This window comes from Actinoplanes sp. NPDC026619 (assembly GCF_040638295.1).
In the GTDB taxonomy this organism is placed as follows: domain Bacteria; phylum Actinomycetota; class Actinomycetes; order Mycobacteriales; family Micromonosporaceae; genus Actinoplanes.
Window position 1 is genome coordinate 1 of the sequence record NZ_JBEZYA010000003.1, and the last position, 56809, is coordinate 56809.

Sequence of the window (56809 nt, forward strand, 5' to 3'; positions counted from 1 at the left end):
TCCGCATTTTAGTGTGTAGCTTCAGCGCAGAGTGATTTGGCGCTCGGCGTGATATGGCCATCACCTGGCCAAGATCGGGTGCACTCTCGTGCCGCAGACAATGGCCGCCGGACGCTCGGGCCCGACCTGGAGATTAGGGTGCCGCTGTGATGGCTGAACCTCCCGGACTCGGACGCCCGCCAGCACGTTCTGCTGCTCGCTCGTGAATTTCGACTGGCCACTCGATTTGGTCAGGCTGCCGGTCAATGAAACCAAGATCAATTATCGGGAGCAGAGCTGTTGTCGGGAATTGGCGTCGCGTTGACTTCCTCGGCCGGGCCGGTCCGAATGAAGGCGAGCCGTGCACCGCTGGCCTGAAGGGTGAGCAGCTTTGGGGTCGCGGCGAGGACGGTGACGTGCACGGGCGATGCTTCGGAATCGATGGGCGGTGCGCCGGAAGCAATGGGTGGCGCGCCGGAAGCGTCGGGTGATGCGGTCCATTCGGGCGGTGGGCCGTACATAAGCAGACCCATTCCGCTCTCGGCGGCAAGCACGCCGGGGTCGTTACCGCCGTACCCGGCTAGGGTCGTCGGCCCGCCGTAGATGTCGAAGCCGGAGCTGGTGGCTTTGAACGTCCCGTTGATCGTGTTGACGCCGTCAGAGGTCAACACCGTGCCGTCCGTCGCCAACTCCAGCGACGCGTCGATTGACGTGGGAATCGCTGTGGTAACGCTTCCTTCGGTCACCGCGGTCAGGCGCCAGTGGCTCTCCACATAGCTGGAGCTGACGACCCCGGGCGACGCGGACGGCAGCGCGTCACCGGCCGGCGCGGAGTTGTCCCGATGGGTACGCACAAGAACAACGCCGACCGCGATAACGGCGGCGACGCCCGTAGCGGCGACGAGTGGAAAGAGCCGTCGGCTCGGCTTTTTAGGCGCAGGAGAGTCGGTCACATTCAGTTAAAAGGCACATACCCGCCGAGGTTGCGGCGACCGCATCTATCGCCGGAAGCCGACGACCTTCGGTCTGAACGACGAACAGCTGAGCGAATTAACATGCCGCGTTCCGGCCGCTACGGAACGTGACGCTGGTCCTGAGCCGTATCCGCCCGGATGCATAGTGGGACAACCCAGCTTGGTCGAAGTCGTGGCACTCGGGCGTTCGGGCCGTTCAGCCTCATGAATCGTCGAGGCGCAACTTCACCTGGTGATTGTGCTCCGCGTAGCCGATCACGCTGCATCGGACGATGGCGCCGACTGACGGGAGTACGGCATCGCGCGGCATCGACGTGATCTCGGCCAAGCCGATCGCCTCCGGTGTGCCGCTGATGTCCACGAACACGCCGAAGGGCTGCCGGCCGATTACGCGACCTGTCACCCGGCTGCCCTCGGGGAGCGCTTCAACCGTTGCCGCCCAACTCTGGGCAGCAGTTTTGGCCCGACGTTCACCTTTGTCCGGCCAGGAGTACTCAGCCACGGAAGAAGTATGCCGGTGCCCTGGGCGAAGGCGCATTGTCATGCCGCTGTGCGCGCGCGGTCAGCCAAGCACGGCGTCCAGTCGCTCGGGCCAGTCATCGTGGGCGAGCTGGGCCGCCACCAGAACGTCGCGCCAGTCCTGTTGAGCCATCCTCAATACTTCGAGGAATCGCTGACTGTCCCCGTCGGAAAGCAGGACTACCGCGGCCTGGACTCGCTCGATGCCATCCGCGGAATCGCCCGGCTCTTGGGGCACGGCGTCGGTAAGCAGACTCAGGATCGCCTCTGCCTCTTCCGGCCGGAAGCCTCGGCGAACGAACGTCCGGAGCCGGTAGCTGACCATAAGTCGTCAGTATGCCGTCGCCATGCCACGAGAGTCGGAAGGCGCATCGGTTCGTCTGACCTCGACGCACGGATCTGCCGCCGATCGTGCGTGCAGACTCCGTGGGCGGCCTACGTCGGTAGTCTCGCGGACATGCAGATCCGGCTCGGACGTGGTGATGACGCCACTGGCGTCATCGTGACCGAACCGACCCCGGTGGTGCGGCAGACGGTCGTAACCATGGTGGAAGCCGGCGACTGGGCGGTGGGAGCTCACCGAGCCTTTGACGTTGGAAGCCGACGACTACATCTGGATACGCGGCGCCGCCGTCTTTGTGCAGCATCCGAACGGCGGCCTCGTGTGCCATGAAGGAGAAGGTGTCTGGCTTTGCCGATAGCCGGTGGAACGAGCCCGGCTCTGCCGGTCGACATCCTGATATGCCGCGAACCGCGCCCTGGCACGCGTCAGCCGATAGCCCAGGGTAATCGTGGAAGAGGCCTGCGCGGTGGGGACGAGGGCTCCCCGGGCTTCGTCCCTGCGCCCGCGAGTGGTGTTTCAAGCTTTCTTCTGCCGGCTTCACGGCCGCGGCGGGTCTGGCCGCCTTGCCGGCCAGACCCGCCTGAGATAAAGCCGCCTTGGCTGCTCCCAGAAACACCGGCCGTGTGCCCTCGAGATGGAGCCGCCTCGGGAGCATCACCCCGACCATGAAGATCGAAATGGCCGCTTTGCTATAACGGTTGGTGTTCCCCTGGGCTGCCTGGCGCCAACCACCGCTTCCCGTCGCCCTCTCTAGACGTATCGGCCGGGAGCAGGAGTAGGAGTGCGGAGTCAAAGGGTCGACTGGAGTCCATATGGTGTCCCGCGTGAACGACGGATTCGATCTCTACTCCGAACTTGTCGAGGGGGCGCGCGATGCTGCCGCGGCTCGGCGATTCATCCGGCGGTTCGCTGCGCGCTACGCGAGTCCGGTCGTCGCGGGTGACGGCTGGGACGAGGAAGAATTGCGGGCCGCGGAAGACCGGCTGGGTTTCCCATTGCCAGTGGCGCTTCGTGAGGTCTACGCGCTGATCGGCCGGCGTCTGGACTTGACCCGCAGCCAGGACCTTCTCCTTGCTCCGCATCGGATCAGCGTCGAGACGGGCCGGGTGCTGGTCTTCCGCTGGGAATGTCAGCACGTCGCCGAGTGGGGTGTCCCGCTGTCGGCGGTGACCGAATCTGACCCGCCGGTTGTCTCGCGGCACGCCGGGGAACAGGGCTGGCATCCGTTCCTTGACCGGGTCTCCTTAGCGTGTGTGGAGATGGTCCTGTCGGAGTGGCTGGCCACCGGCGACGCGTTCGGCGCCAACCTTCACCTGGACGACGAGACCGTTGCGTTGCTGGAGAATCAGTTCCGTCGGCTGCCGCTACCTGACTATCCACGGTGGGCTGATATGCCGCCAGTACGGTGGTTCGAGGGGCTGGGGGCGATTCTCCGCGAGGATGCCGGGACGTCGCTGTGGGTCCGCGCGCCGTCGGCGGACGCGATTACCGCAGTGCAGCGCGCATTGCCCGGAGACTGGTCGACCGACGAGGGATAGCGCAATGGCAGCCGCGTTGAGATCAGCGTCCTGATGCGGCGAGGCAGGATGCGCTACGCGTTCGCCGGCGTTGTCATCGCCGCCTGGTCGGCTCCTCCCGATCGGCGGCGCTCAGCTCATGTCGATGGCGTACGCCTCGTCGCGCACCTCTGCGTCCGGGTGCCGCCGCAGTCCGATCAGCAGGTCCCGCCATGGTGTCTTCCAGCCGAAGCCGGCCCCGTGCCGGACCATCGCCACCGCGAACAATCCGCCGGCCAGGTCGCCGCGCCCCGCAAGCCGCGCGACGGTGCCGGCGAGGACCGCCGGGTCGGGCCAGTCGCGCAGGCCTCGCAGGCGCGCGCCGACGTGTTCGGCGGTCCGGATTGCGAGGACTGGCCGGCCCGCACATAGTCCGGCAATCTCGTCCAGATTGTCCAGCCGACCAAGGTCGACCAAGAGCCCTGCGGCCGTACCGGCGAAGCTGGGATGACCGGCGAGCCACCGCGCCGATTCGACCAGCGCGGTCCGGTCGGCATCGGTCGGCCGACTTCCGGACCGGATGATCGCGCCCCGCGCCAGCAGGTTGATGCGGCGCCGGGCCGGGCGGTCGGAGGCCGGGCCGCCGGGATGGTCGTCGGCCAAGTCGCGGTCCACGAGCCGGGCCCACGCCGCGCCGAGTAACGCGTCGCCGCCGGCCTTGAGCAGGTTGGCAACCTCGATGTGCACCATCGTCTCGCCGAGGTCGGTGACCCGGTCCACGACCATCTCGGTGACCCCAGTGAGCCATGGCGACCATTCCCCGAGCTGGCCGAACGCGGCCCGCCGGACCTCCCGGTCGGCTGTCCTGCACGCCTTGACGACGAACGCGCCGTACCGCGGGCGGTGCCGTTCCGGGATCGCGTACGGGTACGCACCGAGTACCGCGCGGCGCTCTTCCCGGCTACCGTCGACGGCGGTCTGCAGGATGGTCCAGCTCGCTTCGGTCTGCAGCCGTTGCCGGGCGGCGCCAACGATCGCCGCGCGCAGGTCGCGGTGCGCGTCCGGGTTCGTGTACGCGTCGAGCAGCGTCCCCATCACCCGCGGCGGCCCGTAGCGGGCCAGCAGTCGGGCAGCCTCCTTCCGGCTGGTGATCTTCGCGGGACCGGTCAGCACCGCGCCGAGCACCTCGGGCAGCTGAGACGGCGGCGTGTGCCGGGCCGCCCGGCCGGCCGCGTACAGCGCGACCCGCGCCCGGTCCCCGTCGGCGTACCGCAGCAGCACCGGCAGTGCCGCGTCCGGCCGGTCGGTCCATACCAGTGCCCCCAGCGCCGCCTCGGCGATCGGCACCTCCCGGGCGTCGAGGTGGCGCAGCACGAGCTCACGGCCTGCGCCGGGAACACCCGCAGCGGCCCGGATCGCCGCAGCCCGCTGCCACACACCCTGCTCGGTGTCGGCGACGATCAGCTCTTGCAGGTCCACGAAACGGGCCTGTTGGCGTGGCAACCAGCGCTCGGCGTGCAACGCCCACCCGGGCACCCAGTGCGTCCCTGCTTCCACGAACCGGCCGCGTGGGCGGCTGTTCAGCACCCGATCGAGCAGATCGGTGCGGGAGGAGCAGATGGTCGTCCACACTGGGTGGATCGTCACCGCCGACGGGTCGGCCGCAAGCACTTCGGCGACCCGAACTGAGCGGGTTCGCGGGTCGTCGAGCCACAGCCCGATCGCCGTGCGAGCCACCGACGGCAGCGTGTGCGGGCCGACCGCCTGGCGCAGGAGGTCCTGCAGCTCCGGCAGCTGCCAGGCCCGCTTGCCGAGCGCGTGGGTGAACGCGAACAGCGGACCGTACCGACCGCGGGCAATGGCCGCCTCGACCCAGCCACTCAGCCGCTCGAAGACCATCGCCTCCTGTCCTCGGCGCAACACCGTGTCGAAACGGCGCAGCACCGGCACCTGCGCGCCGCTGCTCACCAGGTCGATCGTGAGCAGCGCCCACTCGCGCAGCTGCGGCACAGCGACATGGTGCTGCAGGACGTCGGCGGCGAGCGTGCTCAACGCGGTCGTCGTGGCGGCGGACGCGTCCCGGGCGTCAACCGCGTCCGTGGTCAGCTGCGTAAGCCCGGCCGCCGTGTCCGCGGTGAGCAGCGGCACCACCTTCGCCAGCGCCCGGAGCGCGGCCGCGCGTACCGGATCCTGCTCGTTACGTAGCCGACCAAGCCGGACGATTACCTCGGCGACGGCCTGCGGGTCGCGCGAGCGGCGGGCAGCCCCCACCAGCAGCGCATAGCCGGATGCCCGGTCGTCGGCGTCACCCGAGCGGAGCGCGACCGCCAACGCCGCGGATGCGTCCGGCCACGCCAGGTACGCGCTCCACGCCAGCACCTGAGCTTCCCGCTCCTGGGTTTTTGCCAGGCCCAGCACCCGGATCGCCTCGCGGATCCGGACCGCGGCCGGCAGCACTTCCATGATCTCGGCAGCCGGAATCAGCGATGCCGTGTCGGCCTCGGCCAGTGCCCGGTCGTACAGCTCCCCGCGCCGGGCCGGTGCAACCGCATCGAGCAACGCCGCCAAAGCGCGGCTGTGCTCACGGAACCCGCCGGCCAGCACCACCAGTTCGTCGGTGGGCAACGCCGCGAGGCGGCGCAGCAAAGTCGGCGGCAGCACGGTTCGCTGCAGCCAGGCCGCACGGCCGCGCGCGGTGAGCAGGCGAACGACGCGACTCGCATCATGTGCAGCGAGGATCCCGTACGCGACAAGCGGGCCGGGCAGCGACTCCCGCGGCGCATACCGTTCCAGCAGGTCGAGCGCCTGCGCCGGGTCACACCGCAGCACCACGCCGGCGGCATCGCCCCAGACCCGGCCACGTAGCTCGGCCGGAGCCGCGGACAACCGCTCACGGACCCGGTCCAGCAGCGGGCCGGGGTGCCGCCGGACGAGCCGCTCAAGGTTGAGCCCATGCTCAAGGTCGGGCAGCAACGCGCGCACCGTATCGGCGCCGCAGGCCGGCAGCAGCGCGGCAGCCTCCTCATCACCGAACTCGGCACGGACCACACCGATCAGCGCATCGGCGACACCCGGCACATGCCGGCGGCGCAAGGCCCGATAAACCCGCCGCCGATCCACCGCCGGCCGATCGACATGATCACCCGGCAGAACCCCGACACGCACCGACGCAGTGAGCGCGGCACCCCTGATCGACGGCTGCGGATCACCCGCCGCGGCGACGATCCCCTCGGCGTCCCGGGCCACCATCGCGGCGACTAGAGCAAGATGCCGCTCGTAAGGGCCCTGCTCGCGCAGGTCGGCGCAGACCTGCACACGGTCGGACGCGGTACGCGCCCATTGCGTGAGCCGACCCATACGCTGGCGGCACGACAACGGATCCAGCGACGTCAGCAGCGTTTCGGTGGCGGTGAGCACGGCGTACATTGTGCCCGCGAACCCACCGTGACGAGATCGAATATCGCGTGCCCGTCGGCCTCGGACGGCCTCCAATCAGAAGAAGCGATCACCGACGTCGCAAGACGCCATCTCGACCACTCCTGCCACCGAGTAGCGGTCAGATGGAGGGTGAACGCTCGGGAGAGAACACTCCCGCAACGGAGGAGAGGTCCGGGAACAGACGTAGTAGGGCGCTCACGCTCTACTACGCTCTTGACCTGCGTAAACGTGCTCTTCGACGCTGTTGGGCGCTGTTCGTGGAGCGCTCCTGTGTGAAAGTGGTGGGCGCAAGCCTCCGACCAGCACAAACGCAAGTATTTGAGGGTGAGAGGACGCTGCTGGGCGCTGTTCGGCGCGCTTCGGAACCACCCGCCGCCGCCGGTGACAACCCCCCCACTGCTCCCCCGCCGACCACGGTTTTGGGGAGCAGCACCGCATGGATCACGCCGCACGCCCCGAATTCACCGTGACGGTGCTCCCCACGGCCATCCGTGATAGCCACCGAACAGGTAAAACAGGCTCTCCTGCACAACCGGGCGTTGCTCCCCGCGTCGCGCCCGGCGGGTCACCCTCGCGATGCTGGCTGCTCCCCGAGTGACGCCGACCAAGAACCCCCGAGACAGGGCCACCTCGGGAATACAGCGCCGTCACGAAGATCGAAATGGCCGCCCTACTATGACGATGCTCCCCGGCTGGTCGGCACAACGACCGCTTCCCGTCGCCCCTCCCGCATCCACACTCGACCATGAGCACGTGCGCGGGGGTCTGCCGTGAACAGTGTGCGATGTCCTGCCCTGCGGTCCGAATGGCCTGCGGCATGGAGGCCGGGTAGCCCTTCTTGCCCGACGCCATGCGTCACCAAGATCACACAGCTCGCTCAAGACTTGCGTCCGCCTTGGGCGGCTTTGGTGGCAACTGAGGGGACAGCGCGCGTCCTATAGATGCCCTAACGTCTCGGTCACTGTCTGCGCGTTGAACGGAGACGCTATGTGGCGGAGGCTTCTGCCTGGCCTTTCGGTTGCGGGCCTGGTCGTCGGGTTGCTCGCCGTGCCGCTCGTCGCGGAGGCGGCCGCCGCTGCTGCTCGGCTGCCGGTCCCGGTCGCCCACTGGGGGCTCGAGATATATCCGGGCATAACCGCATCAAGCGCGCTCGCCGACCAGGTGGCGGCGCCGACCGACTCCCCACTCACCCCGGCCGGCGTGAGCTGGCCCAGCGACGTACGCCGCAGAGGGGCGCAGACCGCTACTTTCGACGGTGCATCGTCCGCCGCCACCACCGAGTCCGCCGTGGTCGACACGACCGGCTCGTTCAGCGTCGGCGGGTGGGTACGCCTCGGCGCCAGGCCGGCGACGGACATCACGTTCGCCACCCAGGAGGCCGCCGACGCCCCCGGGTTCGAGATCGGCATCCGCCGATCCGGCAGGCCTGCTGTGCCACATTGGTCGTTCGCCATGAAGAACACCGCCGCGCAGTCGAGCACCACCGTCGTCGCCGCGGCGCCGGCCGCAATCACCGCGGCGGACGCGGGCCTGTGGACGCACGTCGCCGGAAGCTTCGATGCGGCGCAGATGAAGCTCCGCCTCTATGTCGACGGGGTGCTGGTGTCCGAGGTCGACCGCACGGCCACGCCGTGGGCGGCGAGCGGCAAGTTCGCGGTGGGCCGCGGCTTCGCCGGCGGGGTGGCCACCGGCTGGTGGAACGGCTCCATCGCGGACGTACGGGTCTACGATCGCGTACTCGCGCCGGAAGACTTCACCGGCCAAGTGGTCGACGGCTTCAACGAGCCGGGCATCCTCGGGCCGGTCCGGGTCGGCAGATGGGACTTCGAGACGGCCACGCCCTGCTTCGTCGCCGACCTGCGAGACACCTGCGAAGCGCCGGACATGTCGATCTTCGAGCGCACGCTTGCCCTGACTCTCGGTGCGGACGTGGGCCCCGGCCATACGGCTGGCGGCCAGGCACTGTGGCTGGACTCGGAATACTTCCCGGACGGTGGCACGCCGGCCGGCGAGGCAACTCAGGAATACGGACGCAGCGCGATCAGGACCGGCACCACGGCACCGGACGCCGACGGCAACGAGTTCACCATCTGGCAGGACGCACCTGTTCTGCTCACCGACCAGTCGTTCACGGTCTCGGCGTGGGTGAAGCTCGACGCGGTCGAGGCCGGCGGGAGTCCCGCCGTCCTGGCCCAGGCCGGCGTTCATGAGAGCGCGACCTGGCTGCGGTACGACTCCGGCACCGGTGCGTGGGAGTTCGCGGTGTTCGCCGCGGACGCGTCCACCGCGACGACACACTCGCCGACACGACGGCACGCACGGACGGCAGCGTATGCCAGGGCCACCGACACCGCGGAACTGGACGAATGGACGCACCTGACGGGCGTGTTCGACGCCAGCCACCACGAGGCGCGGCTGTACGTCAACGGGACGCGCGTGGCGACGCGGGCGGTACCGTTCACGCCGATGGCGTCCGACGGAACGCTGCTGGTCGGCCGGACCCGCCAGCACGACCAGTTGCTCGACAAGTGGTCAGGCGGCATCGACGACCTGACGATCTACCAGGGCCCGCTGACCGACGCCGCAGTCTCCGCCATGTATACCGCGCAGGCAACCAGCTCCTGATCAGTGCCATCCGGCCCCCTCGGACGCGACACTTCGGGGCGGTACACGCAAACGTCAGCCGCTTCAGCCTGAACGGCGAAAACCCTCGGACCGCAGCCACCCCTCGTCGCGTTCAACGTGCCGGCGGACGCAGATTTCGCCGCGATCAAGCATCTACTCATGGAGGGCTCCTCGAACGGTTGGCGGCATTTCGAACTCGGATGCCCGACCGCCCGTTGGTGGAACGCCGAGACCGCTGGTGACAGCTTGGGACACGGGCCGGGTCGGATCTGCGGAGCATCTCAAGGAGCCGCCTATGGGCGTCGGCGTAGGCCGACTATCGAACCAGTGACCTCTCCGGTGTGAAGGTGGTGCTCTTCCTCAACGGCGGCGGCGTTTGCTGGGACGCGACGAGCTGCGCATTCACCGGTGACCAGAGCGAGAACGACTTCTACGACTGGAGCCTGGCGAACACGGATCCGGGGAACCGCACCGGAATATTCGACACCACCCAGGTCGTGGTGGTCGGCAAGACCGCGGGTTCGATCGCCGCCCCGGTCTACGGCGGACTCGTCGCCGATCGGCTCCCCACGGCGAAGGTCATCGTGTTCGGCGGCCAGTCCGGCGCGTGGCCGGACAGCACCGCCTTCGCCACCGAGATCCTCGACGGGCAGTGGGGCGCCCGCGATTTCGGGCCGACCGTCCCCCGCTTCTGGGTCCAGGCCGGACTGCGCCATCCCGGCCTGGTGCTGGCTCGTTTCGACTTCGCCTACGACCCGCACGCGGCGCCCGAGGTGACCAGGTGGATGACCGGGAGCCTGCTCGAGACGATCGACCGCAACGAGGCGGCGATCGAGGCCGCCGGGGTGCCGCTGCACAGCTGCACCGCGCCCGGCGCCGAACACCAGATCTTCGAGACCGACGAGTTGTTCTACGGGACCGACGTGAGCGGGGTCCGCCTGGTCGACTGGCTCCGGCAGCTGATCACCGGCGACCCGCCGGCGGACGTCCACTGTGCTGACTGCGGCCCGTGACCGGCGGTCAGGAGCCGGCTCGCAGCACCTCACCGAGCCCCTGGCGGCGGCGCACGACGGCCTCGGCGGCCACCACCGCGACCAGGGTGCCGGCCAGCACGACCGCGCCGGCCCCGGCGAACCACCACGGCACCACGGTCGCCGGGTCGGCGGTCTGGCCGGTGAGGGTGCTCAACCCGAGCGGCCCGAACGTCAGCTTCACCAGCAGGAACGCCAGCAGCGGCCCGCACACCGCGGCAGCCAGCACCGGCGGCAGCAGCTCACCGGCGGCGACGCGGTGGGTGTCGCGGGGCCGCAGTCCGAGCGTCCGCAGCCGGGCGAGGGTCTCCCAACGGGCCGGCGCGCTGGCCGCCGCGGCCAGCGCGAACCCGAGCATGCCGAGCAGGAGCAGCACCACGGCGGCGGCCCGTTCGAGGGCGGCCAGCCCCGAGTTCAGCGGGAGGGAGCGGCGGTCGGCGAGCACGTCGGCGCGCACCAGGACGTGGCCGCCGCCGGCCGCGGCCGTGACGGCGCGGCCCGCGCCGGGGCCGGTCGCCCAGACCGTGTCCGGCTTGTAGGGCAGCCCCGACCCGGCGTCCACCACGATCACGTCGGTGGCCGTGCCGACCTGTGGCGCGATGCCGACGGCGGTGAGCTCGACCGGCTTGGTGTCCGGCAGGCGCACGTCCAGGGCCATGCCCGGGCGGAGGCTGCCGTCGGCGGAGCGGACCAGGGCGCGCATGCCACCTCCGCTCAGCTTTGTCAGGTCCGGGGCGTCGGGCAGCGGGGTGGCGGCGAGCAGCCGCTGGAACTCGGTGGCGTCGACGAGCACCAGGGCCGGCGTCAGGGAGTTGCCGCCGGCGATCACCCGGACGCCCGCGAAGACCTGGGCGGCGACCGCCTGGGTGACGCCGGGCGCGGAGGCGATCCGTTCGGTCGGGGCGGTGGTGTCCGGGCCGACGTCGAGGCGGGCGTCGGCGCCGACGGTCTGCCAGGCGCCGTCGGCCATGCCACGGGCGGTGGTCGTGTCGAGGGTGACCGCGAACCCGGCGAGCGCGACCGTCGTGGTCAGCACGAGCAGCGGCAGCACACGGGTGGAGGTGGCGGCGGCGCGGGCGGCCCCGAAGACGGCGAGGGGCCGCCGGGAGCGCAGCGACTGCCGCAGGGCGAGGCCGGTGCCGGCCGGCATGAGCCGCAGCAGCAGGAGCGTGCCGGCGACGACGCCGAGGGTGGGCGCGCCGGCCGGCAGCGCGGTGTCCGCCCCGGCGCTGATGCCGCGCTGGCGCAGGGCGACGATCGCGCCGGCCGCGGCGGCCAGCACCGCGGCGTCGATCGCGGCCCGGCGCAGTTGGGCGGTGCGGTGCTGCCAGAGCCGGGCCGAGCGGTTCGCGGGCGCCCGCCGGTCCCGGGTGGCCCGCGCGGCCGCGAGGATGCCGAAGGCCGGGCTGGCCGCGAGCGCGCACACGACGACCGGTGTGGCCCAGGGCAGGGCCGCTCCCCCGGCCAGCGCCCACGAGAGCAGGAGCCCGATCGCCGCGGCGGGCACGGTCACGGCGACGGATTCGAGCAGCAGCTCGGCCGCGAGGGCAGGCAGGCCGGCGCCGCGCTGCCGGGCCGCGGTCAGCGCCGGGTTGCGGCGGCGGGCGAGCAGGTCGGCGGCGAGCAGCAGCACCAGCACCGCCCCGGCGAGGACCGCGATCAGCAGCACCGACGCCTGTGCCTCGGCCGCGTCGACCTGGGCGCGGACGTCGCGCAGCACACCGTCGAGCTGGGTGTCCCACTTGAGCGAGTCGTCGCGTTCCCCGGAGGAGGCGGAGGTGCCCTTGAGCTCGGCGACGGTGGCGGCCAGCCGCTGGGCCGATTCCCAGGTGACCTGGTCCGGGTCGGCGCTGAACCAGACGGTGCGGCGCAGCTGGTCCGGCAGGAACGCCAGCCGGCCGTCGGGAAGCGAGTCGGCCGTCATCAGGCCACCGAGCCGGGTGCTGCCGGCGCCGTCCACGTCGGCGACCGGCCCCAGCACCCACGGCACCGTCAGCCAGGCCGGATCGGCCGGATCCACCGGCCGGAAAATGCCACTGACCAGCACGTTGTACGGCGTACGCAGGTCGTCCTGCACCGGCACGTGGTCGCCCGGCCGCAGCTTCAGCGCGGCCGCCTCCACCTCGGACAGACCGACCTGGACCTCCCACTTGGGCCCGTTGAGCGGGATCTCCACCCCGCCGGTCACGGTGCCGGCCGGCGCGTGCCCGATCACCCAGGTGACGGCCGGCCCGCCGTGGTCGTTCTGCACGTAGTCGACCTGGAAGTGCCGCTGCACGCTGCCGTCGGTGACCTGCAGCGTGACCGCGGAGACGGTGGTGACCGGCGGTTTGAGCACGGCGCGCAGGCCCGGGTCGAGGGCGTCCTCGGCCCGGGTCCGGAAGTCGTCGACGTCCTCGGCGAGCGCCGGGGAGCGCAGCCGGCCGCCGTTCGGGCCGTAGTCGTCCTCCCAGCGGGCCTGCACCTGCACGGCGGCGTCGGTTCCGGCCCGGCGGATCGCTTCCCGGGCCGCCTGGTCGGCAGTGGTCCGCATCAGCGGCGGCACGGCCGCGGCGAGCAGCGTGACGACCAGCACGACCCCGGCGACCAGCAGCAGCGGCCCGAGATCGGCACGGGCGCGGCCCCGGATGCTGGGCCAATGCAGCGGAATCACGAGCTCACCCGCAGATGGGCGGCGTCGGCCCGGCGCGCCTGCACGGTGACGACGGCGAACACGGCCAGCCCGGCGCCGATGATCAGGAGGGCGAGCAGCGCCCCCTCCGCCGCGAGGGGCCACTGGGCGGCCGCGGGTGGCACCGGCGCGGCGCCGGTGTCGGAGCGGATCAGCAGCGGCGCAACCGCCCAGGTCGCGATGGCGCCGATGAGCGCGCCCGCGACGATCAGCGGCAGGAGCACGGCGGCGTGTTCGAACAGCAGCGCGGCCCGGATGTCGCGCCGGGACATGCCGAGGCCGCGCAGCCGGGCGACCTCGAGCGCGCGCAGCTGAACGTCGTAGGCCACGTGCAGGACGACGCCGCCGAGCAGCAGCGCGAGGGCCGCGGCGACGAGCACCTTGAGGACAGCGGGCAGCGAGGCGCGCAGCGGGCTGCCGACCAGGCGCGCGGTCTCCGCCGTACGCGTGCTGACCGAACCCAGATGCAGGCGGCCGGCCGCCGCCGCGGCCCCGTCGCGGGGGTTGGCGGCCCACCAGGCGGTGACCGGCGAGTCGAAGTCGCCCTGCGCGACCAGGGCCCGGGAGAGGATGTCCAGATCGGCCAGGGCGGCGGGCTCACCGGGCGCGGACGGGACGACCGGCACGATCGTGGTGACCACGGCGGCGATCGGCGAGAGGCCGAAGGTGAGGCTGAGTTCTGCGCCGGGCTTGGCGTTGACGTCGTGCGCGAAACGCTCGGAGACGGCCAGCGGCACCGGCCCCGGATCGTCGAAGGTGGTCGCGACCAGCACCCGGCTGAGGTCGGCCGGATCGGCGAACTGCACGTTCGCGCGCAGCCGCAGCCGGTTACCGGTGGCCGCGACGGAGGGCTGGGTGAGCTGGGCCGCCTCCGGCGAGGCGGCGCGGGCGGTCCACGGCGCGGCAGCCGGGCCGGGCAGCATGATCGTGACGTCGATGCCACTGTTCGGCTGCCCCTCCCAGTCCGCGGTGACCGGCAAGGCGACCGCGACCAGCCGAAGGCCTTTCGAAAACGTGCAGTCGGTGATCGGGTGCGGGCGGCCGTCCAGCGCCATCGGCAGCCCGGCGCACGCGGTCCGCAGCCCGGTGTCGTCCTGCAGCAGCAGGCGCGGCGTCACGAAGACCGGCGTGTCCCGGGTCGCGGTGCCGGCGATCGTCGGGGCCCCGGCGAGCAACGGGCCGGTCACCGTGCCCGACGGCGCGATCCCGTCCGCCACCGTCGCCGATCCGCGGCCGCGCAGCAGCGCCGAGGCCCGCCGGGTGTCGACGGCAATCAAGCGTGGCGACGCGCCGGACCCGCCGAGCCACTGCCCGACCGCGATGTTGTGGTCGGCGACCGGGCTGAGCACCCCGCCGGTGGCCGCCGCGACCGCCGCGCTCTGCCCGGCCACCGGCGGCGCGTCCAGGGTGACCGCGAGGTCGGTGCCGACGGACAGGTCGGCCTGGTCGTGCTGCGACTGGTTCCAGGTGGCCCCGAACGCGGCGCCGAACGTGGCGGAGGCGCAGGCGAGCCCGATCAGCAGCCCGGCCGCGAACGCCTGCGGCCGGCGGGCGGCCTGGAACGCGGCGAGCGGAAGGACCAGCCCGCGGGCCCGTCCGGCGAGCCGTTCGGCCCGCCGCAGCAGCGGCGGCAGCAGGCGCAGGGTCAGCGCGACACCGGCGGCCAGGAGCAGAGCAGGAGCCAGCACGCGTACGACGTCAGCCCGCGACCCGGCGCCCGCGGGTTGCGCCCGCAGCTGCCACCAGCCGACCGCGGCCAGGGCGAAGAGCAACACGTCCGCGCCGGAGCGGGCGAGCAGCTCCCGGCGCCCGCGGTGACCGCCGGCCGTCGCGGGCCGCACGGCCAGCCCCACGTGCAGCGCGGCGAGGGCCAGCGCGCCGCCGGCGATCGCGAGCACCTGGGCGGGGGTGACGGCCGGCCGGGTGGCGAGCCCCGCGCCGGACAGCGGCGCCAGGTGGGTGAGCAGGGCGTGCAGCGCGGACGAGGCCGGCACGGCCAGGGCGGCGGCGAGCACGGCGAGCACCGCCGCCTCGACCGCGGCGACGGCGGCGAGCTGGCCACGACCGGCGCCGAGCGCGCTGAACAGCTCACTCTCCCCGGCCCGTACGCCGGTGGCGAGCCGCCCGGCCAGGGCCAGCGCGATCGCGGTCAGCAGGATGCCGATCAGGGCGAGGGCGAGCACCGACCCGGCGGTGAGTTCCTGCTGGTTGCGGGCGTCGAGGAGGGTCTGCGGCAGCGGCGAGGAGACCCGTTCGATCTCCACCCGGTCGCCGAGCGTGCCTCCGAGCCGCCGGTCGGCGCCGATCAGCGAGGCGGTCAGCCGGTCGAGAGCGGGCCCGGTCGGCGCGGACAGGTCGGGCCGGGCGGTGACCTCGAGCCGGTCGAGGGCGGAGCCGCTGGCGAGCAGATCGTCGAGCCCGACCAGGAACGGCCCGTACGCGTTGACGTCCTGGGCGTACACCGCGTCCTTGGGGTCGGGGTCGTAGCCGGCGCCGCCGAGCGGATCCCGGTCCCAGCCGGCGTCGGGCAGCGGGTGCACCAGCCCGACGACGATCACGTCCATCGGCGGGGCCGGGTCGCGCCCGATCTCGGCGCCGAGGTGGACCCGGCTGCCCACCTTCAGCCCGAGCAGGCGCGCGGTGTTGTCGAGCAGGGCCGTCTCGATCGGCCCGCCGGCGTCCGACCGGCCCTGCGGCCACCGCCCGGCGACCAGGCTCGCCTTGTCCGCCAGCCGGTCCATCCCGGAGAGGTAGACCTCGCTGAGCAGGCTCCGCGCGTCGTCCGTGTGCGACGGCAGCTTGCGCATCACCGACGACGCCCGGGTGGACATGGTCGCGGTGAACGGCGCCACCGAGGAGGCGAGCACCGACCGGGTGTCGGCCGCGACCGACCGGGTGTCGGCCGCCGCGATCGTCACGGTGTACGCGGTGACCTGGACGTCGTCCGGTTCGGCCCGGGACGCCGCGACCTCGACCGCGCGCTCCGAGGTGCGGGTCACCAGCAGCGCGGACACCCCGAGCAGGGTGGCGCCGAGGGTGAGGACGGTGAGCAGGCTGAGCAGGAGCGGCCACTGGGCGCGCGCACGCCGCCGGAGCAGCGCGATCACGTGGCCAGCTGTCCGTCCGCGATGTGGATGACCCGGTCGGCGAGCGCCATCATCACCGGGTCGTGGGTGGACACCAGCGCGGTGACGCCTTCGGACTCGACGACGCCGCGCAGCAGCGCCATGACCGACCGGCCGGTCTCGGCGTCGAGCTGGCCGGTCGGCTCGTCGGCGATGAGCAGCCGGGGCGACGCGGCGAGCGCCCGGGCGATCGCGACCCGCTGCTGCTGACCGCCGGAGAGCTCGCCGGGCCGCTGCCGGGCGTGGCCTTCCAGGCCGACCAGCCGCAGCAGCAGGTCGACGCGCTGTTCCCGCTCCGGGGCGGCGGCCCGGGCGAGACGCAGCGGCACGCCGACGTTCTCCGCCGCCGACAGGACCGGGATCAGACCAAAACTCTGGAAGATGTACGAGACCCGGGCCCGCCGCAAATCGGATAGGGCTGTCTCGTCCATGGCGGTCACGTCGAGGCCGTCCACCGTCACGGTGCCGTCGTCGGGCCGGTCGAGACCCCCGATGATGTTGAGCAGGGTGGTTTTGCCCGACCCGGAGCGACCGACGAGCGCGACCATCGTGCCCGCCTCGACCTCGAACGAGATGTCCCGCAGCGCGTGCACGGCGGCCGGCCCCTCGCCGAACGTCCGGTGCACACCGCTTACCGTCAAAATGCTCATGCCGCGCTCACCTTTCGCATGCCCTTCTGGCCCTCGCCTGCGAGGCCGTCGAAGGGTGCGGCTGGGTGCCGCTCGGTGCAGGCGGTCATGCGTCCGGCCGGATCGTGACGTGGTCCGGCTCGAGAGCGAGCCGGACGCGGCGGGTCAGGGCGAGGACCTCGCGGTAGTCGCGCGGGATCTGCACCCGGCCGGCCCGGTCCATCACCGCGTACTCCTCGGCGATCACGTGGGTGTCGCCGTTGTCGGCGGTGGCGGTGCGGCGCAGCACCTCGCTGCTGGTGCGCCCGTCCCGGATCGCCACGGTGCGCTCCACCTGGCCGCTCACCGCCGGGTCGTGGGTGACGACCACGACCGTGACGCCGAGCTCGCGGTTGACGTCGCGCATCGCCCCGAACACCTCGGCCGCGGTGGCGGAGTCCAGCTCGCCGGTCGGCTCGTCGGCGAACAGCACGCGCGGCTCGTTGGCGAGCGCCACCGCGATCGCGACCCGCTGCTGCTGGCCGCCGGAGAGCTGCCCCGGCCGCCGGTCGGCGCAGTCGGCGACGCCGAGCAGGCCGAGAAGCTCGATGCTGCGCGCCGAGCGGGTCTTCGGCGTGACCCGGGCGGCGGTCATCGGCAGGTCGACCATCTGCCGCGCGGTCAGATAGGAGACCAGGTTGCTGGCGGTCTGCTGGCGAACGAAGCCGACCGTGTGCCGCCTATACCGCACCCGGTCGGCGCGGGACATCGCCAGCAGGTCCCACGTGTCGACCCGGGCCCGCCCGGCGGTGGGCGCGTCGATGCCGGCGAGGATGGACAGCAGGGTCGACTTGCCCGACCCGGACGCCCCGACCACGGCGACCATCTCGCCGCTGTCGACGATCAGGTCGAGCCCCTGCAGCGCCTGGACCTCGATCGGCCCGGTCTGATAGATCCGGACGAGGCTCTCGCACACGATCAGCGCGTCGGCCCCGAACTCGGGCGCGGGCGGCGGCGCGGCGGGCAGGGACAGTGGTGTCGCCGACATCGCTCCTCCTCCGGCCCGCCGTGACGGCGCTCACCATACAACCGGTCGGCCAGCGGAGATCAAGTCATCCGGAGAGATGGGCCGCGTCGAGGGCCGCCTGCAGCGATTCGAGGTAGCCGTCGCTGGTGACGGTAGCCCCGGAGACGGTGTCGATGTCGGCGCTCTGCGCGTCCAGGGTCTCCTGCCGCAGGATCGGCAGCGCCCGCGCGTTGATCTCCACGTCGCGGCCGTTCTCGCTGGGATAGGTCGGCACCGCGACATCGGTGATCTTCTTGCCGGACACCGTGATACTGACCTGGACCGGCCCCCAGCGGGTCTGCGCCACCGAGCCGGTGAAGGTCTGCCCACTCCCGGACGAACCGGCGCTGGGCGAACCGGCGCTGGGCGAACCGGCGCTGGGCGAACCGGCATCGGGCGACGTCGTGGGGCCGGCGGCCGGAGCCACCGCGGCCACCGACGCCGGGCCGCCGCCGTTCGTGCTGGTCCGGTAGCTGAACAGCAGGACCACGGCGGCCACCGTGGAGAACAGCCACAGCGTTATGCGGCGCATCCGATTCCCTCCCGGGTCACCATGAGAAGACCTCGGTGTGCAGGCGCGCGTCGGGCACCCCGGCATCACGGCAGGCCGTGCGGGCAGCCGCCGTCCACGCGTCCGGCCCGCACAGATAGACCTGGGACCGGGCCACGTCCGGCGCGATCTGCGCCGCCGTGAGATCAGCCTGCCGGGCCGGCAGCCAGGAGTCGCCTCGCGGCCCGAGCAGGAAGATCACCCGGACGCCGCGCTGCCTGGCGAACCACTCCAGCTCCTCGCGGAACGCGACCTCCGCCTCGCTGCGCGCCCGGTAGACGAAGGTCGCCTCCCCCGGCCGGTACGGCAACTCACCGAGCAGCGACAGCAGCGGCGTGACACCGATTCCGCAGCCGAGGAGCGTGACCGGTCCCCCGCCGTACGTCTCGGAGGTCAGTTTGCCGTACGGGCCCTCGATGATGGCTCGCGTCCCGGGCCGCAGCCCGGCGACGCGAGCGCTCCCGTCGCCCAGCTCCTTGATCGTGATGCGCAGCATCCCGCCGTGCGGGGTCGCCGAGAGCGAGTAGGGATGGGCGCGTGACCAGCCGGGCCCGTCGAGGAAGCGCCATTGGAAGAACTGCCCGGCCCGCACCGGCATCTGCCCCAGCGCACGCCCGGTCAGGTAGACCGAGATCAACCCCGGCCCTTCCGGGACCACCCGCGAGACCACCAGGCGGTGCCGCCAGTTGCGCCAGGCAGGCAGCATGATCCGGTACGCGATGACCGCCCCGGCCGAAACCGCGTAGAGCGTCCACCAGTACGCCGTGGCCCCCGGCGAGGCCAGGAAATCCGCCCCGGTCCACAGCTGATGCGGCAACGCGAGCCCGACGCCGAGGTAGGCGTAGAGGTGCATCAGGTGCCACGACTCGTAGCGCAGGCGCCGTCGCGCGGCCCGCACCGACGTCACCACCACCATGATCAGCGCGAGCGTCCCGGCCACGGCCAGGAGCATGCCGGGGTAATCCCAGGTCAGGTCCCACAGCTCGGCGAGCACATCGGCGTGGTCGGCGCCCGCGTAGCCGAGAGTGATCAGCACGATGTGCGCCACCATCAGCCAGAACGAGGAGAAGCCCGCCCACCGGTGCCAGCGCGCCAGCCGGTCCTGCCCGAACGCCCGCTCGGCGATCGGGATCCGGGCCATCAGCAGGACCTGGAGCAGCAGCAGGTCGGCAGCCCACAGCCCGGTCAGCCGCCCGATCGAGGTGATCCGATCGGCGTTCTGAATGCCGCCCGCACCCACCCACAGCGTGGTGACCACGAGCAGCGAGGTGCCGGCCGCCACCCCGGCCAGGTCGGACCACCACCGGGGCGCGGCGATCAGCGCCCGCGCGGTGGTCGTCATGCCGTCAACGATCGGCCCGCCCGGTAAAAATCAGCGTCGTCCTGTCTAGGAACTTCGTAAGAAACAGGGTCAGGCGCTGATCGGCTTCTCCCCGCGGTCGAAGGGCTTGCTGATCAGATCCCAGGCGCCGGCGAGCCCGGCGCCGACGCCGCTGAGCAGCCGGTCGCCGGCGATCGCCCACTCGGCGACCAGCGACGCCGCCCGGTCCATCGTCCGCCGCGCCTGCTCGAAGTCGTCCGGCTCGTTGCGCAGCTCCCACAGGTGCCGCCCCTGGTCCCAGGCGTGCGCCCGGGTCGCCCGCACCAGGATCCGCTGCGACCAGTCGTCGAGCGGGCCGACGAGCACGTCGAGCTCGTTCTGCCAGCGGGTGGAGAAGCCGCGCCGCAGCGGCGGGATCTCCTCGTAGAAGATCTCGTTGACCAGCAGGTAGTCGGGGTGGATGACGTCGTCGACCGGCGCGCCCACCTCGTTCCACGTGCCGATCAGCGCGAGCGCCAGGTCGTGGTTGATGTGCGCGTTGACGCCGAGCATCGCCGCGGCCAGCCGCGACATGCGCACGTCGTGGCTGCGCTTGAACAGCACCTCCCACACGTCGGGGGTGGCCTCGTCGTCGCAGTTCCACAGGTCGAGGGCGGCGAAGTAGCGCTTCGCGAACTCGATGTCGAGCAGTTCCAGGAAGGCGGGTTCGTTGGCGTTGGTGGTCAGCGCCAGGTCGACCCGCCGGGTGATCGTCAGGTAGAGCGAGTTGAACGCCGAGACCCGGTTGGCGGTGGGGCTGGGCGGCAGCTCGTCGAAGATCTCCTGGGTGATCACCAGTTTCTTGATCACCCCGGCGATGCCCTGCGGATGATCCGCGAGGCACTCGCCCATCCGGTCCCGCAGCGGGTCCCAGCCGCGGCCCGGCGGGATCCCGAGCGCGGAGAATTCCTGCCGCTTCTCCTTGAACAGGTCGGCGCTGCCGCGCACGAGCTCCCGGTCGAACGTTGTCGTCATGTCAAACAGGGTGAGCACGGCGCCCCCGCGGAACCAGCACCTTGTCGGCAACCTGTCCGCGGGAGATCCGACACATCCCTGTACGTGCTGAACCGGTCACTATCCGAGTCGATCACAACGGAAAAGTCAGACCAAGCTTGGGATTTCGAAGGATCCGGTGGTTCAGTCCGGCGCCACCGTCAGCGTGCCGATGCCGCCCACCGCGTCGATGCCGAATCCACCCGATTCGACCCCGTCGCCGCCGTCGACGTTCAGCTGGGCGTTGCGTTTGAGCCCGTTGCTCGTCTTGCCGTTGAGCGTCACCTTGCCGGCGCCGTCGCGCAGCAGAACCTTGAGCGGCACCTTGTCGGCGGTGGTGATCTGCCAGTTGTTCACCCCGCCGTACATCTTGATCGGCATCGTCTCGCCGGGGGTCGGCAGCGTCATCGCGATCCGGGAGGCGCCGCCGACCAGGTCGATGCGCCGCAGTTTGGCGCCGGTCAGGGCGAAGTTCCCCCGGGTCACTCCGCCGCCCATCCGGATCGACCAGGTGACCTTCCCGTTGAGCTGCACGTCCACCCGCCCGTTGCCCTCGCTGCCGTCCGGTTTCGGGTCCAGTTTCACCGTGCCGCCGTCCCGGCTGAGCTGCGGCTTCAACCCGCTGCCGGCCGGCGTGCTGAACCGCACCGGCTCGTTGCCGAGGTCGGCGATGCTGACGTTCAGCTCGATGACGTTGCCGCTCAGCTCGAAGGTGCCCGACGTGAACGGCAACGCGGTCGCGGTCGGCGTCGCGCTCACCGCCGCGCTCGGGGCAACGGTCGCACTCGGCGCCGGCTGCACCGACACCGGCGCGTTCGGCTGGTCCGGCACGGCGCCGTCGGGCTGCTGCGTCGCCGGCTGGGCGGTCACGCCGGCCGGCGGCGACGGCGCCGGGCGCAGCACCAGCCGGGCCAGTGCCAGCGCGCTGCCACCGACGAAGACCAGGACGGCGAGCGCCGCGAGCAGCACGCGCAGGCCGCGCCGCCGCGCGCGAGGCGGCGGGCTGATCAGCTGCGTCGGTTGTGGTTCCTGGGTGTACGGCGGGGAGGCCGCCCCCGCCGGTTCGGCCTGATCCGGATACCAGTCGGCGGCCGGCCCCATCCGGTGCGGCGCGTCCGGCCAGTAGTCGGCGATGTTGGGCAGCCCCTCCGGCGCGGGGTCGGGGTCGGGAACCGGGGTGTCGAGATCACTCGATGCGGAGCCGTCCACGCGATCGTCTCCCTGGTACGGCCGGGCATCCCCTGTGTCCGGCTGCGTATGGCGTCGATCGTCAATACGCAGAGACACCACCTGTCGGTTCGATTTCCCGAGGAGACGTTCAGGACGAAGCTAAAGATGGGCTTAAGCCGCACCCTTGCCATTCGAGTCTTTCGCCGCAAGAATGCCTTTTCGAGAGTTTAAGAGTGGCTTAGGCCCGCCGGCGCAGGAGCGGATGTTAGATGCCCGACGAGGACGAGCTGAATGATCTACGGATCGGCGGCTGGTTCCAGGAACCCCGGCCCGAAGTCCCATCGACCGCCCTGACTCCGTACCGTCCGAGGTTGCCGGTCCGTCCGCCGGCCCGTCCGGCCGAGACCTCCGCGCAGGCCCGCCGGGTGCTGCTCACCTGCGGCGCCGCGGTCGTCGCCGGCGTGGCCGGCGTGATGGCCCTGCTGGTCACGACGGCCGGCGACGAGCCGCCCGGCACGACCGCCCAGGAACTCGCCTTCCCGACGCTGGCGCCGCTGACCCCGGTTTCCCTGCTGCCCGCCCCGGCCAGCAGTTCCGCGGCCCCGCCCCCGGTGGTCATCGCGACCACCACGACCCCGGTCGCCGCACACTCCACCCGCCCGGCCTGGCCGTCACCGACCCGCACCACCAAGCCGGCGGTCCCGGCCGTCGCCCTCGTCGCCGGCGCCCGGGTCGGCCTGTCGATCGACGGCGATCCGGGGCTGCGCCTGCGGCACCGCAACTTCGTCGCCCGCGCCGACCGGATCGGCTCGTCGAGCAGCGCCCTCGACAAGGCCGACTCCAGCTTCGTGGTCCGCACCGGACTGACCGGCCGCGGTTGCATTTCGTTCGAATCCGTTAATTATCCGGGCTATTTCCTGCGACATCGCGACTTCGTGCTCCGCTTGGAGCAGCGCAACCGGCGGGAAAGCCCGGAATTGTTCGGCAAGGACGCCACGTTCTGCCCGGCGTCCACGCACGGCGGCGCGGCCGTCTTTCTGGAATCCATCAATTATCCGGGCCGGGCCCTGCATCTGGACAGCGGCGGCATCGTCCACCTCGACGAGGGCGCCGGCACGGCCTTCGTGACACGGGCGGCCCTGGGTTAGTCAGGCGCCGGCCGCGTCCAGGCGGTCGAGCTGGTCGCCGGTCAGCTTCACGTCGAGGGCCGGCAGCGCGTCCTCGAACTGGGCCGTCGTGCGCGGCCCGATCAGCGGCAGCACCCGCGGCGCGCTCTGGTGCATCAGCCACGCCAGCACCAACTGATTCGGCGTGACCCCGGCCTCGCCGGCCACCTGCTCGACGGCGGCGATCCGGGCGTCGGCGTCCGGTCCGGCGTAGTTGGCCATCATCCAGTGCCCGGTGCGCTTGGCCGCCGAGTCGTAGACGCCCTTGACGATCGGCGAGTAGGCCACCAGCGTCTGGTCGTCGTGGTCGCGCAGATAGTCGAGCTGCTCGGCGCCGACGATCGAGGCGGTGTCCAGGCCGGCCTTGGGCCGCAGATAGGAGTGCTGCTGCTGGATCGCCACCGGCAGCGGCCACCCGTTGCGCTCGCACAACCCGCGGATCCGCTCGAGCCGCCACGTGCGCACGTTGGACCAGCCCAGGTAACGCACCTTGCCGGCCTCGACGAACCCGGCGAGCGCCTCGAAGGTCTCCTCGAGCGGCGTCGCCCTGTCGTCGACGTGGATGTAATAGAGGTCGACGTGGTCGGTGCCGAGCCGGCGCAGGCTCCCGTCGAGCGCGTCGCGCAGCGTCTTCGCCCCCGCCCCGGCGAACGTGCGCCCCGCCAGCTCCCAGTCCGGCGTGCCGTCGGCCGCCCACAGGTCGGGCGAGTAATGCGGCAGAGCGCTGCCCTTGGTGGCGAGGAAGACCTCGTCCCGCCGGTTGCCGGCACGCAGCCAGCGCCCCAGCAACTCCTCGCTCTCCCCGCCCCGGCTCTCCCGGCGCGCCCACCACTCATAACAGTCGGCGGTGTCGATGAACGAGCCGCCGACCTCGCGGTAGCGGTCGAGGATCCGGATCGAGTCCGGCTCGCTGGTCGCGTTGCCCATCTGCATCGCGCCCAAGGCGAGCTTGCTGACCTGCGTTCCGGTACGTCCGAGTTCGATCGTCTGCATGAATCCCACGCTATGACCTGGAGCGCACTCCAGGTCAACGCCGCTTTCCGCGGCCCGTAAGGTGCGATTTCATGGAGGCACGGGAGCGGTTGCTGGTCGCGGCGCTCGACCTGTTCGCCACGTACGGCGTCAGCGGCACGTCGCTGCAGATGATCGCCGACCGGCTGGGCGTCACCAAGGCCGCCGTCTACCACCAGTTCCCGAGCAAGGACGACATCGTGCTCGCGGTGCTCTCTCCGGCGCTGGACCGCTTCGGCCCGATCGCCGACCACGCCGAGTCCCAGCGCGGCAACCCGGCCCGCCGCGAGGCGGTGCTGGCCGGCGTGGTCGACCTGATCGTCGAGTTCCGCCGGGTGTCATCGACGCTGAGCTTCGACCCGGTGGTGATCCGCCTGCTGCGCTCGCACCCGTCGCTGCGCAACCTGCAGCGCATCCGCCGCCTGCTCGGCGGCACCGCCCCCGACCCGGGCAGCCGGGTGCGCATGGCGGTGATCAGCGCCGGCCTGATGATGGCCGGCGCCGACCCGGCCGTGGCCGGCCTCGACGACGAGGACTTCCGCGACCACCTGCTGGCCGCCGCCCGCCGCATCCTCACCGGTTAATGCCTTGTCGTGGTCCGCGCCTGGCGGATCCGCCCGATTCGTAGCATCGTCGCAGTCATGAAACGATCTCGGACCTGGCGCTCCGCAGTGACGGCGGCAATGCTCGCGGTGACCTTCGCCCTGCCTGCGGCCTGCGGCAAGTCGTCGTCCGGCGGCTCCTGGCAGGCCGACCAGGGCTCCTCGGCCGCGCCGTCCGCCGGATCGTCCGCCGACGTGCCGGCCTCGCCGTCGGCGCCGGCCGGCAAGCCGGTGCACGTGCGGCTGCTGGAGGGCGACGGATCCACCTGGGGCGTGGGCATGCCGATCATCGCCTATCTCTCGAAGAAGATCACCGACGCGCACGCGTTCGCGGCCGCCACGACCGTCACGGTCAACGGCGAGCCGGCCGGGGGCGCCTGGTTCTTCCAGAAGTCCGCGATCTACGCCGACTACCCGCTCGAGGCGCACTACCGCCCCGAGAAATACTGGCCCGCACACGCCAAGATCCACATGGACCTGGCCACGAAGGGTCAGCCGGCCGGCACCGACCTGGCGTTCGACAACAGCCTCACCCTCGACATGAACACCGGCGCCGCGAACATCACCAAGGTCGACGGCCACACCGAGCGCATGGTCGTCACCTCGGACGGCAAGCAGGTGCTCAGCTTCCCGGTCTCGCTCGGCAAGGCCAGCACCCCCACGTTCAGCGGCACCAAAGTCGTGATGCAGAAGGTCAAGGTCCAACGCATGACCGGCCCGGGGTACGACGAGAAGGTCCCGTGGTCGGTCCGCATCACCAACTCCGGCGAGTTCTTCCACGCCGCCAGCTGGAACGGCGGCAACATCGGCGAGCGCAGCACCTCGCACGGCTGCACCAACCTCAACGTCGCCGACGCCCAGCGCTACTTCAACTTCGCCCAGGTCGGCGACGTGTCCGTCTTCACCAACACCGGCGGCCCGACGATGCCGAGCTGGGACGGTTACGGCGACTGGAACCTGCCGTGGAGCACCTGGTCGGCCGGCGGCCTGCTGAAGACCGCCTAGACTCCGAACGCCCGCGCCATCAGGGCGTCGAACGCCCGGTCCGGCAACAACCGCCGGGCCAGCAGCAGTGGCCGCGCCCCGGTCCCGGCCGCATACCGGGTCAGCGGCCGCCGCGCCCGCACCGCCTGGATCACCACCTCACCGACCGTCTCCGGCGAGGAGGTGATCCGCGGGTTGTCGGCGGCCGACGTGTGCGAGGCAGCCAGCGCCTTGGCCTGCTCGCCGTAGGGCCCCGACCCGGACGTGGCCAACAAGCCTGCCAGAGCCACCGACCCCCAGCCGGTACGGGTGGAGCCCGGCTCGACCACGACGACATCGATCCCGAACGGCGCCAACTCCATCCGCAGACAGTCGCTGAGCCCTTCGACCGCGAACTTCGACGCGTGGTACCACCCACCAAGCGGCTCGTAGATCCGCCCGCCGACCGACGTGACGTTGACGATCCGCCCGCGCCCGCGCTTGCGCATGTGCGGCACGACGAGCTGGGTGAGCCGCGCCGGCCCGAACACATTGACCTCGAACTGCCGCCGGGCTTCCTCGGCCGGCACTTCCTCGACGGAGCCGAACGCCCCGTACCCCGCGTTGTTGACCAGCACGTCGATCCGCCCGGTCTCGCCGGCCGCCCGCCCGACCAGATCCTCCAGCGACGCCGGGTCGGTGCAGTCGGCATGCACCGCGACGACCCCGGGCGCCCGGGGCACCTCATCGACCCGCCGAGCCGCCGCATAAACCGCGAAGCCCATCTCCCCCAACCGGCGCGCAACCACCGCACCGATCCCGCTGGACGCACCCGTGACCACCACAGTCCTTCGCGACATGCGGCGATTATCGACAGTGACCACCCCACCGCGAACCGTGCCGGTCGCCTTTCCGACCCCCCGTCACCCGATCGTGCGCCTCAGGCAATGCTCGCGAGGGCGGGCGGATCAGGCTCGGCTTCGGGCGGGAAGAAGCGGGCGAGGTCCGGGAATTCCGGGCGCTTCTCGTGCACGATGGCGCGGAACAGCGGGCTCTGCGCCATCGACTCGGCGACCGGGGTCCAGTCGCCGGCGAGGTCGTCCGGGAAGCGCTCGCCGACCCGCAGGGCGTGGTCGACCGCTCCGGCCATCTGGTCGGCGACGATCAGCGCCCGCGCGAGGTCCGCCCCGTCGAGGTCGAGCGGCTTCCGGTCGAAGGCGTACGGCCGGAGCTCCGGGCGCTCGAACAGCATGGCCAGCCCGGCGTCGTAGCGCTCGCTCGCGTGGTTCAGCGCCTCGTACCGGTTGAACAGGTTCGTGAGGTTGAGCTGCTTCTGCAGTTTTCTGGTCTGCATAGCGCTGAAATACAACGCCACCAGCACCGCGACCAGACCCACCACCTGCACCACGTTGCCGGCCATAAGCCATGTCCTCTGATCGATGGGCCGAGGTCACGGTAAGCCTGCCGGGCAAACGGAAATCCCCGGCCGTGCCTGAGCACGACCGGGGATCACCTGAGGAAACTGCGTCAGTGGGCCATTGCCTTCGGGGCGTCGGGGTCGATGTCGAGCGGGCCGCTGCGGAACGTCACCGCCGACACGAGGGCGACCACCAGGAAGAAGCCGACCGACCACCAGAACACGGTGTGGTAGCTGGCCAGCTGAGCCTGCGCCTGGACCAGCGCCGTCGGCGCCTTGCCGACCATGTAGTTCGTGGCCGCGCTGGCCGCGAACGAGCTCAGCAGCGCGGTGCCGATCGAGCCGCCGATCTGCTGGACCGTGTTGATCATTGCCGAGGCGACGCCCGCGTCGTGGTGGTCGACGCCGCTGGTGGCGGCGTTCTGCGTCGGGGCGAAGATCAGGCCCATGCCGAGGCCCATGATCATCAGGCCGGGCAGGACGCCGGACGCGTACGACGAGTCCAGGTCCAGGCGGGTCATGTAGGCCATGCCGGCCGCCGCGATCAGGCCGCCGGCCGGGACCAGCGGGCGCGGGCCGATCTTCGGGGTCAGCAGCGCGCCGAGCGTGGTCGCGGACAGCATGATCGCGGCGAGCATCGGCAGGAACGCGAGGCCGGTCTGGATCGGGCTGAAGCCGAGGAACGCGACCAGGTAGTAGGTCAGGAACAGGAAGACACCGAACATGCCGGCGCCGGCGACGCCGATCGAGATGTACGAGCCGCCGCGGTTGCGGTCGAGCACGACGCGCAGCGGCAGCAGCGGGTGCGGCACGCGCATCTCGATGAGCACGAAGGCGATCAGCACGACCAGGCCGCCGATCATCGGGATCAGGGTGATCGGGGCGCTCCAGCCGTCGGTCTCCGCCTTACCGAGGCCGAACACCAGGCCGACGAGGCCGGCGATGGCGGTGATCGCGCCGGGGATGTCGATCCGGTCGCGGTTGGCGATCTTCTCGTCCTGCAGCTTGCGCGTCGCGCCGATGAACGCGACGACCGCGAAGAGCAGGTTGACGTAGAGGCACCAGCGCCACGACAGGTACTCGGTCAGGACGCCGCCCAGCAGCAGGCCGACCGCGCCGCCGGCGCCGGAGATGGCGCCGAAGATGCCGAACGCCTTGCCGCGGTCGGCCGGGTCGGTGAACGTGGTGGACAGCAGCGACAGGGCGGCCGGGGCCAGCGCCGCGCCGAACGCACCCTGCAGGGCGCGCGCAAAGATCAGCATCTCGAGGCCGTTGGCGGCGCCGCCGAGCGCGGACGCGAGCGCGAAACCGGTCAGGCCGATGAGGAACATCCGCTTACGGCCGAAGAAGTCACTGAGCCGGCCACCGAGCAGCAGCAGGCTGCCGAAGGCGAGGGCGTAACCGGTGACGACCCACTGCCGGTCGGCGGTGGAGAACCCGAGGTCCTGCTGGGCGCTGGGCAGCGCGATGTTCACGATCGTGGCGTCCAGCACCACCATGAGCTGGGCCATGGCCAGGACGACGAGTGACCACCAGCGGCCGGAACCGCCGGGCGTGGCGGCGGGCGGCGGCGTGGCCGGACGGGACAGTTCGGTTGCGGTACTCAATCGAGCGCCTTTCCAGAGAGCGGCGAGAGGGGCCTTCCCCGTGGGCTTCGGCTCTGGGGCGCACGAACTGATGGGGGGCGCTCACGCGCCCCCCATTTGCAACCGACGGCTCAGCGAGCAGGCCAGAAAAGCCCATGTCCGTACGGGTAGAGCGGGTGTGCCGTGTCGTTCGGCACGTCCTCGCGTGACGCCTCGACCTCGGCCATCGACGAGGGCAGCTCGAACGGCAGCGTCCCGGTGGCGGCCGCGCGCCCGAACAGCACGTCGAGCATCGCCTCGTCGCTGACCCCGAACGTGCCGACCAGCCCGGCCACCTTGCTGTCGAGCCGGGTGAGCACGGCCGGCCGGTCGAGCATCACGTCCACCACGGTCGGCAGCTTCCCGGCCAGGTCGAGCAGCGACGCGATCTCGCCGTCGGTCCAGTCGAGCCGGCCGGCGTGGAAGAACGCCTCGAACCCCTGGCCGCGGGTGTTGTCGTAGGCGGCGCCCCGCCGGACGATCGCCACGTCGGCCTCGGCCGGGTCGTCGACGATCTTGGCGTAGCGCCCGGCCACGACCGGGTCGACCCCGTCGATGTAGGCCGCGATGCCCTCGGCCAGCGGCAGGTTCTCCGCCGACAGCACGACGACCGAGCGGCGCTGGGCCTCCAGGCCGGCCGCCAGGAAGGCGGGCGTGCCCACGGTGGTGGCGGTCGCCGCGGCGTCGACGTAGCGCCGGTCGTCGAACAGGCCCAGGCGGAACTTGTCCCGCAGGATGCGGCGGGCCGAGACGTCGATCCGCTCCTCGCTGACCCGGCCCCGCTCGACCAGCTCCACCACCAGCTCCGGGCAGAACTCGCCGCCGAACTGGTCGGCGCCGGCGTCGATGATCCGCTGCATCCGGGTGAGCCGGTCGAGGTCCTCCACGCCCCAGGCGCGGGCCGGCATCGGCGCGCCCATCACGTCGTCGGCGTCGGTGATCAGGCCCCAGTCGGTGCAGACGACGCCGTCGAAGCCGTAGCGCTCGCGCAGCAGCCCGGTGATGATCCCCTTGTTGAAGCCGAAGCCGACCTCTTCGTGCTCGGTGTCGACCGGCATGCCGTAATAGGGCATGACCTGCGCGACCCCGGCGTCGAAGGCGGCCTCGAACGGCTTCAGGTGATCATCCCAGCGCCCGCCCGGGTAGACCTGCTCCCGCCCGTACGGGAAATGGGCGTCTTCTCCGTCTTTCTGGGGTCCGGCGCCCGGGAAGTGCTTGACCATCGCAACGACGCTGTCCGGGCCGAGGGCATCGCCTTGGAGGCCCTTCACGTAGGCGGCGACCAATTCGGCGACCAGTGCAGGATCCGAGCCCAACGTGCCGCTCGTGCGGGCCCAGCGCGGCTCGGTGGCGAGGTCGGCCATCGGGTGCAGGGCGACCCGGATGCCGGTGGCCAGGTATTCGCGGCGTACTACGTCGGCGAACTCCCGAACCAGCTGTGGGTCTTTACTGGCACCCAGGCCGATCGGCTCCGGCCAGGCGGAGAAGCCGCCCGCCGCGGCCGAGGCCGCCGGGTTGTCGATGGTGCCGTTCCGGGGGTCGGTGGAGATCGTCATCGGGATGCCGAGGCGGTTGCCGGCGGCGAGCTCCTGGATCCGGTTGTGCCACTCGGCGATCTTCTGCGGCGGCACCGGCGCCAACGTGAGGATGTTGAGGTGGGTGATCAGCTTGTCGCTGACCAGCCATTTCGTCGAGGGGAACATGCCGCCTGCGGAAGCCGGCTCGTGCAGCGTGCCGTCCGGGTTGACCGCCACCATGGTGTGGAACATCAGGCCGGCCTTCTCCGCCAGGGTCATCCGGGCGAGCAGGTCGGAGACGCGCTCCTCGAGCGGAAGGGCCGGGTTCTCGTACTTGTTCATGATCTTGACCTTTCAGCGTGCGCCGCGGACCATGCGGACCAGCGTCGACCCGACGACCGCCACGACGGCGCCGAGCAGGAACAACAGCTTGTAGTTGGAGGCCGTACCGGCGCCGATGGCGAGGATCGGGGCGGCCAGGATCGGGACGAGCGACTGCGGGAGGGCGTTCGCGATGTTCAGCACGCCCATGTCCTTGGCGGCGTCGTCCGGGTTGGGCAGCACCTCGGTGGCCAGGGCCAGGTCGACAGCCAGGTAGACACCCTCGCCGAGACCGAAGATCAGGGCTGCCACCAGGAACAGCCCGAAGCTCTGGGCGAACGCGGTGAGCGCCAGGGCAACGGCCACCACCAGACCGGCGCCGAGCACGTACGGGCGGCGGGCGCCGGAACGGTCCGAGAACCAGCCGCCGATGCTCGAGCCGACGACCAGGCCGCCCGTGGTGACCAGGGTCGAGATCAGGACGCCGGTGGCCACGTTGTCGGTGGTGTAACCGAACCGGTCGATCAGCAGGTACGCCTGGTAGGTGGTGAGGCAGCTGAGGCCCGTCCAGATCAGGAAGCGGCTCAGCAGGTTCCAGGTGAAGTCCGGGTGCAGGCGCGGGTTGACGTAGAACGTGCGCACGAACTCCTTGAACGTGTACCGCCCGAAGACCCCCGGCGCGGCCGGCCGATCCTTGAGGACCACCACCAGCACGATCATGGTGAGTACGCCGACGGCGGCCGGGACCATGAACATCAGCAGGGTACGGCCGGAGAGCGCGGCCGCGAGGGCGGTGCCGCCGAGGATGGCCACCGAGGTCATCAGGCCGAGGATGCCGCCGACCCGGCCGCGCTGACGTGCCGGGATCTGGTCGGGCATCAGGGCGGTCAGCGTCGACAGGGTGGCGTTGACGCCGAGCTGGGCGAGGGCCCAGCCGAACGTCAGCGTCGCGATGTTCGAGCCGGTGGCGACCACGAGCAGACCCAGGAAGCCGGCCACCATGCCGCCGATCAGCCACGGGCGGCGGCGGCCCATGCGGGCGGTGGTGCGGTCGGACATGGCGCCGAAGAACGGGTTGCCGATCAGCGCCAGAAGCGCGCCGACGGAGAGCACCGTGCTCAGCGCGGACGTCTTGCTGTCCGGCGCGATCTGGGCGACCCGGATGGAGAGCGTCACCACGACCGGGGTCAGGATCGTGAGGTAGGCGCCGAACTGTGCGAGGGCCATCGCCGCGATGAGGCGGGCCGGGGCGTTCGGCGGGGTGTTTTCATCGGCCACGGGGGCGGGGGCGGTTTGCCGGGCCCGGCCGGTTTCGACAGCGGTCATCGCACACCTCTTCGGTTAGCGCTTGGAGAACTGTCAGGTTTCGCGGCGCCGGCTGCTCGTTACCACCTGATACAGCGAAGGTATCGAGCGGATTAACGCCAAACCAGCGCCCGAAAGCCCTTATTCGACCCCTGATTCGGCTCGACGTGGTGATCATCACGCGAGCTTTGCCGGTTTTGCGACTCTGGTTCCTGTGAATCGAACGGAGTAATGTCTAAACCCAGCAAAATGGGGGGCGTGATGCAGCACCGGGACCTCATCCTGGCCGCCGTCCGCGAGGCCGGCCGGGCCGGGCGCACCGAGCTGGTCCGGCGCACCGGCATGGCCCGCGCCACCGTCAACGCGCTGGTGACCGAGCTGCTCGACGAGGACGTTCTCGCCGAGGAGGAGGCGTCGGCCGACGGAGGCCGGCCGGGCCGTCCGGCCCGATCACTCACCCTGGGCGCGAACGCGGGCGTCGTGGTGGGCGCGGTGGTTGCCGCTTCGGGTGTACGCGTGGCAGCCGCCGACCTGACCGGGCAGATCCTGGCCGAACGCGACGCCGGCGAAGCCACCCTGGACGCCCTCGCCACTCTGATCGCCGAGGTGGTCGCCGGCCGCCGGGTCTGGGCCGCCATGGCCGGCCTGTCCGCCCCGATCGCCGGCGGCGTCGTGCAGCCCAGCAGCGTGCTGCCCGGCTGGGCCGGCCTGCATCCCGCCGCTCTTCTCAAGGAGCGCCTCGGCTACCCGGTCGGTATCCGCAACGACGCCGATCTGGCCCTCATCGGCGAGCTGCGGCACGGCGTCGCCGACGGCCGCCGCGACGTGCTCTACCTGCGCATCGCCACCGGCATCGGCTGCGGCCTGCTGCTCGACGGCGTCGTCCAGCACGGCGCCAGCGGCGTGGCCGGCGAGATCGGCCACGTGCAGGTCGACGAGACCGGCACGCTGTGCCGCTGCGGCAACCGCGGCTGCCTGGAGACCATCGCGTCACCGCGCGAGATCCTGGCGTCCCTCACCGAGATGTACGGCGAGGAGGTCACCGCCGTCCGCGCCGTCCAGCTGGCCGCGAACGACGCGATCGCCGAGCGGGTCCTCGCCGACGCCGGCCGCATGATCGGCCGGGTGGTCGCCGACCTGGCCAACACCGTCAACCCGGCCCTGGTCGTGCTGGACGGCCCACTGATCACCGAACACGGCCCGCTGGTCGCCGGCGTCGCCGACTCGGTCCGCCGCTACGCCCAGCCGGAGGTGGCCGAGTCCCTGGAGGTGCGAGCCGGCGAGCTCGGCGACCGGGCCGCCCTGATCGGCGCGGTGACCGCCGCCCTGCACGGCACCGCGGTTGCCCGCGGCGTCTCGGCCACCACCCACGAGCGCGACCACCGCCGCGACGCCGTCCTCGACCTGCTGCGCCGCCGCGGCGTCCTGCCCCGCAGCGACATCGCCCGCGTCACCCGCCTGCCCCGGTCCGCCGTCGCCGACCTCCTCGACACCCTGGTCACCGACCAGTTGGTCGAACAATGCGACCCGCCGCCCGGCGAGGGCCGCTCCGGCCGCCCCTCCCCGCACTTCCGGGTCGTGACGGCGCCCGGCCTGCTCGCCGGCCTGGCCGTCCGCCCCGACGGCGTCCAGGCGATCATCACCGACATGGCCGGCACCCGCCTCCACTCGGCGTTCCAGCCCCAGCCGATGTCCCTGTCCGGCCAGCCGCCCATCCGCACCGCCGCCGAACTGGCCCGTTCCCTGCTCGCCGAGCACGGCCTGTCCGGCCTGAAAGCCGCGGCGGTGAGCGTGCCCTCCCCCGTACACCCGCGCACCGGTCTCTTCGGCCCGCGCGGCGTCCTGCCGATGTTCGCCGGCTTCTCCCCCGCCGAACAGGTCGCCGAGGTCCTGGGCGTGCCGGCCACCGCCGGCAACAACGCCCACCTGGCCGCCCTGGGCGAAACCCGCCGGGGCGCCGCCCGGGACGCCCGCGACGTGCTGTACCTGCGCGCCGACCAGTACACCGGCGGCGGCATCCTGGCCGGCGGCCGGATGTACCGAGGCGCCATCGGCTACGCCGGCGAGGTCGGCCACCTGAACGTGCGCGAGGTCGGCCCGCTGTGCATCTGCGGCAGCCGCGGCTGCCTCTCGACCTACCTGTCCCCGCGCTACTTCCTGCCGCTGGGCGGCCCACCGTCGGAGGAGCGTTTCCTGCAACTGGTAGCCGCCGGCGACCGCCCCGCCCAGCGCGCCCTGCTGGACGCCGGCCGCCTGATCGGCCGCACCGTAGCCCCCCTGTGCAACGCCCTGAACCCGCAGGTCGTGGTGGTGGGCGGCCGCTTCATCGAGGCCGGCCCCCACGTGGTCGACGGCATCCGCGAGTCCCTGCACCGCCACTGCGCCCCCGCCGCGGCCGCCGCCCTGACCGTCCGCCCCGCCGAACTGGGTGCCGACGCCGAGATCATCGGCGCGGTGGAATCCCTCATCTGATCAGGGCCGCACCGATCTGGCGGCATGTCGGCCGCGGTGGTCAACCGCGCATCATCGAGCGGGACAGAGGGGTGAACCAGGGTCAGGAATCCTGCTCCTGAACCCGGCGAGCGGCCTCGATGAGCAGCTCACGGGGGATTTCGACGAGCAGCTCGCCGTCCGGGACGGCGATGCCGGTGACCGCGCTGCCCTGCACCAGGACGGTGTCGCGATCGGTGGAGTAGACGGTCGGACATGTACCGCCGCCGCACAGGGTGATCACCAGGCGCGAGGTGGGCTCCGGGGTGGCCGGCGGACCCTCGGCCGCGACCGTGAAGTCGGCGTCCTTGTGGTTCGTCATGACTCCACCGTAGAAACACCGGCGAAACCGGGCAAGCACCGAAAATTTCAGCTCGCCTGCGAGTTCGACAGCAACATCCGCACGTAATGCGTCTGGTAACGGTTGAGGAGATCGCTGACGTCGGTCACCGCCACCCCCTCGAGCGCATCGAAGACCCGCCGGAACGAGTGAATGATCTTGCGACCCTTGGAGATCACACTGGAGTCGAAGAGATCAGCACTGACCCAGCGATCATCGGCGACGTAGAACCCGTGATAGGGCGCGACCGGCAACTCGGCGTCGTCCGCGATGATGCGCAACTGGATGTTCGGATAGGCGGCCAGCTCACGAAGGCGGGCGATCTGCGCGACCATGGCCGCCGGCTCGCAGACCCGGTTGCGCAGCACCTGCTCGGTCAACAGGAAGTGGAACGTGCGCCCCGGCTGGCTGAGGATCTCGGCGCGCCGCATGCGCTCACTGACCGCCTCGGACACCGCGGCCGGCGAGTCGGCGATCTCCGAGTCGTCCAGCTCGTCCTTGAGCGCGGAGAGGATCGCGCGGGCGTATTCGCTGGTCTGCGCCAAACCAGGCACGACCGCCGGCTGGAAGACCCGGATCTCGGTCGCCTGCTCCTCGATCTTGCCGGTCTGCTTCTGCCGATCGGCCAGACCCGGCTGAATGGAGTTCCAGTCGGTGAGCCGGTTGTCCGCGCTCTCGGCGAGCGCGACGACCCGCTCCACGTCGCCGGCCGGCATGCCGAGCGCCTCGGCCAGCAGCTTGACGTCAACCGGATCGGCGGCAACCACACCGTTCTCCAGGCGTGAGATCTTGGCCTGGCTCATGCCGACCAGATCACCGAGCGCCTGCCCGGTCAGCCCTTTGCGCCGTCGCCATCGGGCGAGAACCACTCCGACCGACTCGATAGGCTGATCTGCGGAAGAGAGCGAGTCAGCCACGACCTCCGCCCCCTTCCGACCCGATCTGAGATCCCTATTATTCGCCCGCCTGCATAGCCGCGGCCAGCAGCTCGGCGGGAATCTCCACCAGCTGCTCACCGGCGGGAAGATCGACGTCAACGTCGTTGGCCGTGACCGTGTATCCCTGCACGACCAGCGTGCCCCGGTCGGTCCGGTAAACGGTCGGGCAGCTGCCCCCGCCGCAGAGAGTCGTCACGAGGGTCAGCTTCGGCGCGGGAACCACAGTGTCCGACGCGCCCAGATTGTCGAAGTTCACACGCGACAGAATAGGCGCTTCGTCAAGTCGATCGTCGAATATTCCGGTGCGCCGCCCACCTAACCACACCGACGGCCGACACGATAGACCTTCTGACTACCCAACGAGACAAAAGTGCCGTTCTTGCATACGCATTGTGACGAAGCACGAGGAATGAAATTCTCTCATGAGCATGAGGATTGCATCCGAGCGCATAGGAGTGCATATTCAGAGAAGAGGGTCACGGAGAGGTAACAGAACCGCTGGATTAGCGAACCTGCGGTGATCGTGGATCTTGGACACTGTGGTCATGGCCCTCATCGGTGCATATGCGCGGCGATCCCGCGCTGACACCCCCGGAGGTCAGCCATGTCCTTCCTCAACCCCGGCGCGGCGTGGACGCATCAGCCGGCCACCTACCTGGTTCTCGCGGCAGTCTGCCTGCTGATCATCCTACGTTTCCTCAAACGAGCGATGGCGCCGATGTCCGGCCTGATCCGGGCGGCCACGGCCGCGGCCGTCGTCGCGTTCGCCGCCGTCCTGGCCCTCGCGATGCTGGTGCTCGCGGCTTTCACGTCGGCGCGCTGAGCAGCCGTCCGAACTCGACACGACCGGAGGGACTCCTCATGACCAGCTACCTCGCGATCGTCGCCATGGGCGTACTGGCGCTGCTGATCCTCACCGAAATCGTCGCCGCCGCCCTACCGGTGATCATCATCATCGTGGCGGTTCCGCCGGAGGAGCGGGAGGCCCTGGCCAAACTCTTGGCCGCCTGCGACAGCTCCCGCAAACTCCGCCTGTGGCCGGCCCTGCGGCTCGCGGTCCGGGCGCGCCGCCAGGAAACGAAGGCTCCGACGCACGCGGAACCGAGTGGCGAACCACTGGAATACCCGGAGCCTCCGAGCCAGACCGTCCTGAGCGGCGCCGCGCCGTCGGGCGGTGAGTTATTCCGGTGACCGTCGCGGCCGTCGCTGGCACCATGGCCGGGTGACAGCCGAGGACACCGCGCCGTTTCGCTGGGACCTGGTCACGCCCAGCCAGTTGGGCAGCCTGCTCGACGGCGCCGCCCCGCCCGACCTGTGGTTCGTCGACGACCTGGTCGAGTGTGCCGGCAAGGTGCTCGCCCGCAGCGGCAACGGGGATCTCGTCTTCGTCGGCCGCTCGCTCGACTCGATGTTCGACCTTCTCGGCGGGGCGCTCGGCGGCCACCCGGACCGGCGGCGACTGCTGCGGCTGCCGTTTTCCTTCCAGCGGGGCGGCGCCGGTTCCGGCCGGCGCTGGCGGCGGCGCCCGCTCACCGGCGCCGAAGTGTCCGAGGCCCGGCGCATCATGGCCGCGGTCGGGCTGACGCCCCATGCGCTCGCGCGGCGGGATCGGCCGGTCACCTTCGTCGATGTGGTCTACGAGGGCGGCACCTTCACCGAACTGTTCGCCCTGATCCGCGACTGGGTCGAGCAGGAGCGCGAAACCTGGCCGGCGATCCGGCGCAAGCTGCGCTTCGTCGGCGTCACCGTGCGGCGCGAGACCAGCCCGCACACCTACCGCTGGCAGCAGCACACGCCGTGGACCCGGCAACTGCCGGCCAAGGCCGTGGTCAACGTTTCGCTGGAGCCGTCCGTGTGGGCGTACCTCGGCGAATACCAGCCGAAACTGACCCGCTCGTTCCGGCCCGAGCACTGGGTGGCCGAAACGCCCGGCCCGAACCGCGACGAACGCACCGGGCCGGCCCTGGCCGAGGCGGCGGCCCTGGTCGCCCGTGGCCGCGACCGCGCCGGGCGGCGAGCGCTGGCCCGCGCCATCGGCAACGAGCCGGCGCTCGCCCAGCCGTGGCTGCGCGCCCTCGTCACCGAACTCAACAACGGCTAGACCCGTTCGCATCGGCCACGCGTCATCCGGAGGCTCACGAAGGCCCGATTTCAAGAAAAGCGGCCTCTCCCGGGCAACACGAAGGCCCTACTTGCAGGAAAGCGGCCTCTCCTACCCCGAGGCCCGCCGACCGCGTGGTGCGGCCGGTCCGGTGAGGTTGCCGTGGCCCGTGCGGAAACGATCTGGCTTGATCACCGTGGCCCACCGCCGCCGACAGGTCCCTGGGGCTGAGGGGTCTGCCGCGGCGTCGCGCGTTTCGCCCATGCTCTCTTTTCGCGTACGCGCTGCCCCACTCCCGTGCCAGCCGGTCCCGGCAGGTGCAACTCACCCTCCGCGCGCCCGCTACGGGCGGGCCCGGCCCCAACGCCCTCCCGACTACCGGCGGACCTCGGCGAACACCATTTTCGGCGGCACGTGCCCATCTTGCACCGCGGTGCTGATGGTCGGGTGAGGGCAGAGATCAGCCGTTGGGGCGGTAGTCGACCGCCTGCAGGGACCACCGGTTGCCGTCGGGGTCGTGGAAGTGGACGAAGTTTCCCGTGGCTGGGTGTCGATGTCGCTCCCCTCGACGCCGGCCGCCAGCAGGTGCTTGCGGGCCTGCTCGGGCGTCGGCGACCACCACCTGGATCTCCTGGGTGCCGGGGGTCAGAATCCGGCCGCAATCAGCCGGCGCGGACGATGGCGGCGTAGGCAGCGGCGCTCGGTTTCGGGGTGCGGGCGAAGGTTTCCCGGTCGACCGTGTGCAGGCCGAGCCTGGTCTCGTAGCCGAAGATCCACTCGAAGTTGTCCATCAGGGTCCAGTGCAGGTAGCCGAGCACCGGCAAGCCCTCGTCGACGACGGTGCGCAGGCCGGCCAGCGAGTCGGTGATGAACGGGACTCGCCTGGTGTCGTCGTCGGTGGCCATGCCGTGCTCGGTGACCAGGACCGGGACGCCGGTGGCGGCGTGTGCGTAGCGGACGGTCTCGGCCAGCGAGCGTGGGTCGACGCCGGAATAGAGGCCGGTGTCGCCGACCGGGCCGGTCGCGTCGTAGTAGAGGCGCTCGTAGTTCTGCACGCCGATGAAGTCGTCCTCGGCGGCCAGGGTCAGCCAGCGGCCGTAGACCTCGGCGCGCTTGCGGTCGCGGACCGTCGGGTCGTCGCCGGCGACCTGGTCGTCGACCAGGGCGAGGGAGAAGCCGACCGGCAGCTCCGGGCGGCGGGCCTTGATGGCGGCGCGGGCCGCCCGGTGGCCGGCCGTCATTCCGTCGGCCATCGCGTCCATCTCCGCCGGGAGCAGGACGTTGGACAGGCGGTAGCGGGGCACGCCGCCGGCCTTGCTCGCGGCTTCGAGGGTGGCGCGCTCCAGGTCCCGTACGAAATCGGGAATGGGCATCCAGGTCAGCAGGCGCGGGAGATTGGGCTCGTTGAGCGTGAGCGCCATCGCGATCCGGTCGCCGAAGGCGGCCATCACCCGGTCGCAGTAGCGGGCGAACAGCTCCGGCGCGGCCGGGTCGAGCCAGCCGGCCCGCTCGGCGAACCAGTGCGGCGAGGTGAAGTGGTTGAACGTGACGATCGGCGCCATGCCGTGCTCGAGGCAGCGGTCGGCGACCGCCGCGTAGTGGGCCAGCGCGTCGTCGTCGAACTTGCCCTCGGACGGCTCGACCCGGGCCCACTCGACCGAGAAGCGGTAGGCGTTCAGGCCCAGGCCGGCCGCCAGGTCGACGTCGTCGCGCCACAGCTCGTAGCCGTTGCAGGCCCGGCCGGACGGCTCGCGGAAGACGGTCGGCGAGACGTGCTCGGCGAACCAGGTGTCGCTGCCGGTGTTGTCGCCCTCGATCTGGTGGCCGGCGGCTGCCACGCCCCAGAGGAAGCCGGGCCTCATCCGCGGAGGAAGGCGACGGATCGCCGGATCAGGGTCATGGTGGCCTCGTCATCCAATTCCGGGAACATGTGGGTGGCGCCGGGGATCAGCTCGACGGTCGCCTCGCCGCCGGCGGCTTGCAGAGCAGCGGCCAGGCGTTCGCTCTGGCGCGGCGGGACGGCCAGGTCGGCGGTGCCGTGCAGGAACAGGAACGGTGGCGGGCCGGCGTGCACGTGCTGGACCGGCGAAGCCGCGGCGGCCAGGTCGGGGCGCTCGTCGATGGCGGCGCCGATCAGCTGGCCCTCGCGGGAGTCGGCGCTGCGGTCGCCGGTGCCGCCGGCCTCCTCGATGTCCTTGGCGAGGGCGTCGAAATCGGTCGGCGGGTACCAGCAGACGGCCGCGTCGACATTCAGCGAAGGGTCCAGGGCGGCCAGAGCGGCCAGGTGCCCACCTGCGGAGACACCCCAGGTCACGGTCCGATCACCGCCTATTTGGTACGCCGTGCGTGTGCCCGCCAGAAATCGGAGCGCCGCCGCGACGTCCTCGGACTGAGCCGGATAGACGGCCTCGAAGCTCTTGCGGTAGCTGACACCGGCGATCGCGATCCCCAGGCCGGCGACCGTCTCGAAGAACCACTCCTTGGCCGCGCCGGGCCCCTGCGAGCGGTCGCCGAGCCGCCAGCCACCACCGTGCAGGTAGACGCAGAGGGTGGTGGCGCCGTCCGGAACGTACAGGTCAAGCGTGTTTTGATTCAGCCCTTGGTGGATCTTCACGCGACGGCCGGGGCCTTGTGGAACTTTCCGGCCTGCATGATGACCCGCAGGTTGTCCTGGTCCTGGAGGATGCGGACGTCCTCGGCCGGGTTGCCCTGGACCACCAGGACGTCGGCGACCCAGCCCGGCTTCAGCATGCCGATGTCGCCGAGGTCGAGCAGCTCGCCGCCGTGCTTGGTGACGGCGGTCAGCGCCTCGATCGGGCTGTAACCCAGCTCGGTGACGAACAGCTCCAGGTCGCGGGCGTTGCGGCCGATCGGGTTGTTCGGGAAGCCGTAGTCGCCGCCGGGCAGCGCGCGGATCCCCCGCCGGCGGATCTCCGGGTAGACCGCCCGCATGCCCTCGAGCGCGTCGACCGAGCCCATCTTCTCGGCGACCTCGCGGGTGATGCCGAACTCCTCGCCCTCGTACACGTTCGCGTAGATGATGCCGGGGGCGGGCGAGACGAACACCGTGTCCTTGACCGATTCGAGCAGGTCGAGGGCTTCCTCGTCGGCGTAGGTGCAGTGGTAGATGCTGCGGAAACCGGCCTTGACGGCGATCTTGACGGACTCGGCCGACTGGGCGTGGCAGTTGAGCCAGACGCCCGACTCGCGAGCCTGCGCGCCGGCCGCCATCGCTTCCTCGAGCGTGTACTGGGTGATCTGCGAGCCGCCCGGGATGAACACGTCGTCGTTGCTGAGCAGGAACTTCACGCTGTCGTAGCCCTGCGCCGCCTGCTCGCGCACCCATCGGGCGACCGCCTCGGGGCCCTGCCAGTCCGGCTCGGTGTGGCCGTCCGGGCGCACCGGGTGGTTGTCGCGCTCCATGCTCGCCGCGCGCATGCGCGGGCCCGGCACCGCACCGGCCTTGATCTTGTCGCGGAGGATGACCTCGACCGGCATCGGCAGCAGCGACCCGGCCGAGTAGGCCGAGGTGAAGCCGGCGTCGAGGACGATCGCGGCGTTGCGCTCGGCCCGTGCGAGCTCGCTCGGCAGACCTTCGATGTGGTGGAAGAACGAAACGTCCAGCGGAGGGTTGAACGAAGGGTCGATATGCCCGACGGCCGACGGGAAGGTGAGATGGCTGTGCGACTCCACCATGCCCGGCATCACCGTGCAGCCGGTGGCGTCGAAGACCTGGTCGTCGCCGTGCTCGTCACGCCAGCCGGCGCGCACCTCGACGACCCGGTCGCCCTCGACGACGACCTCGCCGGGCGCGGGGGCGCTGCCGCTGCCGTCGAAGACGAGACCCTTGGTGAAGACCGTACGCGCCATCGCTAGCCTCTACTTTCACTCTGTGAGAGTGGCTTTCCACCGGTGTTTCCCGAGTGTTTCCGCTCACCACCCCGGGTGTCAATGCTCACAGCGTGACTTTCAGGGAACTTGTATTTCTCGCTCTCCGAAAGTAGCTTCCACGTGTGACCGTCTCCGCTAAGTCTTCCGGCGCCAAGCCCGAATACCGGGTCGAGGCCCTGGCGAAAGGCCTGCGCATCCTGTCGCTGTTCACCGAGCAGCGACCGACCTGGCGGGTCAGCGACATCGCGCCCGCGGTCGGCATGCCACTGCCCACGGTCTACCGGGTGGTGATGACCCTGACCGCCGAGGGCTACCTCGATCATCTGCCCAACGGCGACTACCGGCCGGCCGTACGGGTGCTCGCCCTCGGCGGCGCGGCGCTGCGCAGCCTCGACCTGGTGTCGGCGGCCACCCCGCGGCTGCAGCAGCTCGCGGCCGCGACCGGCGAGACGGTCAACCTCGCGGTCCTCACCGGCGACCGGGTGCTCTATCTGGTGCGGCTGCGCAACTCCGACCTGGTAACCGCGAACATCCAGGTCGGGTCGACGCTGCCGGCGGTGCACACGTCCATCGGCAAGCTGCTGCTGGCCTTCCTTTCCGCCGCGGAGCTGGCCGATCGGGTGTCCGACTCCTCCTTCGCGGCCAACCACGGCCCGAACGCCAAGGTCTCCCTCGACGAGCTGCGCGACGAACTCACCAAGATCCGCAACGACGAATGGGCGATGCAGGACGAGGAGCTGGCGTACGGGCTGCGCTCCGTCGCCGCCCCGGTCTACGGCCCGGGCGGCGCCGTCGTCGCCGGGGCGAACCTCGCCGTCCAGTCCCGGGACTGGTCCAGCCAGCGCATCGTGCGCGAGCTCAAACCACTGGTCGCCGCGGCCTGCCACGACATCTCGCTCCTTCTGGGGTACGCCGGATGACGCGCCCGCTCAAGCGGCTGACGCCCGCCGAACTCTCCCCCGCCCAGCAGTCGTTGTTCGGGACGATCGCCGGCGGGCCCCGGGCCAGTGGACCGTTCGCGCTGGTCAACGCGGACGGCGGCCTCGAGGGGCCGTTCAACGCGATGCTGCTCCAGCCGTCGGTCGGGTCGGCGCTGCAGGGGCTGGGCAGCGCGATCCGGTACGAGTCGGAGCTCGGGACCCGGTGCCGCGAGATCGCCGTTCTCACGGTGGCCCGGGCGTGGGAGAGCGACTTCGAGACGTACGCCCATGAAGCCGTCGCCCGCTCCGCCGGAATGACCCCCGCGGAGATCGACGCACTGCGCACCGGCGACGAGACGGCCTTCTCCGACCCGTACGAGCAGCTGGTTCTTCGTGTTGTCTCGGCTCTGGCCGTTCGGAACGACCTGACCGACGACGAGTACGCCGCGGCGTCGGACGGCCTCGGCCTGCCGGTGCTGTTCGAGCTGACCACGCTGGTCGGCTACTACGCGACGCTGGCCCTGCAACTGCGGGTGTTCCGGGTGCAGGCTCCTTAAGTCCCGGCCGGCGCCGCCGATGGACCGGCCGTGCCCCTGCTCCGCGTGTACGCCGCCGTGATGGCTCTCGTCGTGGCCCTGTACGCCCTGTTGCCGGCACACCAGAACCGTTCGGGGCTCTTCGTGCTGGTGACCCTGGGCGTCGTGCCGGCCGTGGTGGTGGCCCTGCGCCGCGCGCCCGCCGGATGGCGGCTGGCCTGGTGGCTGCTGCTCACCGCGATGGTGCTCTACAACACCGGCGACATCATGTGGCTCTACCTGGTGCTCGTCGACGGCCGCAGCACCGGCGACGGCAGCGTCGCCGAGTACTTCCTCACCACCGGCAGTGTCATGGTTCTCGGCGCCGCCCTGGTCGTCGTCGTGCAGCGCGGGCGGCGCGACATCGGCGGCATCATCGACTCGGTCATCACCGCCGTCGCCCTCACCGGCATCCTCTGGGACGCGCTGCTCCTGCCCGCCCTGTCCCACCAGGGCGCCACCACCGGGCGCGAGGTCGCGGTCTTCGTCAACGTGCTCGTCATGGCGGGCACGCTGGGCGCGCTGGTGCGCATCTCGATCGCCTCGGCCGGTGGCGCCGCCGTGCGCCTGCTGACCGTCGCGGTCGGGCTCTCCGTGATCGCCAACGTGGCCGGCGCCCTGGCCGTCGACCCGGCCACCGGCGCCCGCGCGGACTGGACCAACGCCGTCTACCTGGCCGCGTACAGCTTCCTCGGCGCCGCCGCCCTGCACCCGTCGGTGGCGTCGGTGACCAGGCCCGGCGAGGCGCCGGTGGACGACCTGAGCGCCGGGCGGCTCGCCTACCTCGGAACCGTGCTGGCGCTGAGCCCCCTCGTCGGCGGCGGCCGGGTCATCTTCGGCCTGCCCACCGACGGGGTGCTGATCGCCATCTCGTCCGCCGCCCTGATCCCCCTCGTCATGGTGCGCATCGCCCGGCTGGCCGACGCCCGCCGCCACGCTGAGCAGGCCCTGCACCGGATGGCCAACTCGGACCCGCTGACCGGCCTGCCCAACCGCGCGGCCTGCGTCGACATGCTGACCGGCGCGCTCGAGACCGACCCGGCCGGCCTGGCCGTCCTCTTCTGCGATTTGGACGGCTTCAAGCCGGTCAACGACCGCCTCGGGCACGCCGCCAGCGACGACCTGCTCATCGCCGTGGCCGACCACCTGCGCGCCGACCTGCGTGAGGGCGACCTGGTGAGCCGGTTCGGCGGCGACGAGTTCGTGATCATCACCCGCGGCGACGACGCCGTCGACGTGATCGCCGACCGGATCCGCTCGCTGGCCGCCCGCACCCTCGTGGCCGCCGGCGCCGAGGTCCGCATCGGCGTCAGCGTCGGGGTCGCCCACGCCCGGCCCGGCGACACCACCGACGACATCCTGACCAGGGCAGACATGGCGATGTACGAGGCCAAGAAGTCGAAGACGATCGGCGCTCTGAGCCTCGCCGTAGCCTAGGCGGCGTGCTTTATCCACCGATCTCGCCGTATGCCACCCATCGCCTCGACGTCGGCGACGGACACGTCCTGCACATCGAGGAGGCCGGCCGTCCCGACGGGGTCCCGGTCGTCTTCCTGCACGGCGGCCCCGGCGGTGGACTGACGCCGACCGCCCGTCAGTTCTTCGACCCGCAGCGCTACCGGATCATCCTGTTCGACCAGCGCGGCTGCGGGCAGAGCACGCCGCTGGGCTCGCTGAGCCACAACACCACCGGCGATCTGGTCGCCGACATCGAGAAGATCCGCACCCGGCTGTCGGTCGATCGCTGGCTGGTCTTCGGCGGGTCGTGGGGCTCCACGCTGGCCCTCGCCTACGCCCAGTCCCACCCGGCCGTCGTGACCGGGCTGATCCTGCGCGGCATCTATCTGGTGCGGGCGGCCGAGCGGGAGTGGGGCATCCAGCGCGGGCTCGACCGGTTGCAGCCCGAGGAGTGGCAGCGGTTCATCGCCCCGATCCCGGTCGACGAACGCGACGACATGCTGGCCGCCTATCACCGCCGCCTGGTGGGCGCGGACCCGGCCGAGGCCCGGCTCTGCGCCGACGCCTGGATGCGCTGGGAGGCGATCGGGTCGACGCTGACCCCCGATCGGGCGCTGATCGACACACTGACCGCGGACGAGACCGTGCTGCCGGCCGCCCAGATCCTCGCCCACTACCTGGTCAACGGCGGCTTCTTCACCTCCGAGACCCAGCTGCTGGACGGCGTCGACCGCATCCGCCACCTGCCCGGCGTGATCATCCAGGGCCGGTACGACCAGTGCTGCCCGCCGATCACCGCCTACGACCTGGCCACTCGCTGGCCCGAGGCCGACTTCCAGATGGTCCCGGCGGCCGGCCACTCGTCGCTCGAACCGGGCATCACGGAGCGGCTCATCGCGGCGACGAACCGCTTCGCCGACCTGCTGGACTGAGGGTCGGGCCCGGCGATCAGCTCGGGCCCAGGTGGGAGCGCTCGCCCTCGTGGTCGAGGATGCACAGGATCTCGGCCGGGCCGCCGGTCGAGCCGAACGCGTGCGGGACCATCGTCGAGAACTCGGCCGCCTCGCCGGCCCGGACCACGATGGTGCGCTCGGCCAGCCGCAACACGATCGTGCCGGAGAGCACCACGAACCAGTCGCGACCCGGGTGCACCCGCAGGTCGGCCGGGACCGGGCGGTCCACCAGCAGTTTCGCCGCGGTCATGCCGGCCACGGCGCCGTCGCGGGTCAGCAGCCACGTCGTCATGCCGCGGGCGTCGTCGTGATGCGGGCGGATCACCACGTCCTCGTCGCGGCCGGACTCGACCAGCTGGTCCAGGCTCGTGCCGAGCGCGCGGGCGAGCGGCGCCAACTGGTCCAGCGCGATGCGGCGGTGGCCGGTCTCGATGCGGCTCAGCGTCGAGGGGCTCAGGTAGCTGCGCGCGGCCAGCTCGTCCAGCGACCACCCGCGCGCGACCCGCAGGCCCCGGATCCGTTGCCGAACCAGCGCGTCCAGCTCACCGTCTTGCGTCATACGCAAGATTGTATGCCGCAGGCGCAAAGCGGCGGTAGCGTCGGGGCATGGCACACGACCACGGGCACCACGGACACGGACACGGACCCGATCACGGACATCAGCACGGGCACGGGGACGGCAACCTGGCTCAGATGCTCGACCTCGACGCCGTGGTTCTGCACGACTTCTACCGCGAGGTCATCGGCTGGGCGGGCTCGCTCGTGGCCGGCGATCCGCGCATCGTCGACCTCGGGGCGGGCACCGGCGTCGGCACGTTCGCGCTGGCCCGGGCGCTGCCCGGCGCCCAGGTGACGGCAGTCGACATGGACGAGGACATGCTCGGGCGGATCCGGCATCGGGCGGCCGCGGAGGGGCTCGGCGACCGGGTCCGCACGGTTCGCGCCGACCTCGACGGCGACTGGCCCGAGCTGGGGCCGGCCGACCTGGTGTGGGCCTCCGCCTCGATGCACCACCTGGCCGATCCGGCCCGCACGCTCGCCCAGATCCACGCGACCCTCCGGCCCGGCGGCGCCCTCATGATCACCGAGCTGGACGCGTTCCCGACCTTCCTCGGCGGCAGCGCCGACGCCGCCCTGGAGGAGCGCTGCCACGCCGTGCTCGCCCGCCTTCGCCTGGAGGCCGGCATGCACATGGGCGAGGATTGGGGCGCCCGGCTCAAGGCGGCCGGCTTCGACCCGGAGGGCGAGCGCCGCTTCGACATCGAGCTGCGCGCGCCGCTGCCGGACCAGGCGGTCCGCTACGCCCAGGTGACGCTGGAGCGCACCCGCCACCGCATCGAGGAGCACCTGACCGGCGACGACGTGGCCCGGCTCGACGCGATCGTGGCCACCCTGCCCGAGCGTCCCGACCTCACCATCCGCGCCACCCGCGACGTGTGGATCGGCCGGCGGCCCGCGAATGCTTGACAGCGGGATGGCCACGGCGGAGGATTTCCGTTGTAGAAAGTGGCTTTCACAGAGCGAAAGCACGCGACGGTTGGGGTTGGCATGCGGCTGGTGACATTCGACGCGGGTCGGGTCGGGCGGATCGAGGACGACCTCGTCGTCGAGCTCGACTGCGGGTCCACGCGGGAGTTCTTCGAACGGGGCAGCTCGGTGCCGGAGACCGGGGAGCGGCTGCCCCTCGACGGCGTGCGGCTGCGGGCGCCGATCGTGCCGAAGAAGTTCTTCCACACGGCCGGCAACTTCGCGGTGCACCACGAGGAGTTGCAGAAGGTCAACTGGTCCCACCCCGTACACAAGGGGATCGTGTTCTTCCAGAACGTGGACTCGATCATCGGGCCGGAGGACGCGATCGTCTATCCGGAAGGGCTGACCAAGGAGCTCGACTACGAGCTCGAGCTGGCCGTGATCATCGGCAAGTCGGGCAAGTGGTTCGGGCCGGAGGAGGCCGTCGACTACATCGCGGGCTACACCGTCTTCAACGACATCACCGCGCGTGACATCCAGCGGCGCGAGATGCAGTCGGGAGTGTTCTCGTTCTCGAAGGGCATCGACACGTTCTGCCCGATCGGCCCGTGGATCGTGACCGCCGACGAGATCCCGGACGCGCAGAAGCTGGACATGGAGCTGCGGGTCAACGGCCAGGTGCGGCAGTCGGGCAATACCGACAACATGATCCTGTCGATCCCGCACCTGATCGCGCACCACTCGCCGCAGGGTTACTCGGCCGGCGACATCGTCACCACCGGCACCATCTCCGGCGTCGCGGCGGTGCAGCCGAACCCGTTCGACTTCTACCTGAAGCCGGGCGACGTCGTGGAGGCGGAGATCGCCGGCGTGGGCATGCTGCGCAACCACGTGGTGCCGTGGAGCGACGCGCACGACAAGCCGTTCGTCGGCACCCTCTACACGGACTGACGGGCGGGTTCACGGCATGCGCTTCGGAACGATCGACGGGCGGCTCGTCCTGGTGAAGGACGGGCTCGCCATCGACGTCGCGGAAAACAGTGACCTTCCGGCGGACGTCAATGCGGCGCTGGCCCGCTTCGACGAGCTGACCGCGTGGGCGGCGGGCACCCAGGCCGCCGGCAAACCGGTCAGCGACGAGGAGCTCGGCCCGCCCGTGCCGCAGCCGCGGCAGGTGTTCGCGGTGGCGCTCAACTACCGGCCGCACGCCGCCGAGGCCGGCTTCCAGCCGCCCGAGGAACCGCTGATCTTCACGAAGTTCCCGTCCTGCATCGCCGGGCCGGTCACCGAGGTGACCCTGCCGCCGGGCAAGCCGGACTGGGAGATCGAGGTGGTCGCGGTGATCGGCCGGGGTGGTTACGCCATCCCCCGCGAGCAGGCCTGGACGGCGGTGGCGGGGCTGACCGTGGGCCAGGACCTCTCCGAGCGTGCCTCGCAGCTGCGGGGCACGCCGGCGCAGTTCTCGCTGGGCAAGTCGTTCCCGGGGTTCGGGCCGATCGGGCCGGTCACGGTGACGCCGGACGAGTTCGACGACCGCGACGACCTCGGCTTCGAGTGCCGGTTGGGCGACGAGGTCGTCCAGCACGGGCGGACCAGTCAGATGATCTTCCCGGTGGACGACCTCGTCGCGCGGATCTCGGCGGTCTGCCCGCTGCTGCCGGGCGACCTGATCTTCACCGGCACGCCGGCCGGGGTCGGCAACCGCCGTAATCCGCCCCGCTACCTCCAACCCGGCGAGACCCTCGTCAGCCGGGTGGACGGCATCGGCGAGATCCGGCAGACGTTCACGAGGTAGCGGATGGGCTGCCCCGGGCTTTCACCCGGGCAGGGGCAGGTCACGCAGCGGCGCCTTGCGTACCTTTCCTGATCCGGTGCGGGGCAGCCCATCCACTACATCCACATATTTCGGTATCTTGTACCGAGCGAGCCGGTTGCTGAGGAACGAGCGCAGCTCGTCCACGGTCAGCGAGTGATCCGGCGACAGCACCACGAACGCCCGTCCGACCTCGCCCCACTTCTCGTCCGGCGCCCCGATCACGGCGGCCTCGACGACCGCCGGATGCTCGAAGATCGCCGCCTCCACCTCGGCCGGATAGACGTTCTCCCCGCCCGAGACGAACATGTCCTTGAGCCGGTCGACGATGTAGTAGTGCCCGCCGTCGTCCATCACCGCGATGTCCCCGGTGCGGAACCAGCCGTCGTCGCTGAAGGACTGGGCCGTGGCCGCATCGTTCGCCCAGTAGCCGGGCGTGACGTTCGGCCCGCGCACCTGCACCTCCCCGGGCTCCCCCGGCGCCGTGTCGGTGAGATCGGGCCGGACGCACCGCACGTCGGCGAAGAACACCGGCACCCCGGCCGAGCCCACGTGCGAGGCGGTCTCCGGCGCTTCCAGGAACGTCGCGCCGGGCGCGGTCTCGGTCATCCCGTAGCCCTGGCAGAAGGTCAGCCCCCGGGCCAGATAGATCCGGATGAGCTCGGGCGGGATCGACGCGCCGCCGACGATCAGGTTGCGCACCGAGGACAGGTCCGCCGCCGGCCAGCGCGGCGACTGGGCCAGCCCGGCATACATCGTGGTCACCCCGAACATCCAGGTCACCCCGTGGCGCGCGATCAGATCGAAGCACTCGTCGACACCCCAGGACGGCATGATCACCGAGCAGCCGCCCTTGAGGATCGTCGGCAGCAGGCACTGGTTGAGCGCCGCCACGTGGAACAGCGGCGCGCTGATCAGCGTGACCTCGTCGCCGGCGACATCGACGCCGACCAGCAGGTTGTAGCAGTTCCAGACGAGGTTGCCGTGGGTGAGCACGGCGCCCTTGGGCCGGCCGGTGGTCCCCGAGGTGTAGAGGATGCAGGCCGGCTCGTCGAGGCTCACCGGCACCGGTTGGAATTGCGTGTCGCCGTCGGCGATCCATTCCTCGTAGCCGGACAGCGGCACCACCCGGAGGAGCTCCGCCGTCTGCTTCGACTCAGTGACAGTTGCCGAACACTCCGGGCCGAATATCAGGACTTTGGCGCCGCTGTTCTGCAACTGGTAGTCGATCTCCGGCGCGGTGAGGCGGAAGTTCAACGGCACGAAAACCCCGCCGATGACGTACGTCGCGAACATCGTCTCCACGAACGCAGGATGGTTGGGACCGAGATAGGCGACCCGGTCCCCGCGTCCGACGCCGGATTCCCGCAGCTTGCCGGCGAGCCGGGAAACCCGCTCGTGCAACTCGGCGTAGGTCGTCGACCGATCCCCGAAGACCAGAGCCGTGCGGCCGGGCGAGATGGCCGCCCGGCGCGCGGTCCAGCTGCCCAGCCCGGCGTCCCGCTGCCCGGCGTTCCCCGAGATGGCATTGCCCGAGACGGCACTGCCCGATCCGGCGTTGCGCATGGCTCAGGCGTACTGGCGGTAGACCGGGCGGGCGACGCAGGCCGGCTTGTCGACGCCGTCGATCTCGACGGTGAAGTCGAACGTGCTCTGCGTGCCGCCGGGCACGTCCTCGACGCTGACGACCTTGACGCCGAGCCGGATCTTCGAGCCGACCGGGACCGGGTGCGGGAAACGCACCTTCTCCAGGCCGTAGTTGACCCCCATCTTGATGCCCTCGACCTTGAGGATCTCGCCGAACAGCGGGATGACCAGCGACAGCGTGAGGTAGCCGTGGGCGATCGGCCCACCGAACGGCCCGGCGGCCGCGCGCTCGACGTCGACGTGGATCCACTGGTGGTCGCCGGTGGCATCGGCGAACGTGTTGACCCGCTCCTGGGTGATCTCCAGCCAGGAGCTGTGGCCGAGGTCCTTGCCGGCGAGCGCCTTGAGCTCGTCGAGGCCGTTGACGGTGATCATGCGGGGGTCTCCTTGTCCGCTGCGAGGCCCAGCAGCCGGGCCGCGTTCTCTTTGAGGATCTTGGGACGAACCGAGGGCTTGATGTCGAGCTTGTCGAAGTCGGCGAGCCAGCGATCGGGGGTCAGGACCGGATAGTCCGACCCGAACAGCACCTTGTCTTGTAGAAGGGTGTTGGCGTACCTGACCAACTGCGGGGGGAAGTATTTAGGACTCCAGCCGGAGAGATCGATATAGACGTGCGGCTTGTGGGTCGCCACCGCCAGCGCCTCGTCCTGCCAGGGGAACGACGGGTGGGCCAGGATGATCCGCAGCTCCGGGAAGTCCACCGCCACGTCGTCGATCAGCATCGGGTTCGAGTAACGCAACCGGATCCCGCCGCCACCCGGCACGCCCGCCCCGATCCCGGTCTGCCCGGTGTGGAACAGCGCCGGCACGCCGAGCTCCTCGATCGCCTCGTACAGCGGGTAGGCGATCCGGTCGTCCGGCGAGAACCCTTGCAGCGACGGGTGGAACTTGAAGCCGCGCACGCCGTGGTCGGCGACCAGCCGGCGCGCCTGGCGGACCCCGGCCCGGCCCTTGTGCGGGTCGATGCTGGCGAACGGGATCAGCACGTCCGGGTGGGCGGCACAGCCCGCGGCGACCTCCTCGTTCGGGATCGCCGGCTGCCCGGTGAGATGCTCGGCGTCGACCGTGAAGACCACCGCCGCCATCGACCGCGACCGGTAGTACTCGGCCATCTCGTCGATCGTCGGCTGCCGGTGGCCCTGCGCCTTGAAGTACGCCTCGGAGGCCGCCATCAGCTCCGGGCTCAGCGAGCTGCGCCCGTCCGCGCCCACCTCGGCGTGCGTGTGCACGTCGATCGCGACCAGGGAGTCGAGGTCCATGTCAGGCCGCCGGTGGTTTCGGGGCGGGGATCCCGTACGACTCGAGGTCGGATCCGAAGTCCTTCGCCCAGGCCGCGGCGATGGCCGAAGCGCTCCACCCGCCCTCGCTGAAAGCGATGGTCTTCTCCGAAGGATGCGCCCAGAGGGCGAGCTTGTCGCCGCCGACCCCGATGGCCTGGCCGGTGATGTCCTTGGCCGCGTCGGAGGCGAGGAAAACGACCAGGCCGGTGACGTCGTCGACGGTGCCGAGGCCCTCGTCGTGCCGCAGCCACGCCGGGTAGGGCTCGCCGGTGCGCTCGGCCTCGTCGATCACCGGGGCGAAGGCCGGGATCGTGCGGGTCATCGCGGTCGCCGCCACCGGGACGACGGTGTTGACCGTGATCGCGTTGCGGGCCAGCTCCATCGCCCAGGTGCGGCCCATCGCCGCGATGCCGGCCTTGGCCGCCGCGTAGTTGGTCTGCCCGAAGTTGCCGCGCTGCCCGGCCGGCGACGAGATCAGGATGATCCGGCCGCCCTCGCCCTGCTCGCGCATCCGCACGGCGGCGGCCCGAGCGCAGGTGAACGTGCCGCGCAGGTGCACCCGGATGACGTCGTCGAAGTCGTCGTCGCTCATCTTCCACAGCACCCGGTCACGCAGGATGCCGGCGTTGGTGACCAGCACGTCGAGCCGCCCGAACGCGTCGACCGCGGCCGCGACCAGGGCGTCCGCACTCGCGCTGTCACCGACCGCCGCGGTCACGCCGACGGCCGCGTCGCCGATTTCCGCGACCGCGGCGGCCACCGCCGCCTCGTCCACATCGTTCACCACGACCTTGGCGCCGGCCGCGGCGAGAGCTTTGGCATACGCCAGGCCGAGGCCCCGCGCACTGCCGGTCACGATGGCAACTTTGCCAGTCAGATTCATGTCGTCCACGTTTCCGAAGTTAGGCGCATCCTTCACGGCCGTCAAGAATGTGCCTAACATTGAGGCATGCAACCGCAGACCCTGATGCTGATGCTCTTCGGCACGTACGCGCTCGACCAGGGCGTGAGCCTCGGCGCCGGCAGCATCATCGAGGTGCTCGGCCGCGCCGGCGTCTCCGCCCACGCGACCCGCTCCACGCTGAGCCGGTCGGTCACCCGCGACCTGCTGCAGCGGCGCCCGGTGGGCCGGAAGATGTATTTCGGGCTGACCGGCCGCTCGACCGCGATCCTGCGCGACGGCCGCGCCCGCATCTGGCAGGACGGCGCCGTCAACGACCGCTGGGACGGCACCTGGACGCTGCTGAGCTTCTCGCTGCCGGAGTCGATGCAGCGCGAGCGTCACGATCTGCGGTCGCGGCTGGCCTGGTCGGGTTTCGGCCCGGTGCAGGGCGGCCTGTGGATCGCGCCCGGTGACGTGCCGGCCCAGCAGATCGTGTCCGAGCTGGGCCTGGCCGCGCACGCCCGAGTGTTCCGCCAGGCCCGCGCGGACGACACGACCGACATCGGCGCGCTGATCGCCGACGCCTACGACCTGCCTGAGCTCGCCGCCCGTTATGTCGACTTCCTGGACCGCTGGGAGGGCGCCGACCAGGACGGCGACGCGCTCGCGACCCGGCTCGCCCTGATCGGTGAATGGCTCGACGCGATCCGGCGCGACCCGCGGCTGCCCGTCGAGCATCTGCCCGCCGACTGGCCCGCCGTCCGCGCGCAGAAAGTCTTCCGCGACCTGGAGGCCGCATTGCGGGAACCGGCTCAGGCCATCGCCGACGGTCTACTCGACAAGCTATCGTCGTCAGGCTGATCGAGTCACCGACGAGGGAGGGCTGGGCTCCGTGCGCGACCAGGCCTTCCACGCGTTCTTCGAGCGGCACCACGCCGAGCTCTCCGGCCTGGCGTACCTGTTGAGCGGCGACTCCTCGGTCGCCGACGACCTGGCTGCGGACGCGCTCACCGAGGTCTGGAAGCACTGGGAGCGGGTGTCGGCGGCCGGCGACCCGGCGGCGTACGCGCGAGGCATCGTCGCCAATCTCACTCGCAACTGGATCCGCCGGCAGGGCCGCGCCCGGCGCGGCCTGCAGTTGCTCGGGCTCGGCGGCGGCGGCGAGCGGGATCGCAGCCCCGACGTGCCCGCGGTGCTGGACGTCCGCACGGCGCTCAAGCGTCTCCCCTACCGGCGGCGCACCTGCGTGGTGCTGCGCTACGCCTTCGACCTCTCCGAGAAGGAAGTGGCCGAGATCCTCGGCATCTCCGTCGGCGCCGTGAAGAGCCAGACGTCACGCGGCGCGAAACAGCTCGCCGACCTGCTGCAGGACCTGCGCCTGCCGGACCAGCTCGACGGATGGGAGGTGGCCCGGTGAGCTCCTTCCACGATGACGGTGCCTTCTTGGATGGCGACCACCTTCGCGACGAGATGCGCCAGGTCCTCGACAGCCGCCGGCCCGATCGCACCGCGATGCTCAACCGCATCGCCGCGAACCGGGCCGCGGAGACCGCCGCCAAGCCGTGGAGCCGGGCGGTGCGACTGGCCGGTTCGGGCCTGGCCGTGCTGACCGTGCTCGGCCTCGGCGGCGTCGCCAAGTGGGCGATGGCCGACTCGCACGACCCGACCCCGGCCGCTCCCCTGCCGGCCGTCACCACGTCGGCCGCGCCCAGCCCGAGCCTGGTGGCGACCGCTCCGGCGACCCGCCCGGTGACCAGCCGCCCGCGCACCGAGGAGCCGACCACGCAGGCGCCCACGCCGTCGGCGAGCCTGGTGCGCGGCCACCCCGGCGACACCCAGGCGGAGAAGGGCACGCTGTGGTCGGACGGCTCGATCGAGGACTCCGGCAACAGCGTGGTGACCCTGCGGCCCGGCGCCGATCTGACCGAGCTCGACCTGACCGTCCGCGTGACGCTGACACCCGGCGTGACGTCGGTGGGCTTCGAGTCGACCGCCGGCACGGTCACCGCCACCGTCACCAAGCAGGCCGACGCCTACCTCTACCGGTTCACGCTGAAGGCCGGCGCCACCCTGACGGCGGGCGAATACAAGTTCACCGCGAAGTGGGGCGGCGGCGAGCGCAACGCCGGCGACGACACCTACGAGGCGTACGCGATGTCGGTCGAACGCAAGCGCATCCACATCTACGGCAACTTCGCCGCGAAGGACTGACTGTCACCGAACCAGCGGCCCAACTGCTCGCGCAGCGCCTCCTGATCGTCGCCGATCCAGGCTACGTGCCCGTCCGGCCGCAGCAGCGCCGCCGGGAAGTCGAAGTCGCCGGCGACGTGATCGACCCGGTCGGCCCACCCGTCGGCGGAGAGCCCGCCGCTCGAATCGAGCAGCAGCCCGCGTCCGGCGTGCATCACCTCGTACAGGCGGCCGGTCGGCAACGGCAGGTCCCGCAGCCGGCGCCCGACCGGATCGGGGCCGGCGCCGAAGTCGTACCGGATGCCGATCGCGGTGACCTTCTCGATCAGGAACCGCTGGACGTCTTCGAAATCCATCAGCTGCGCCAGCAGCCGCCGCACCGCCTGCGACCCCGGCTCGGCCGACAGCAGCTCCATCATCGCCCGGGTGTTGTCGAGCACGTCGGCCGCCACCGGCCGCCGTTCGTCCTGGTAGGTGTCCAGCAGCCCGACCGGCGCCCACCCGGCGACCGCGGCGGCCAGCTTCCAGCCGAGGTTGAACGCGTCCTGCAGGCCCAGGTTGAGACCCTGCCCGCCGGTGGGCGGGTGGACGTGCGCCGCGTCGCCGGCCAGCAGCACCCGGCCGGACCGATAGGTGTCGGCCAGCCGGGTGGCGTCGCCGAACCGGGACAGCCACCGCGGCGAGTGCACGCCGAAGTCGGTGCCGCCGACCGCGACCAGTTGCTGCCGGAACTCCTCGATGGTCGGCGCGACCGCGCGGTCCTCGGCCACCCCGGCGGCGGGCACGGCCACGCGGTGCACCCCGTCGCCGATCGGGATGACGCCGAACCGCAGCTGGGTCTTGCGCACCTCGGCGACGACCGCCGCGACCGCCTCCGGCGCCGCGGTCAGCTCCATCTCGCCGAGCAGCGTCTCCACCCGGCTGGGCTCGCCGGGAAAACCGACACCGAGCAGCTTGCGTACGGTGCTGCGGCCCCCGTCGCAGCCGACCAGCCAGCGCGCCCGCAGCCGGGTGCCGTCGGCCAGCTCGGCGGAGACCCCGTAGTCGTCCTGGTCGAGCCCCACCAGTTCGCTGCCCCGGCGGATCTCGGCGCCGGCCCCGGCCGCGTGCTCCTCCAGGAGGCGGTCCACGACCGGCTGCGGAATGCCGAGGATGTAGCCGTGCGCGGTGTCCATCCGGGCCGGCCACGGCTTGACGATGCCGGCGAACCCGAAGCCGCTGTCGTGCCGCTTGCCGACCGCCAGGAACCGCTCGAGCAGCCCGCGCTGGTCCAGCACCTCGATGCTGCGCACGTGCAGGCCGAGCGCCCGGACCACCGGGCTCGGCCGCGCCGCCTTCTCCAGCACGACCGTCCGCACTCCGTGCAGCCGCAGCTCCCCGGCGAGCATCAGCCCGGTCGGCCCACCACCGGCGATGATCACGTCAAGCACGGCGGCCTCCCATCAGATCGTCTCCTCCACCTTGATCACGATGGCGGTGGCGTTGTCCTTGCCGCCGGCCTCCAGGGTGTCCTCCAGCATGAAGTGGGCGGCGGCGGCCGGGTCGGGATTGGTGCCGAGCAGCTGGATCAGGCGTTCGTAGCTGAGCTGGTCGGCGACGCCGTCCGAGCACAGCAGATAGACGTCGCTGGGCTGGAGGGTGACGCTGAGGACGTCCGGATCGGGGTCGTCGGGGTGGCCGATGAAGCGGGTCAGCCGGTAGCGGGCGGCGTGCGCCTCGTCGGAGTCCGCGGCGAACCAGCCATGCAGAAGTCCCAGCCAGGCGATCGTGTGGTCGACGGTCAGGAGCTCTAGAAGACCGTCGCGGAGGCGATAGGCGCGGGAGTCGCCGATCTGCACGATCCAGGCCTCGTCGCCGGCCACGAACGCGGTCAGCGTGCAGCCGGTCAGCTCTTCCAGGGCGGCTCCGGCCCGGCGTACCTCTACTTGGGCGGAAGCCACCGCCTGCCGGAGCGCGGCAGGTGGGTGAGTCAGGTCAGCGCGGGC

52 protein-coding genes (1 of these 52 cut by a window edge) are annotated in these 56809 nt (G+C 71.2%); 21 read left to right on the top strand and 31 right to left on the bottom strand.

Annotated features, from left to right (window positions below):
* Nucleotides 1-257 precede the first annotated feature (257 nt).
* The 3 genes from AB0E90_RS08425 to AB0E90_RS08435 all read right to left on the bottom strand — a co-directional run bounded on the left by AB0E90_RS08425 (nt 258) and on the right by AB0E90_RS08435 (nt 1797).
* On the bottom strand, nt 258-932 hold the full coding sequence (locus AB0E90_RS08425; protein ID WP_360401380.1) for a hypothetical protein: 675 nt from the start codon (nt 930-932) through the stop codon (nt 258-260).
* A 223-nt stretch (nt 933-1155) separates the two neighbouring features.
* A complete protein-coding gene (locus AB0E90_RS08430) occupies nt 1156-1455 on the bottom strand; it encodes an RNA-binding protein (protein WP_360401383.1) in 300 nt (99 codons plus the stop codon).
* Between the two features lie 60 nt (nt 1456-1515).
* Nucleotides 1516-1797 carry a hypothetical protein gene (locus tag AB0E90_RS08435; RefSeq protein WP_360401386.1) on the bottom strand — a complete coding sequence of 94 codons (282 nt, stop codon included), beginning with the start codon at nt 1795-1797 and terminating at the stop codon, nt 1516-1518.
* An 842-nt stretch (nt 1798-2639) separates the two neighbouring features.
* Between AB0E90_RS08435 and AB0E90_RS08440 the strand changes: the two genes are divergently transcribed.
* Nucleotides 2640-3353: a hypothetical protein gene (locus AB0E90_RS08440; protein WP_360401389.1), complete on the top strand. Its 714-nt coding sequence runs from the start codon at nt 2640-2642 to the stop codon at nt 3351-3353.
* Nucleotides 3354-3464: 111 nt separating this feature from the next.
* Here AB0E90_RS08440 and AB0E90_RS08445 read toward each other — a convergent pair whose 3' ends face one another.
* Nucleotides 3465-6293 (bottom strand): hypothetical protein, encoded by a 2829-nt coding sequence (locus tag AB0E90_RS08445; RefSeq protein ID WP_360402445.1) that lies wholly within the window; start codon nt 6291-6293, stop codon nt 3465-3467.
* Between AB0E90_RS08445 and AB0E90_RS08450 the strand changes: the two genes are divergently transcribed.
* The 3 genes from AB0E90_RS08450 to AB0E90_RS08460 all read left to right on the top strand — a co-directional run bounded on the left by AB0E90_RS08450 (nt 6264) and on the right by AB0E90_RS08460 (nt 10387).
* Entirely contained in the window at nt 6264-6572 is a 309-nt protein-coding gene (locus tag AB0E90_RS08450) for a hypothetical protein (RefSeq protein ID WP_360402469.1), read from the top strand. The two genes, AB0E90_RS08445 and AB0E90_RS08450, sit on opposite strands and share 30 nt — an antisense overlap.
* 1164 nt (nt 6573-7736) lie before the next feature.
* Nucleotides 7737-9374, top strand: coding sequence for a LamG domain-containing protein (locus AB0E90_RS08455; RefSeq protein ID WP_360401392.1), 1638 nt, complete (start codon nt 7737-7739; stop codon nt 9372-9374).
* 341 nt (nt 9375-9715) lie between these two features.
* On the top strand, nt 9716-10387 hold the full coding sequence (locus AB0E90_RS08460; RefSeq protein WP_360401395.1) for a hypothetical protein: 672 nt from the start codon (nt 9716-9718) through the stop codon (nt 10385-10387).
* Nucleotides 10388-10394: 7 nt separating this feature from the next.
* Here AB0E90_RS08460 and AB0E90_RS08465 read toward each other — a convergent pair whose 3' ends face one another.
* The 8 genes from AB0E90_RS08465 to AB0E90_RS08500 form a co-directional block, all read right to left on the bottom strand.
* Nucleotides 10395-13058: an FtsX-like permease family protein gene (locus AB0E90_RS08465; RefSeq protein WP_360401398.1), complete on the bottom strand. Its 2664-nt coding sequence runs from the start codon at nt 13056-13058 to the stop codon at nt 10395-10397.
* Nucleotides 13055-16183: an ABC transporter permease gene (locus tag AB0E90_RS08470; RefSeq protein ID WP_360401401.1), complete on the bottom strand. Its 3129-nt coding sequence runs from the start codon at nt 16181-16183 to the stop codon at nt 13055-13057. Before AB0E90_RS08470 ends, AB0E90_RS08465 begins: the two co-directional genes overlap by 4 nt.
* Nucleotides 16180-16851 carry an ABC transporter ATP-binding protein gene (locus AB0E90_RS08475; protein ID WP_360401404.1) on the bottom strand — a complete coding sequence of 224 codons (672 nt, stop codon included), beginning with the start codon at nt 16849-16851 and terminating at the stop codon, nt 16180-16182. The genes AB0E90_RS08470 and AB0E90_RS08475 overlap by 4 nt, the downstream gene beginning before the upstream one ends.
* Before the next feature lie 85 nt (nt 16852-16936).
* Nucleotides 16937-17857 (bottom strand): ABC transporter ATP-binding protein, encoded by a 921-nt coding sequence (locus AB0E90_RS08480; RefSeq protein ID WP_360401407.1) that lies wholly within the window; start codon nt 17855-17857, stop codon nt 16937-16939.
* 64 nt (nt 17858-17921) lie between these two features.
* Nucleotides 17922-18407 (bottom strand): FMN-binding protein, encoded by a 486-nt coding sequence (locus tag AB0E90_RS08485; RefSeq protein ID WP_360401410.1) that lies wholly within the window; start codon nt 18405-18407, stop codon nt 17922-17924.
* Nucleotides 18408-18423: 16 nt separating this feature from the next.
* Nucleotides 18424-19767 (bottom strand): ferric reductase-like transmembrane domain-containing protein, encoded by a 1344-nt coding sequence (locus tag AB0E90_RS08490; protein WP_360401413.1) that lies wholly within the window; start codon nt 19765-19767, stop codon nt 18424-18426.
* Nucleotides 19768-19836: 69 nt separating this feature from the next.
* Entirely contained in the window at nt 19837-20760 is a 924-nt protein-coding gene (locus tag AB0E90_RS08495; RefSeq protein WP_360401416.1) for a DUF5995 family protein, read from the bottom strand.
* Between the two features lie 162 nt (nt 20761-20922).
* A complete protein-coding gene (locus AB0E90_RS08500; protein ID WP_360401419.1) occupies nt 20923-21987 on the bottom strand; it encodes a hypothetical protein in 1065 nt (354 codons plus the stop codon).
* 332 nt (nt 21988-22319) lie between these two features.
* Here AB0E90_RS08500 and AB0E90_RS08505 point away from each other — a divergent pair, with 332 nt between their 5' ends.
* On the top strand, nt 22320-23096 hold the full coding sequence (locus AB0E90_RS08505) for an AbfB domain-containing protein (RefSeq protein WP_360401422.1): 777 nt from the start codon (nt 22320-22322) through the stop codon (nt 23094-23096).
* On the opposite strand, the gene AB0E90_RS08510 is transcribed toward AB0E90_RS08505, so the two are convergent.
* Complete coding sequence (locus AB0E90_RS08510) at nt 23097-24107, bottom strand: aldo/keto reductase (protein ID WP_360401425.1); 1011 nt, start codon at nt 24105-24107, stop codon at nt 23097-23099. It lies immediately after the preceding gene.
* A 71-nt stretch (nt 24108-24178) separates the two neighbouring features.
* On the opposite strand from AB0E90_RS08510, the gene AB0E90_RS08515 reads away from it, so the two are divergent.
* Both AB0E90_RS08515 and AB0E90_RS08520 read left to right on the top strand, forming a co-directional pair.
* Complete coding sequence (locus tag AB0E90_RS08515; RefSeq protein ID WP_360401428.1) at nt 24179-24709, top strand: TetR/AcrR family transcriptional regulator; 531 nt, start codon at nt 24179-24181, stop codon at nt 24707-24709.
* Nucleotides 24710-24766: 57 nt separating this feature from the next.
* Entirely contained in the window at nt 24767-25732 is a 966-nt protein-coding gene (locus AB0E90_RS08520; protein ID WP_360401431.1) for a L,D-transpeptidase, read from the top strand.
* Here AB0E90_RS08520 and AB0E90_RS08525 read toward each other — a convergent pair.
* The 5 genes from AB0E90_RS08525 to AB0E90_RS08545 all read right to left on the bottom strand — a co-directional run bounded on the left by AB0E90_RS08525 (nt 25729) and on the right by AB0E90_RS08545 (nt 31896).
* Nucleotides 25729-26550 carry an oxidoreductase gene (locus tag AB0E90_RS08525; RefSeq protein ID WP_360401434.1) on the bottom strand — a complete coding sequence of 274 codons (822 nt, stop codon included), beginning with the start codon at nt 26548-26550 and terminating at the stop codon, nt 25729-25731. The genes AB0E90_RS08520 and AB0E90_RS08525 overlap by 4 nt on opposite strands.
* Nucleotides 26551-26630: 80 nt before the next feature.
* On the bottom strand, nt 26631-27110 hold the full coding sequence (locus AB0E90_RS08530) for a hypothetical protein (RefSeq protein WP_360401437.1): 480 nt from the start codon (nt 27108-27110) through the stop codon (nt 26631-26633).
* Nucleotides 27111-27217: 107 nt separating this feature from the next.
* Nucleotides 27218-28714, bottom strand: coding sequence for a DHA2 family efflux MFS transporter permease subunit (locus AB0E90_RS08535; protein ID WP_360401440.1), 1497 nt, complete (start codon nt 28712-28714; stop codon nt 27218-27220).
* A 110-nt stretch (nt 28715-28824) separates the two neighbouring features.
* On the bottom strand, nt 28825-30591 hold the full coding sequence (locus tag AB0E90_RS08540; protein WP_360401443.1) for a glycoside hydrolase family 3 N-terminal domain-containing protein: 1767 nt from the start codon (nt 30589-30591) through the stop codon (nt 28825-28827).
* Between the two features lie 12 nt (nt 30592-30603).
* On the bottom strand, nt 30604-31896 hold the full coding sequence (locus tag AB0E90_RS08545) for an MFS transporter (protein ID WP_360401446.1): 1293 nt from the start codon (nt 31894-31896) through the stop codon (nt 30604-30606).
* 240 nt (nt 31897-32136) lie between these two features.
* Between AB0E90_RS08545 and AB0E90_RS08550 the strand changes: the two genes are divergently transcribed.
* A complete protein-coding gene (locus tag AB0E90_RS08550) occupies nt 32137-34347 on the top strand; it encodes an ROK family protein (RefSeq protein WP_360402447.1) in 2211 nt (736 codons plus the stop codon).
* 82 nt (nt 34348-34429) lie between these two features.
* Here AB0E90_RS08550 and AB0E90_RS08555 read toward each other — a convergent pair whose 3' ends face one another.
* The 3 genes from AB0E90_RS08555 to AB0E90_RS08565 form a co-directional block, all read right to left on the bottom strand.
* Nucleotides 34430-34687: a hypothetical protein gene (locus AB0E90_RS08555; RefSeq protein WP_360401449.1), complete on the bottom strand. Its 258-nt coding sequence runs from the start codon at nt 34685-34687 to the stop codon at nt 34430-34432.
* 47 nt (nt 34688-34734) lie between these two features.
* Nucleotides 34735-35574 (bottom strand): helix-turn-helix transcriptional regulator, encoded by an 840-nt coding sequence (locus AB0E90_RS08560; RefSeq protein ID WP_360401452.1) that lies wholly within the window; start codon nt 35572-35574, stop codon nt 34735-34737.
* An 85-nt stretch (nt 35575-35659) separates the two neighbouring features.
* Complete coding sequence (locus AB0E90_RS08565) at nt 35660-35899, bottom strand: hypothetical protein (RefSeq protein WP_360401455.1); 240 nt, start codon at nt 35897-35899, stop codon at nt 35660-35662.
* Nucleotides 35900-36247: 348 nt separating this feature from the next.
* Between AB0E90_RS08565 and AB0E90_RS08570 the strand changes: the two genes are divergently transcribed.
* The 3 genes from AB0E90_RS08570 to AB0E90_RS08580 are packed head-to-tail and all read left to right on the top strand — an operon-like array spanning nt 36248 to nt 37744.
* A complete protein-coding gene (locus AB0E90_RS08570) occupies nt 36248-36466 on the top strand; it encodes a hypothetical protein (protein ID WP_360401458.1) in 219 nt (72 codons plus the stop codon).
* A gap of 38 nt (nt 36467-36504) precedes the next feature.
* Nucleotides 36505-36834 (top strand): hypothetical protein, encoded by a 330-nt coding sequence (locus tag AB0E90_RS08575; protein ID WP_360401461.1) that lies wholly within the window; start codon nt 36505-36507, stop codon nt 36832-36834.
* 31 nt (nt 36835-36865) lie between these two features.
* Nucleotides 36866-37744: a hypothetical protein gene (locus AB0E90_RS08580; RefSeq protein ID WP_360401464.1), complete on the top strand. Its 879-nt coding sequence runs from the start codon at nt 36866-36868 to the stop codon at nt 37742-37744.
* A gap of 662 nt (nt 37745-38406) precedes the next feature.
* Here AB0E90_RS08580 and AB0E90_RS08585 read toward each other — a convergent pair.
* Genes AB0E90_RS08585 through AB0E90_RS08595 form a run of 3 tightly spaced genes read right to left on the bottom strand, consistent with a single transcriptional unit; the run spans nt 38407 to nt 41614 of the window.
* Nucleotides 38407-39606, bottom strand: a complete 1200-nt coding sequence (locus AB0E90_RS08585) for a family 1 glycosylhydrolase (protein ID WP_360401467.1) — start codon at nt 39604-39606, stop codon at nt 38407-38409.
* Nucleotides 39603-40358 carry an alpha/beta hydrolase gene (locus AB0E90_RS08590; RefSeq protein ID WP_360401470.1) on the bottom strand — a complete coding sequence of 252 codons (756 nt, stop codon included), beginning with the start codon at nt 40356-40358 and terminating at the stop codon, nt 39603-39605. Before AB0E90_RS08590 ends, AB0E90_RS08585 begins: the two co-directional genes overlap by 4 nt.
* Entirely contained in the window at nt 40355-41614 is a 1260-nt protein-coding gene (locus AB0E90_RS08595; RefSeq protein WP_360401473.1) for an amidohydrolase family protein, read from the bottom strand. Before AB0E90_RS08595 ends, AB0E90_RS08590 begins: the two co-directional genes overlap by 4 nt.
* 143 nt (nt 41615-41757) lie before the next feature.
* Here AB0E90_RS08595 and AB0E90_RS08600 point away from each other — a divergent pair, with 143 nt between their 5' ends.
* Genes AB0E90_RS08600 through pip form a run of 4 tightly spaced genes read left to right on the top strand, consistent with a single transcriptional unit; the run spans nt 41758 to nt 45520 of the window.
* Nucleotides 41758-42555, top strand: coding sequence for an IclR family transcriptional regulator (locus AB0E90_RS08600; RefSeq protein ID WP_360401476.1), 798 nt, complete (start codon nt 41758-41760; stop codon nt 42553-42555).
* Complete coding sequence (locus tag AB0E90_RS08605; protein WP_360401479.1) at nt 42552-43112, top strand: carboxymuconolactone decarboxylase family protein; 561 nt, start codon at nt 42552-42554, stop codon at nt 43110-43112. The genes AB0E90_RS08600 and AB0E90_RS08605 overlap by 4 nt, the downstream gene beginning before the upstream one ends.
* Nucleotides 43113-43142: 30 nt before the next feature.
* Nucleotides 43143-44567: a GGDEF domain-containing protein gene (locus AB0E90_RS08610; protein WP_360401482.1), complete on the top strand. Its 1425-nt coding sequence runs from the start codon at nt 43143-43145 to the stop codon at nt 44565-44567.
* 5 nt (nt 44568-44572) lie between these two features.
* Nucleotides 44573-45520: a prolyl aminopeptidase gene (pip, locus tag AB0E90_RS08615; RefSeq protein WP_360401485.1), complete on the top strand. Its 948-nt coding sequence runs from the start codon at nt 44573-44575 to the stop codon at nt 45518-45520.
* A 16-nt stretch (nt 45521-45536) separates the two neighbouring features.
* Here pip and AB0E90_RS08620 read toward each other — a convergent pair whose 3' ends face one another.
* Nucleotides 45537-46100, bottom strand: coding sequence for a helix-turn-helix transcriptional regulator (locus AB0E90_RS08620; RefSeq protein WP_360401488.1), 564 nt, complete (start codon nt 46098-46100; stop codon nt 45537-45539).
* Nucleotides 46101-46147: 47 nt separating this feature from the next.
* Here AB0E90_RS08620 and AB0E90_RS08625 point away from each other — a divergent pair, with 47 nt between their 5' ends.
* The 3 genes from AB0E90_RS08625 (at nt 46148) to AB0E90_RS08635 (ending at nt 48806) form a co-directional block, all read left to right on the top strand.
* Nucleotides 46148-47008: a class I SAM-dependent methyltransferase gene (locus AB0E90_RS08625; RefSeq protein ID WP_360401491.1), complete on the top strand. Its 861-nt coding sequence runs from the start codon at nt 46148-46150 to the stop codon at nt 47006-47008.
* Nucleotides 47009-47089: 81 nt separating this feature from the next.
* A complete protein-coding gene (locus AB0E90_RS08630; protein ID WP_360401494.1) occupies nt 47090-47962 on the top strand; it encodes a fumarylacetoacetate hydrolase family protein in 873 nt (290 codons plus the stop codon).
* Nucleotides 47963-47978: 16 nt separating this feature from the next.
* Nucleotides 47979-48806: a fumarylacetoacetate hydrolase family protein gene (locus AB0E90_RS08635; protein WP_360401497.1), complete on the top strand. Its 828-nt coding sequence runs from the start codon at nt 47979-47981 to the stop codon at nt 48804-48806.
* A gap of 21 nt (nt 48807-48827) precedes the next feature.
* Here AB0E90_RS08635 and AB0E90_RS08640 read toward each other — a convergent pair whose 3' ends face one another.
* The 4 genes from AB0E90_RS08640 to AB0E90_RS08655 are packed head-to-tail and all read right to left on the bottom strand — an operon-like array spanning nt 48828 to nt 52634.
* Complete coding sequence (locus tag AB0E90_RS08640; protein ID WP_360401500.1) at nt 48828-50390, bottom strand: long-chain fatty acid--CoA ligase; 1563 nt, start codon at nt 50388-50390, stop codon at nt 48828-48830.
* Between the two features lie 3 nt (nt 50391-50393).
* Entirely contained in the window at nt 50394-50846 is a 453-nt protein-coding gene (locus AB0E90_RS08645; RefSeq protein ID WP_360401503.1) for a MaoC family dehydratase, read from the bottom strand.
* Nucleotides 50843-51730, bottom strand: coding sequence for an amidohydrolase family protein (locus AB0E90_RS08650; protein ID WP_360401506.1), 888 nt, complete (start codon nt 51728-51730; stop codon nt 50843-50845). The genes AB0E90_RS08645 and AB0E90_RS08650 overlap by 4 nt, the downstream gene beginning before the upstream one ends.
* Before the next feature lies 1 nt (nt 51731).
* Entirely contained in the window at nt 51732-52634 is a 903-nt protein-coding gene (locus AB0E90_RS08655) for an SDR family NAD(P)-dependent oxidoreductase (RefSeq protein WP_360402449.1), read from the bottom strand.
* A 66-nt stretch (nt 52635-52700) separates the two neighbouring features.
* On the opposite strand from AB0E90_RS08655, the gene AB0E90_RS08660 reads away from it, so the two are divergent.
* Genes AB0E90_RS08660 through AB0E90_RS08670 form a run of 3 tightly spaced genes read left to right on the top strand, consistent with a single transcriptional unit; the run spans nt 52701 to nt 54845 of the window.
* Nucleotides 52701-53495, top strand: coding sequence for a PaaX family transcriptional regulator C-terminal domain-containing protein (locus AB0E90_RS08660; RefSeq protein ID WP_360401509.1), 795 nt, complete (start codon nt 52701-52703; stop codon nt 53493-53495).
* Nucleotides 53496-53526: 31 nt separating this feature from the next.
* Nucleotides 53527-54051: a SigE family RNA polymerase sigma factor gene (locus AB0E90_RS08665; protein ID WP_360401512.1), complete on the top strand. Its 525-nt coding sequence runs from the start codon at nt 53527-53529 to the stop codon at nt 54049-54051.
* Nucleotides 54048-54845 carry a hypothetical protein gene (locus AB0E90_RS08670; RefSeq protein ID WP_360401515.1) on the top strand — a complete coding sequence of 266 codons (798 nt, stop codon included), beginning with the start codon at nt 54048-54050 and terminating at the stop codon, nt 54843-54845. The genes AB0E90_RS08665 and AB0E90_RS08670 overlap by 4 nt, the downstream gene beginning before the upstream one ends.
* On the opposite strand, the gene rox is transcribed toward AB0E90_RS08670, so the two are convergent.
* Both rox and AB0E90_RS08680 read right to left on the bottom strand, forming a co-directional pair.
* A complete protein-coding gene (gene rox / locus AB0E90_RS08675) occupies nt 54818-56254 on the bottom strand; it encodes a rifampin monooxygenase (RefSeq protein WP_360401518.1) in 1437 nt (478 codons plus the stop codon). The two genes, AB0E90_RS08670 and rox, sit on opposite strands and share 28 nt — an antisense overlap.
* Before the next feature lie 12 nt (nt 56255-56266).
* A protein-coding gene (locus AB0E90_RS08680) for a protein phosphatase 2C domain-containing protein (protein ID WP_360401521.1) crosses the window boundary here: on the bottom strand, nt 56267-56809 show its 3' portion. 204 nt of this gene lie beyond the right edge of the window; 543 of the gene's 747 nt are visible here — the last part of the coding sequence; its start codon lies beyond the right edge, outside the window; the stop codon is at nt 56267-56269.

Bases quoted from the DNA above. Each gene is read 5' to 3' on its own strand.
- AB0E90_RS08555 (WP_360401449.1), bottom strand. From the start codon at position 34,687: ATGACGAACCACAAGGACGCCGACTTCACGGTCGCGGCCGAGGGTCCG.
- AB0E90_RS08650 (WP_360401506.1), bottom strand. From the start codon at position 51,730: ATGGACCTCGACTCCCTGGTCGCGATCGACGTGCACACGCACGCCGAG.
- AB0E90_RS08640 (WP_360401500.1), bottom strand. From the start codon at position 50,390: ATGCGCAACGCCGGATCGGGCAGTGCCGTCTCGGGCAATGCCATCTCG.
- AB0E90_RS08645 (WP_360401503.1), bottom strand. From the start codon at position 50,846: ATGATCACCGTCAACGGCCTCGACGAGCTCAAGGCGCTCGCCGGCAAG.
- AB0E90_RS08605 (WP_360401479.1), top strand. From the start codon at position 42,552: ATGACGCGCCCGCTCAAGCGGCTGACGCCCGCCGAACTCTCCCCCGCC.
- AB0E90_RS08595 (WP_360401473.1), bottom strand. From the start codon at position 41,614: ATGGCGCGTACGGTCTTCACCAAGGGTCTCGTCTTCGACGGCAGCGGC.
- AB0E90_RS08630 (WP_360401494.1), top strand. From the start codon at position 47,090: ATGCGGCTGGTGACATTCGACGCGGGTCGGGTCGGGCGGATCGAGGAC.
- AB0E90_RS08525 (WP_360401434.1), bottom strand. From the start codon at position 26,550: ATGTCGCGAAGGACTGTGGTGGTCACGGGTGCGTCCAGCGGGATCGGT.
- AB0E90_RS08655 (WP_360402449.1), bottom strand. From the start codon at position 52,634: ATGAATCTGACTGGCAAAGTTGCCATCGTGACCGGCAGTGCGCGGGGC.
- AB0E90_RS08510 (WP_360401425.1), bottom strand. From the start codon at position 24,107: ATGCAGACGATCGAACTCGGACGTACCGGAACGCAGGTCAGCAAGCTC.
- AB0E90_RS08480 (WP_360401407.1), bottom strand. From the start codon at position 17,857: ATGTCGGCGACACCACTGTCCCTGCCCGCCGCGCCGCCGCCCGCGCCC.
- AB0E90_RS08520 (WP_360401431.1), top strand. From the start codon at position 24,767: ATGAAACGATCTCGGACCTGGCGCTCCGCAGTGACGGCGGCAATGCTC.
- AB0E90_RS08585 (WP_360401467.1), bottom strand. From the start codon at position 39,606: ATGAGGCCCGGCTTCCTCTGGGGCGTGGCAGCCGCCGGCCACCAGATC.
- AB0E90_RS08635 (WP_360401497.1), top strand. From the start codon at position 47,979: ATGCGCTTCGGAACGATCGACGGGCGGCTCGTCCTGGTGAAGGACGGG.
- AB0E90_RS08495 (WP_360401416.1), bottom strand. From the start codon at position 20,760: ATGACGACAACGTTCGACCGGGAGCTCGTGCGCGGCAGCGCCGACCTG.
- AB0E90_RS08455 (WP_360401392.1), top strand. From the start codon at position 7,737: ATGTGGCGGAGGCTTCTGCCTGGCCTTTCGGTTGCGGGCCTGGTCGTC.
- AB0E90_RS08515 (WP_360401428.1), top strand. From the start codon at position 24,179: ATGGAGGCACGGGAGCGGTTGCTGGTCGCGGCGCTCGACCTGTTCGCC.
- AB0E90_RS08625 (WP_360401491.1), top strand. From the start codon at position 46,148: ATGGCACACGACCACGGGCACCACGGACACGGACACGGACCCGATCAC.
- AB0E90_RS08530 (WP_360401437.1), bottom strand. From the start codon at position 27,110: ATGGCCGGCAACGTGGTGCAGGTGGTGGGTCTGGTCGCGGTGCTGGTG.
- AB0E90_RS08570 (WP_360401458.1), top strand. From the start codon at position 36,248: ATGTCCTTCCTCAACCCCGGCGCGGCGTGGACGCATCAGCCGGCCACC.
- AB0E90_RS08435 (WP_360401386.1), bottom strand. From the start codon at position 1,797: ATGGTCAGCTACCGGCTCCGGACGTTCGTTCGCCGAGGCTTCCGGCCG.
- AB0E90_RS08475 (WP_360401404.1), bottom strand. From the start codon at position 16,851: ATGAGCATTTTGACGGTAAGCGGTGTGCACCGGACGTTCGGCGAGGGG.
- AB0E90_RS08545 (WP_360401446.1), bottom strand. From the start codon at position 31,896: ATGACCGCTGTCGAAACCGGCCGGGCCCGGCAAACCGCCCCCGCCCCC.
- AB0E90_RS08550 (WP_360402447.1), top strand. From the start codon at position 32,137: ATGCAGCACCGGGACCTCATCCTGGCCGCCGTCCGCGAGGCCGGCCGG.
- AB0E90_RS08485 (WP_360401410.1), bottom strand. From the start codon at position 18,407: ATGCGCCGCATAACGCTGTGGCTGTTCTCCACGGTGGCCGCCGTGGTC.
- AB0E90_RS08575 (WP_360401461.1), top strand. From the start codon at position 36,505: ATGACCAGCTACCTCGCGATCGTCGCCATGGGCGTACTGGCGCTGCTG.
- AB0E90_RS08660 (WP_360401509.1), top strand. From the start codon at position 52,701: ATGCAACCGCAGACCCTGATGCTGATGCTCTTCGGCACGTACGCGCTC.
- AB0E90_RS08450 (WP_360402469.1), top strand. From the start codon at position 6,264: ATGCTCAAGGTCGGGCAGCAACGCGCGCACCGTATCGGCGCCGCAGGC.
- AB0E90_RS08620 (WP_360401488.1), bottom strand. From the start codon at position 46,100: ATGACGCAAGACGGTGAGCTGGACGCGCTGGTTCGGCAACGGATCCGG.
- AB0E90_RS08490 (WP_360401413.1), bottom strand. From the start codon at position 19,767: ATGACGACCACCGCGCGGGCGCTGATCGCCGCGCCCCGGTGGTGGTCC.
- AB0E90_RS08540 (WP_360401443.1), bottom strand. From the start codon at position 30,591: ATGAACAAGTACGAGAACCCGGCCCTTCCGCTCGAGGAGCGCGTCTCC.